Source organism: Cupriavidus sp. UME77 (assembly GCF_014170355.1).
Lineage (GTDB): Bacteria > Pseudomonadota > Gammaproteobacteria > Burkholderiales > Burkholderiaceae > Cupriavidus > Cupriavidus basilensis.
This window is the reverse complement of the sequence record NZ_LZZU01000031.1, coordinates 1-57,671: the sequence shown is the minus strand read 5'-3', so window position 1 is coordinate 57,671 and position 57,671 is coordinate 1. Positions and strand designations below refer to the sequence as shown.

Below are 57,671 nucleotides of genomic sequence, written 5' to 3'. Positions count from 1 at the left end.
CTCCCCTGGACGGCGGGGCCGGCAAAGCCAGCGCCCTGGCCATCGACGTGCACGACATCAACAAGCACTACGGTGACAAGCACGTCGTCAACAACCTGACGATGCAAGTCGCGCGCGGCGAGATCTTCGGCTTCCTCGGCCCCAACGGCAGCGGCAAGACCACGTCCATCCGCATGATGTGCGGGCTGCTGACGCCGGACTCGGGCACCGGCACCTGCCTGGGCTACGACATCCTGCGCGAGACCGCCGAGATCAAGCGGCGCGTGGGGTACATGACGCAGAAATTCTCCTACTGGGACGATCTCTCCATCCGCGAGAACCTGGATTTCGTGGCGCGCGTGTACGGCATGCCGCGCCGGCGCGAGGCGGTGGACCAGGCGCTCGAGCACCTCGGCCTGGCCAGCCGCGCGCAGCAACTGGCCGGCGCACTCTCGGGCGGCTGGAAGCAGCGCCTGGCGCTGGCAGCCTGCCTGCTGCATGAACCGGAACTGTTGCTGCTGGACGAGCCCACCGCCGGGGTCGACCCGAAGGCGCGCCGCGATTTCTGGGAGCAACTGCACCAGCTAGCCGCGCGCGGCATCTCGGTGCTGGTCAGCACGCACTACATGGATGAGGCCGAACGTTGCCACAAGCTCGCCTATATCGCCTACGGCAAGCTGCTGGCGCAGGGCACGGCAAGCGAAGTGGTGGCCAGCCAGAAGCTCGTCACCTGGAGCGTGCAGGGCGAGCAGCTTTCCGCGTTGTCGGATCAGCTCAAGGGAGCGCCGGGCGTGGAGCAGACCGTGGTGTTCGGCAGCGCGCTGCACATCACCGGGCATGATGCGCCCGCGCTGGAGGCCACGCTGCGCCGCATTGCCGGCCCGCAGCACCGGATCGAGCCAATCGAGACCAGCCTGGAAGACGTCTTCATCCACATGATGAGCGGCGCTGAGGACAATATGCGCGCGGGTGAGCAAAAGCAAAAAACCAGGCGGGATAGCAAGGAGGCCCGGGCATGACGCGCGACGCAGGCGAACCGGCCAAGGCCACCAACGGCGCACGCTTGCCGCTCTCCCTGCAGCGCTGGTGGAGCATCGTGCTCAAGGAGTTCCTGCAGCTGCGCCGGGACCGCGTCACCTTCGGCATGATCGTCGGCCTGCCCATCGTGCAGCTGATGCTGTTCGGCTTGGCCATCAACACCGATCCGCGCCACCTCACCACCGCGGTCATCGCCGCGGACCAGAGCGAGTTCACGCGCTCCTTCGTCGCCGGCATGCAGGCAACCACCTACTTCAACGTGGTCGGCACCCTGCCCGACGAAGCCGCCGGGCGCGAGGCGCTGATGAAGGGCGAGGTGCAGTTCGTGCTCAGCATCCCGCCCGACTTCACCAGCCGGCTGCTGCGCGGCGAACGCCCGGCGCTGCTGGTGGAGGCCGATGCCACCGACCCGTCCGCCACCGGCTCGGCCATCGCCGCGCTGTCGCAGCTGCCGTTCTCGGTCGCGGACAAGGACCTGCAGGGCGCGCTGGCGCACCTGGCGGGCGGCAAGCCGCCGTTCGACGTGCAGGTGCAGCGCCTCTATAACCCGGAGGGACTCACGCAGTACAACATCATTCCCGGGCTGATGGGCGTGATCCTGACCATGACCATGGTCATGATGACGGGCCTGGCGATGACGCGCGAACGCGAGCGCGGCACCATGGAAAACCTGCTTGCCACGCCGGTCAGGCCGCTGGAGGTGATCAGCGGCAAGATCGTCCCCTACATCTTCATCGGCCTGATCCAGTCCACCATCATCCTGCTGGCCGCGCGCTGGGTCTTCGGCGTGCCGTTTGTCGGCTCGGTGGTGGCGGTCTACCTGGCGGCGCTGCTGTTTATCGCCGCCAACCTGACCGTGGGCATCACGCTGTCGTCGCTTGCGCAAAACCAGTTGCAGGCGGTGCAGCTGACGTTTTTCTACTTCCTGCCGAACCTGCTGCTATCCGGCTTCATGTTTCCCTTCCAGGGGATGCCGCGCTGGGCGCAGGCCATTGGCAACGTGTTGCCGATGACCTACTTCAACCGCCTGATCCGCGGCATCCTGCTCAAAGGCAACAGCTGGACCGAGCTATGGCCGAACGTGTGGCCGATGGCCTTGTTCACGGTCGTCGTCATGACCATCGCGGTGCGTTTCTATCGCCGCACGCTGGATTGAGGAGCCTGCCATGCAAGCCCTGCCACACGGCAAACCGACATCGCGCACGGCTCTCGCCGTCATGGCGGCGGCCATGCTTTCGGCATGCGCGGTGGGCCCGGACTTCACCGCGCCGGCCGCGCCCGCCGCGCCGTCCTATACCGAGGGCACACAGCCAGCGCGCACCAGCGCCGCCGACACACCGCACGGCCAGGCGCAAACGCTGGAGAGCGGCGCCGACGTGCCGGCGCAATGGTGGACGCTGTTTCGCAGCCCCGCGCTGGACCGCGCCATCCGCGCGGCGCTGGATGCCAGCCCAACGCTGGCGCAAGCACAGGCCCGCATCGAACAGGCGCGCCAGGAACTGGTGGCCACCACCGGCGCGCGCCTGCTGCCGCGCGTGGACGCCAAGCTCAACACCACGCGCCAGCAGGTCGACTTCAACTCGCTTGGCATCACCGCCTTCCCAAGCCCCGGGCCGTTCACGCTGTACGGCGCCAGCGTGGAGATCTCCTACACGCTCGACCTGTTCGGTGGCCAGCGCCGCGAACTGGAAGGCCTGCGCGCGGCGGTGGACTACCAGCGCTTCGAGCTGGAAGCCGCGCGCCTGACGCTGGCCGGCAACGTGGCCACGGCCGCCATCCGCGAGGCTGGCTTGCGCGCGCAGATTGCCGACACCGAGGCCATCGTGGCGGCGCAGCAGCGCCAGCTCGCCATCACCGAGCAACGCTTGCGCGCGGGCGGCGTGGCGCAGGTGGACGCGCAGCGCCAGCGCAATGAACTGGCGCAGAGCCAGGCGTTGCTGCCGGGCCTGGCGCAGCAGCTTGCGGCCACGCGGCACCAGCTTGCCGTGTACCTGGGACAGGCGCCCGCGAGCGCCGAGCTGCCCGAGTTCCGGCTGGAAGATCTCACCTTGCCCGCCACGCTTCCGGTAAGCCTGCCCTCCGCCATGGCAAGGCGGCGCCCGGATATCCGCGCGGCCGAGGCACTGCTGCACCAGGCGTCGGCCAATATTGGCGTGGCTACCGCGCAGCTCTACCCGCAGCTCACGCTGTCCGGCAGCGCCGGCACGCAGGCGCTTTCCGCGCGCGATCTGTTTGGCAGTCTCAACGTGTGGTCGCTGGCCGCGGGGCTGGCGCAGCCGGTGTTCCGCGGCGGCGAACTGGTGGCGCGCAAGCGCGCGGCGCAAGCGGCCTACGCGCAATCGCTCGCGGCCTACCAGCAAACGGTACTGCAAGGCCTGCGTGAAGTCGCGGATTCGCTGCGCGCGCTGGAAGCCGATGCCAACACCTTGCAGGCGCGCGCCGACAGTGCGAAGCAGGCCGCCGATACGCTATCGGTGGTGACCGGCCAGTATCGTCTCGGCGGCGTCAGCCAGCTTGCGGTGCTCGATGCCGAGCGGCAGTACCGGCAGGCCGCGCTCTCGCTGTCGCAGGCCACCGCCAGCCGCTTTACCGATTCCGCGGCGCTGCTGCAGGCGCTGGGAGGCGGCTGGTGGCAGGCAGAGGCGACCGCTGCGCAGTGAAGCGCTCGTGCTAGCGGTGCCGTCTCAACATGAAGCTGGCGCACGCCGGCCCGATCGCGGCGCGAGCGGCGCGGCGCTCAACGCCCCAGAAACCCGCGCAACCGCCGCACACCCTCGTCCAGCCTTGCCGGATCACACGCATAGCACCAACGCACAAAGCCCTCCCCCTCGTCCCCGAACGCGCTTCCCGGCGCCAGCCCGAGCCGTGCCTCGCGCACCAGCTGCTTGCACAACGCCAGGCTGTCGCTGGCGCCGGCCAGCCGGAAGAACACATACATGGCGCCCTCGGGCGCATGCACATCCACGCCCGGCACCACAGCCAACGCACCCACCAGGTGATCGCGCGCCGCGCGCAGCCTGCCGACCAGTTCACGGGTAAAGGCCTCGCCCTCCCGCACCGCCACGATGCCGGCTTCCTGCACGAAGGACGGCGCGCACGATGTGTTGTACTCAACCAGCTTGCCCAGGTCGTCGGTGAGCGCCGCGGGCAGCACCATCCAGCCCAGCCGCCAGCCGGTCATCAACCAGGCCTTGGAGAATGAGTTGACGCAGATCACCCGCTCGTCGCGGCTGGCGATATCCAGGAACGACGGCGCGATGGCGCCATCGCCTTCGCCGTAATACAAGCGCTCGTACACTTCATCGGCAATGATCCAGATGCCATGGCGCCGGCAGTGCGCGAGCACCGCTTGCTGGTCCGCGCGCGACATCACCCAGCCGGTAGGGTTGTTCGGCGAGTTGATCATCAGCAAGCGCGTATCAGGCGTCAGCGCGGCCAGCAGCTTGTCGAGATCCAGGGTCCAGCCGTGCGTGCCGTAATCGAGCGAGACGGTTTCCACCTCGGCGCCAAGGATCTTGGGGATTTCCACCAGGTTGGGCCACAGCGGCGTGACGGCAACCGCGCGGTCACCGGGCCCGGCCACCAGCTGGGCAGCCAGCATCAGCGCGTTGACGCCGGCGCTGGTCACCACCACGTTGTCCAGAGCGGTGGCGCCATGCAGCGCGCTGACGTAGTCGGCCAGCGCGCTGCGCAGCGGGGCAATGCCCAGGTTGTGCGTGTAGAACGTCGCCCCGCCGGCCAGTGCCCGGCTGGCGGCGTCGCGGATAAAGGCGGGCGTGACCTGGTCGGACTCGCCGAACCAGAAGGGCAGCACGTCGGGCAGGCCGATGCCGGCATTGGCCACCTCGCGGATGCGCGAGGCGCGCAGGTGATGGACGGTGGCACGGGCTGCGGCCGGGGCGCACGCAAAGCCGGACGGGCTGATGGACATCTGGGCTCCTTGCGGTGTAAGGGTCGGACTGCGGGTCGGACTGCGGACCCCACAGAGCGTACCGCAAAGGCACTGCCGCCGGTATGCCCGGCAGCGTGCCGAGCGGGCTGGCTAACGCCCGGGCCCGGCGGAATCGTCCTGCTGCGGCCAGCCGGGTTTCATCCGCAGGCCAAAGCTGCTGCGCGGCTGCACGTCGCGCTCGGGGCGCAGTGCATATTGGTCGTGGTTGACCTGCGGCGCGGTGGTGGCTTGCTGAACGGCCCGGGAGGTTGGCGTCGGCGCCGAGGCCACGCGCTTGCCCGCCTTGGCAGGCGCGCGTGCGCCGCTGGCGTCCGATGCGGCAGCGGGTGCCGCCAGCGCGGACGTGCTGGCCAGGGCGAGCCAAACCGCCGTCACGATGGCGGGTAGGCAGAGGAAGGAGAAAAGAGAAAGGGGTTTTGGTATCACGCTGTCATGCGGCGGCTACGCATGGCCCGCCCGGCCGCCACCTCTGCGGCGCACGGCTGGACCGGCGGCGGCCACCAGTTGCTGAATCCGTCATTGTGTCAGCTACCGGGGCCGCCGGGTGAAAACGGCCTGCAGCCTCGCCCTCCGGGTAGGGGCGAGGCCCCCGTGCTGGCTTTACTGCGCCGCCGCAAGGCGGCGCCTGGCATCGTTGCCGCTCTCTGGCGCGGCCTTGCCAGCCACCTTGCCGCGGGCCAGCACCGGCGCCAGCGCCGCGCCGGTGTGGCTGGCCCGCACCCGCACCAGCCCCTCGGGGTCGGTCGCGGCGACAATGCCGCCGCCCGCCACGCCGCCCTCCGGGCCCAGGTCGAGGATCCAGTCCGCCTCGGCGATCACGTCGAGATCATGCTCGATCACCACCACGCTGTGCCCGCCATCCGCCAGGCGGTGCAGCACACGGATCAGCTTGGCCACATCGGCCATGTGCAGGCCCACGGTAGGCTCATCCAGCACGTACAGCGTGTGCGGCGCCTGCTGCCCACGGCGGGTGATGTCGTCCCGCACCTTGGACAGCTCGGTCACCAGCTTGATGCGCTGCGCCTCGCCGCCAGACAGCGTGGGCGACGGCTGGCCCAGCGTCAGGTAGCCCAGGCCCACGTCCTTCATCAGCTGCAGCGGGTGCGCGATATTGGACATGGCGGAGAAGAATTCCACCGCCTCGTCGATCTCCATCGTCAGCACGTCGCCGATATTCTTGCCGCGCCAGGTAACCGCCAGCGTTTCCGGGTTGAAGCGCTGGCCGTGGCAGACATCGCAATGCACCTTCACGTCCGGCAGGAAGCTCATGCCGATGGTGCGCACGCCCTGCCCCTCGCAGGCCGGGCAGCGCCCGTCGCCGGTGTTGAAGGAAAAGCGCGAGGCGGAATAGCCGCGCGCCTTGGCCTCCAGCGTCTGCGCGAACAGCTTGCGGATGGTGTCCCACACGCCGATATACGTGGCCGGGCAGGAGCGCGGCGTCTTGCCGATCGGGGTCTGGTCGACCTCGAGCACGCGATCGATGCTCTCATACCCGGTGATGGACTCGCAGCCCTGCCAGTTGTGCGTGACCTCCAGCTTGCGGCGCGGCTCGGTGCGCGCCGTGGCCTGCGAGCGCGCGGGCGCCTCGCTGCCCGCCGCCTTGCGCGCGCGCCGCGTGGCAGGCGACGACATCACCGAGCGGCCCACCGCATCGAGCAGGTTGGCCATCAGCACATCGCGCGCCAGCGTGGACTTGCCGGAGCCGCTGACGCCCGTGATGGCAACCAGCCGCGCCAGGGGAATGCTGGCGGTAACGTTGCGCAAGTTGTGCTTCGTGGCGTTGTGCACGGTCAGCCAGCGCTCAGGTACGGCCGCGCTGTTCTTGCCTTCCGGCTTGACCTCACGGCGCGGCTGCAACGGATGCAGGATCGGATGGGCGAGGAACTGCCCGGTGAGCGAATCCGCACTGGCCGACAGCGCGGCCACGCCGCCTTGCGCCACCAGCGTGCCGCCGCGCTTGCCGGCACCAGGGCCGATGTCGATGATGTGGTCGGCGCGGCGGATGGTGTCCTCGTCGTGCTCCACCACCACCAGCGTGTTGCCCTTCTCGCCGAGCTTGCGCAGGGCGTCGAGCAGGATCTGGTTGTCGCGCGGATGCAGGCCGATGGTGGGCTCGTCAAGCACGTAGCACACGCCCTGCAGGTTGCTGCCAAGCTGCGCCGCCAGCCGGATGCGCTGCGCCTCGCCGCCGGACAGGCTGGGCGCGGCGCGGTCCAGGCTCAGGTAGCCCAGGCCGACCTCTTCCAGGAACTGCAGGCGGCTGCGGATCTCGCTCACCACGTCGCGCGCGATCTCGCCTTCGCGCCCGGCCAGGTGCAGGCCCTGCACCCAGCGGTGCGTGTCGGACACTGTCCACTGCGCCACTTCCACGATGGGGTGCGCGTCGAAGGTGACCGCGCGCGCCACCGGGTTCAGCCGCGTGCCGCCGCAATCCGCGCACGGGGTATCGGCCACGTCATCCGGCTCTTGCTGTTCCGAGGGCAGCGTCTGCTCGCGCCCGCGGTTGTCGTCGGCCATCACGGTATCGTCGTAGGCCGCACGCTGCTCGCGCGTGAGGGTCAGGCCGGTACCCACGCAGCTGGTGCACCAGCCGTGCTTGCTGTTGTAGGAGAACAGGCGCGGGTCCAGTTCCGGATAGCTGGTGCTGCACACCGGGCAGGCGCGCTTGGTCGAGAACACCGTGGTGCTGCCGACGCGAGCGGTGCCGCCGTTGCCCATGGCATGCTGCAGGCCATCGAGCGGCGCCAGCAGGTGCATCACGCCCTTGCCGGCTTCCAGCGCCTGCCCGAGCAGCGCGCGCAATGCGGCTTCGTTGTCCGCGGACACTACGATGTCACCCACCGGCAGTTCGATGGTGTGCTCGCGGAAACGGTCCAGGCGCGGCCACGGGTCCACTGGCAGGAATTCGCCGTCCACGCGCAGGTGCGTGTTGCCGCGCGCCTTGGCCCATTTGGCCAGGTCGGTATAGACCCCCTTGCGGTTGACCACCAGCGGCGCCAGCAGGCCCACATGCTGGCCCTTGTAGTCGCGCAGCAACTGCGCCGCGATGGACTCGGGGCTTTGCGAGGTGACCGGCGTGCCGTCGTGGATGCAATGCTGGATGCCCAGCTTCACATACATCAGCCGCAGGAAGTGCCAGACCTCGGAGGTGGTCGCTACCGTGCTCTTGCGGCCGCCGCGCGACAGGCGCTGCTCGATGGCCACCGTGGGCGGGATACCGTACACCGCATCCACCTCCGGCCGCCCCGCGGGCTGCACGATGGAGCGCGCGTAGGCATTGAGGGATTCGAGATAGCGACGCTGCCCTTCATGGAACAGGATGTCGAAAGCAAGCGTGGATTTGCCCGATCCCGACACACCGGTGATCACATTGAATTTGCCATGCGGGATATCGACGTTGAGCGCCTTCAGGTTGTGCTCGTGCGCGTTGACGATGCGCACCACGTCCTCGCCCTCGATGGCGCGGCGCGCGCGCGCCGCGCGCAAGGCGGCCTGCAAGGGCACGCCCGCGTCCTCCGCGACAAAGGCATGGCCGACGGCGCGGTCGTATTGCAGCAGCGCCTTGCCGGTATGCGAGTGCGCGCAGCGCTTGACGTCTTCCGGCGTGCCCACGCACAGCACTTCACCGCCGGCGTCGCCGCCCTCGGGGCCGAGGTCGATGATCCAGTCGGCGGCGCGCACCACGTCGAGGTTGTGCTCGATCACGATCAGCGAGTGGCCGCCATCGAGCAGCTTGCCGAAAGCGCGCATCAGCTTGGCGATGTCGTCGAAGTGCAGCCCGGTGGTGGGCTCGTCGAACATGAACAGCTTGCACTCGTACGGCATCGGCTTGACGCGCGTATTGCTCGCCTGCGCGGTCTCGGCCAGGTAGCCGGCCAGCTTCAGCCGCTGGGCCTCGCCCCCGGACAATGTCGGCACCGGCTGGCCCAGCTTCACGTATTCCAGGCCCACGTCGACGATCGGCTGCAGCACGCGCAGCACCGCCGCGTCGCCAGCAAAGTACGCCACGGCCTCGCTCACGGTCAGCTCGAGCACATCGGCCACGCTGAGCGCGCGCGGCGGCTGGCCCGGCAGCGCGCGCTCGATCTTCACTTCGAGGATCTCCGCGCGGTAACGCCGTCCATCGCAATCCGGGCAGCGCAGGTAGACGTCGGAGAGGAACTGCATCTCGACGTGCTCGAAGCCCGAGCCACCGCAGGTGGGGCAGCGCCCGTCGCCGGAGTTGAAGCTGAACATGCCCGCGGTATAGCTGCGCTGCAGCGCCATGGGCGCCTTGGCGAACAGCTTGCGGATCTCGTCGAAGGCCCCCACATAACTGGCCGGATTGGAGCGCGCGGTCTTGCCGATGGGCGACTGGTCGACAAACACCACATCGGCCACCTGTTCCGCGCCGGTGAGGCTGCGAAAGGCGCCGGGCGCATCCGTGGACTTGCCGAACTGGCGCGCCATGGCGGGATACAGCACGTCCTGCAGCAAGGTGGACTTGCCCGAGCCGGAAACGCCGGTCACGCATACCAGGCGCTGTAGCGGGATCTCCACGGTGACGTCACGCAGGTTGTGCTCGGAGGCGCCTTCGAGCACGATGCGCGGCGTCGCGGCATCAACCGCGCGAGGTTGCCAGCGGGAGAGATCGGTCACCTGGCGATGGCCGGCAAGATACTCGCCGGTGAGCGTGCCCGAGCCGCGGATATCGGCAGGCGTGCCGTCAAAGATGATGTTGCCACCGCGCTCGCCCGGGCCGGGACCCATGTCGATGAGCCGGTCAGCCGCGAGCATCACCGAAGGATCGTGCTCCACCACCACCAGCGTATTGCCGGCGTCACGCAGGCGATGCATGGCCTCGACGATGCGGTTCAGGTCACGCGGGTGCAGGCCGATGCTGGGCTCGTCCAGCACGAACAGCGTCTTGACCAGCGAGGTGCCGAGTGCGGTGGTCAGGTTGATCCGTTGCACCTCGCCGCCGGACAGCGTGCGGCTCTGACGGTCCAGCGTGAGGTAGCCCAGGCCCACGTCGCACAGGTATTTCAGGCGCGTGCGCACCTCGGCCAGCAACAGCTTGAGCGCGTCATCGAGCATCAGGCTCGGCAGCGTGAGCTCATCGAAGAACTTGCGGATGCGCTCGATCGGCATCAGCATCAGGTCGTGCACGGTGAGGCCCGGCAGCGCTTCGAGCTGCGTGCGGTCCCAGTCCACGCCGCGCGGCAGGAAGCGCTTGTCCGGCGCGCATACGGCGTCCGCACCCGGCTTGCTGCCCAGGCGCCACAACAGCGCCTCGGTCTTCAGCCGCGCGCCGCCGCAGGTCTCGCACGGCGTATAGCTGCGGTACTTCGATAGCAGCACGCGGATGTGCATCTTGTACGCCTTCGACTCCAGGTAGTCGAAGAAGCGCTTGACGCCATACCAGTGCGTATTCCACTTGCCATTCCAGTCCGGCGAGCCGTCGATGACCCAGGCGCGCTCGGCCGGGGTGAGGCTTGACCACGCCACGTCGCGCGGGATGCCCGCCTTGGCGGCGTAGCGCATCAGGTCGTCCTGGCACTCCTTCCAGGCCGGCGTCTGCATCGGCTTGATGGCACCGCCGCGCAGCGTCTTGCGCTCGTCCGGGATCACCAGGCCGAGGTCGACGCCGATCACGCGGCCGAAGCCGCGGCAGGTCTCGCAGGCGCCGTAGGCGGAGTTGAAGGAGAACAGCGCGGGCTGCGGATCGGCATAGCGGATATCGCTTTCCGGGCTGTGCAGGCCGGTCGAGAACCGCCACACCTGCGCCTGCGCGCCCTCGTCCGCCGCGTCGATCACGTAGACATTGACCCGGCCGCTGCCGCGCTTGAGCGAGGCCTCGATGGCTTCCAGCACCCGCACCTTTTCGGTATTGCCCAGGCGGAAGCGGTCGGCCACCACGTCCAGCACCTTGCGCGGGCCGGTGGGCGAGGCCACCACGCGCTGCGCCTGCACGCGCGTGTAGCCGCTGACGGAGAGCCACTGCTCGATCTCGGCATCGGTGGTGGTTTCCGGCAGTTCCACCGGGAAGGTGACGACCAGGCGCGGATCGCCCTGGGCGGCACGTGCTTGCAGCTCCGCGTAGATGGTCTCCGGCGAGTCATGCCGCACGGGCTGCGCGGTCTGGCGGTCGAACAGCTCCGCGGCGCGCGCGTACAGCAGCTTCAGGTGATCGTTGAGCTCCGTCATCGTGCCGACCGTGGAGCGCGAGCTGCGCACCGGGTTGGTCTGGTCGATGGCGATGGCCGGCGGCACGCCGTCCACCCGGTCAACCTGCGGCCGGTCCATGCGGTCCAGGAACTGGCGCGCATAGGCGCTGAAGGTTTCGACGTAGCGCCGCTGCCCTTCGGCGTAGAGCGTATCGAACACCAGGCTCGATTTGCCCGAACCCGACGGCCCCGTCACCACGGTCATTTCGCCGGTGTGCAGGTCGAGGTCGAGATTCTTGAGATTGTGCTGACGGGCTCCGCGGATACGGATGACACCGGATGACATGGGATGCGTCCTTTAAGGCGTGGCTTGCGAGTGGCTAGCTGGTGGCTTGCGTGCGGCGTGCGATTGGCGAAGACGGGCCTGGCAGGGCACACGGGCCCCGGGAGCGCGGCGAAAGCCATCGCGAATCGCGGTATTGGTACGGTCGGTACGGTCAGGCCGCTATCCTATCCCGAAGGACGGCAGCGTGCCGCGCGCTGAAGTGTGGCGCTGACATCTCCTGACAGCACGGTGTCAGGAGGAAATGGGGACGGATTTGAAAAAGGAAAGGCCTGCGAGGCGCCCCGCCCGTTGCCGGGCGCGTGACGCCTCAACGGGTTGCAGGCAAGCGGTAGCCGTCGTTGAGGGTCTTCAGGAACGCGATGACGTCGCGGATCTCCGCCTCCGACAGGGCGGCCTTGCTGCCAGGCGCGCCGCCGAACGGGGGTTCCATATTGACGTTGTCACGATACCGCGGCGGCAGGTCGTCGAACTTGTCGACGCTGCCATCGGCCTTGCGCGGGTACCACTTGCCGGGATTGCTGTCCCGTTGCACATAGAAACGCAACACCGCTTCCAGCGAATGAAAGGCGCCGTTGTGGAAGAAGGTCTTGCGTTGCGCCACGTTGCGCAAACCAGGCGTGCGGAACAGGCCGCAGTACTCGGCGCGCGCCTTCAGGTCGGTGCGATCCGGCCCGCACAGGCCCATGTCGAAGAAGGCCGGATCGGCATTGACCGCCAGCTTGCGGTTGCGCGGCACGCCCAGCGCAATGAAGCCAAAATCGCTGAAGGCGGGAAAGACGCCATCGGCGCTGATCGCGCTGGGGTGGCAAGCCGCGCAGTTGCCCTTGGCGGGATCGTTGAACAGGCGCAGGCCGCGCGCTTCCTGCTCGCTCAGCTTGACCTGCCGCCGCAGGAACGCATCGTACTTGCTGCTGTAGGGATAGAACTCCGACGGCGTTTCCTGGAACACCTCGAGCGCCATCAGCGCGGCCTGGAAAGCGACCTCGTCGCGCTCCAGGATGTCTGCGCCGAACACCTCGCGCAAGGTCTGCGCATGCTTGCCGGCGCGCAGCCTGGCGGCCACCGCCGCCGCGTCCGCGTTCGCCATCTCGTGCGGGGACAGCAGGGGAATGCCGGCCTGCTCGTGCGTGGAAGACGCCCGCCCGTCCCAGTTGTGGCCGCCGGTGGGGCCCTGGTCTTCGCTGTCGTCGCCGTCGTTCTCATGGAAATGCTCGGAGAACGGCGGCACGTTCTGCACATAGCGCAGCGACGGCGCCGCGCGCGCGCCGGTGCGCAGCATGTCGGGGCCACCCAGTTGCACCGACAGGTCGTTGGCCGGCCCATAGGCGTGTTCCGGGCTGTGGCAGCTTGCGCACGCGAGCCGGCCGGACGCCGACAACGCGGGATCAAAGAACAGCGCCTTGCCAAGCGCGGCCATGGCCGGCACCTGCGGCCGGCGCGTTGCCATCATGGTGTAGAACGCGTCGGCATAGGCTGGCCGCGAAGACGCGGCGACCTGGCTGGCGGCCGGCGCGGATGCCGGGGCCGCAGCCACGCCCTCCTGTCCGGACTTGCCACAGCCCGCCAGGGTCAGGGCGAAAACCAGCAGCACCGCCCCGGTGGCAAGGCGGCGGATCGGGGAAGGAACTGGCGGCAGAACAAAGCGCGGTGGCATCTGTGCGGCGAAGTGGAATGGCCAGGGCGGGATGGATGCGGCAGCCCAGGCACAGGAGATTCAGGAATGGGCAGCCACGCTAGCACGCGTGCATGACAGCGGCGTGTCATGCACGGCCGGAAATCTTTCTCTCGTCCCGGCGCCATCATCAATCTGACATGGTGCGGCGCGAGAATCACGCGGCTGTCCCAAAAAAACCGCCTATACATAACGAAAAAAGGATATTCCATGCGCCGAGCCTTAAGACTTTATCCCCTTGCAGCGGTGGCCGCCGCTGCCATGGCCGCCTGCGGCGGCAGCGACTCCACTGCTGCCCTCACCACCTCGGGCGTGGTGACCGGCAGCTATTTCGAGCACGCCAAGGTCTGCATCGATGCCAACAACAATGGCAAGTGCGAAAGCACGGAAACCAGCACCTACACCGACAAGAACGGCGCCTTTACGCTCACCGGCCAAGGCGCGATCGCCGCCGAGATCGGCAGCGACGCCTTCCGCAACGATGACGCCGGCGGCCACGCAGCCGTGACCCGTCCGCTGGTGTTCCGCGCACCGGCCGGCGCCAACGGCGTGCTCAGCGCGATTACGACCGAACTGGTCGCGCTCACGGAGTCTAACGGCGGCGACCTCACCGCGGCCAAGGCACGTCTGGCCGCCCGCATCGGCGTGACGGCGGACAAGCTGCTGGCCGACCACAACAAGGAAACCGACAAGGCCATCAAGGCAACCCTGCAGGCGGAGATCGATCAGACCATCGACCTGATCGCCGACGCGGTGGCCGGCGGCGGCGACCTCGCCCAGGCGCTGCGCGACGGCGTCGCCAAGCGGGTCGCCCTCGACAACATCAAGACCGTGGTGGTGATCTATGCCGAGAACCGCGGCTTCGACAATCTCTACGGGCTGTTCCCGGGCGCCAACGGCATCCCCGGCGTGAACCCCACCTCGACCGGCACCGCCGAGCCCCAGAAGGACTTCGATGGCTCCGTGCTGCCGGTGCTGCCGCCGACCTGGGGCGGGCTCACCGCGGCAGGGCAAACCACGCAGCTGCCGCAGGCCAGCACCGCCAACTGGGCGAACAAGCCGTTCCAGATCGACACCCCGCTTGTGTCTGGCGGCATCAACGGCACCGGCACATTAGTCTCGCAAGACGTCACCACGCGCGACCTGGTGCACCGCTTCTACAACAACCAGATGCAGATCAACGGCGGCAAGAACGACAAGTACGCCGCGTTCTCGGACGCGGGCGGCCTGTCGATGGGCTATTACGACGGCAGCCAGATGCAGATGTGGCAACTCGCCAAGCAGTACGTGCTGGCCGACAATTTCTACATGGGTGCCTTTGGTGGCTCGTTCCTGAACCACCAGTACCTGATCTGCGCCTGCGCGCCGCAGTACCCGAACGCCGACGCGGCCACCTCGCCGGCCAAGGGCTCGATCTCCGCGATCGACGTCGACGCCAACGGCAACTTCGTGCGCCTGACCCCCGGCACCGGCAACCCCACCTCGGTCCTCTCCGGCAAGGCGGTGTACCAGAACGACAGCACGCTGACACCCAAGGACGCCAGCGGCATGTTCTACGCGGTCAACACCATGCAGCCGGACTACCAGCCTAGCGGCAACAAGCCCGCCACCACCGATGCCACGGGCCTCTACGCCGACTCCACCAAGGCGACCACGCTGCCGCCGCAGACCCAGACCACCATCGGCGACCTGCTGAACGCGCGCGGCGTGAGCTGGGCCTGGTACGCCGGTGCCTGGGCCAAGGCCACGCAGGACCCGACCGCCATCTACAACAACACCGTGCCCAACTTCCAGGCGCACCACCAGCCGTTCAACTACTACGCCAACTTCGACCCGGTCACCCAGGCCGCCAACCGCAGCGCGCACCTGAAGGACTTCGACAGCCAGTTCCTGCAGGACGCCGCCGCCGGCAACCTCCCTGCGGTCACCTTCTACAAGCCGCAGGGCAACCTGAACCAGCACCCCGGCTACGCGAGCGTGGCCGACGGCGACAAGCATATCGCCAGCGTGATCGCGCAGCTCCAGCAGAGCCCGCAGTGGAAGAACATGCTGATCCTCGTCACCTACGACGAAAACGGCGGCTTCTACGACCACGCGCAAGTGCCCACCGGCGACCGCTGGGGCCCGGGCACGCGCATCCCGGCGATCCTGGTGTCGCCGTATGTGAAGAAGGGCTTTGTCGACCACACGCAATACGACACGGCCTCGGCGCTGCGCTTCATCACCCGCCGCTTTGTCCTGCCGACCCTGCCGGGCCTGCAGCAACGCGATACCGCCCTGCTCGCCAACAAGGGCAAGGCCATGGGCGACCTGACCAACGCGCTGGACTTCACCGCCATGCCGCACTGAGCACGCACGGCGCCGTCACCGGCGCTGCGATGGAAAACGGGCGCCTCCTCGCGCCCGGCACACTACCGCAAGGCCTCTCGTTGACGGGAGGCCTTGTTCATCTTGGATTGCGCAGCGCTTGCATGCCGTGCAGTTCGCAATGCGCCTCCCCCTACAATACCGCCAGTCGTTGCGGGCAAGGGAATCGGGGAAGGCATATGGAACTTCGGCAGCTGCGCTATTTCGTGCAGGTAGTGGAACTGGGCAGCATGGGGCAAGCGGCCCAGAAGCTGGGCGTCGTCACTTCCGCGCTAAGCCAGCAGATCAGCCGGCTGGAGAGCGAGTTGTCGACCCGCCTCTTGCAAAGGACATCGAGCGGCGTCGTCCCAACCGACGCGGGCCTGGCCTTCTGGCGGCAGGCGCAGCTGGCGATCCGCCACGCCGACGACGCAGTACGCGCCGCGCAGCTTGCGCGCCTCTCCGGCCACGTCAGCGTAGGCATGGCGCCGAGCACCATCGCCGTGCTCGGCCTGCCCTTCATGCTGGCCATGCGCGAGCGCTATCCCGATATCCGGCTGCACCTGGTCGAGAACCTCTCCGGCAACCTGGCGTCGATGATCGGAGCGCGGCAACTCGACCTCGCCGTGCTGTTCCAGATCGAAGGCACCCAGCGCTGGGACGTGACGCCGCTGCTTGACGAGCGCCTGTTCGTCATCGCCCGGGAGGGACTTGCGGGACTACCGGCGGCCGGGCCCGTGCGGATCGAGCAGCTTGGCGAGCTGCCGCTGATCCTGCCAAGCAGCCCGCATGGCTTGCGTGCCCTGCTCAACACCGCGTTTGCGCGCAGCCAGCACCCGCTCAACGTCATTGCCGAGATCGACGGCCTGGCGATGCTGATGGATGCGGTGCGCGCCGGCCTCGGCGCCACCATCCAGCCCGGCGCGGCGGTGGCCCGGCTGATCGGCGAGCCGCTGCGCATGCTGGAAATCGCCGACAGCAATAGCAACAGCACGGTCCATCGGCCCAACCTGCTGGTCAGCCTCTGCGACGATGAACTGTCTCCGGCTGGCCTGGCGGCCCGCACCGTGCTGGCCAGTGTGACCCGCGCGCTGGTCGAGGACGGACGCTGGCCCGGCGCCACTCTTCACAAAGCCTGAAGACCCCTTGCCGGAACAAGACTGGCGCCGGCCTGAGGCGCTACGTACAGTCTTGCCAGCAAAAAAGCGCACCGCGCCAACTACCAGAACGATCCCTCAGGAGACAAGATGAAGCCCACCGCACGCCGCGCCGTGATCGCCAGCATCCTCGGCACCGCCCTCATGTCGGCGGGTGTCGTCGCGTTCGCGGCGGATAGCTGGCCCGCCAAGCCGATCTCGCTGGTCGTCCCGTTTGCCGCTGGCGGCACTACCGACATCATCGGCCGCACCATCGGCCAGAAGCTCGGCGAAGCGTTGCGCCAGCCGGTGGTGATCGACAACCGGCCCGGCGCGGGCGGCACGCTCGGCGCCGCCAACGTGGCAAGGGCGCAAGCGGATGGCTACACCTTCCTGCTCGCCACCATCGCACACACGATGGCGCCCGGCATCTACAAGACGCTCCCCTACGATTTCGCCAAGGACCTCGACCCGATCGGCATGGTCGCGTTGACGCCCAACGTGCTGCTGGTCAACCAAATGATCCCGGCCAGGTCCGTGCCGGAACTGATTGCCTACATCAAGGCGCATCCAGGCAAGATCAACTATGGCTCCGCCGGCACCGGCAGCACCGAGCACCTATCCGGCGAGCTGTTCCGCTCGATGACGGGCACCGACATCGCCCACGTGCCCTACAAGGGCGGCGCCCCGATGATGACGGACCTGATCGCCGGGCAAATCCAGATGGCCATCGAAACCAGCCCCTCCGCCGCGCCCCACGTACGCAGCGGCAAGGTGAAGGCGCTCGCTGTCACCACGGCGAAACGGTCTTCCGCCTACCCCGGCGTCCCGACACTCGACGAGAGCGGCGTCAAAGGATTCGAGGTGACGACGTGGTACGCACTGATGGCGCCGCGTGGCACGCCGCCTGCGATCGAGCAGCGTATGGGCACCGAGCTGGCAAAAGTCCTGCAACTGCCCGAGGTGCAGAAACGCTTCGAGGAGCAAGGCGTGACGGCAGGCGATATGGCGCCGGCACAGTTGGCCGGGTTCATTCGTTCGGAGACCACCAGGTGGACCAAGGTGGCCAAGGACTCGGGGGCGACCGCGGAGTGAAGTGCGGGGGCCTTCGAAAGGCCAAGAAACAAAAAACCCCGGGAATCAACGATTCCCGGGGTTTTTGTTTGCCGGTGCAGGCCGTACCGACAGTCGCGGCCTGGGATGGCGGGGATGCTCAGAATGGTCAGAACGGAATATCGTCGTCCATGTCTTCAAAGCCATTCGACGGAGCCTGCTGCTGGCGACGCGCGCCACCGGCACCTTGCTGGCCACCGGCAGCCTGGCCGCCACCGCTGCGCGCACCGCCGCCGTAACCACCGCCGCCGCCCGACGATTCGCGGCCACCACCGTAGCCACCGCCGCCACCGCCCATGTCGTCGCCACCGCCGCCGCCACCGCCCATGCCCTGGCGCGAGCCCAGCATCTGCATTTGCTCAGCCACGATTTCGGTGCTGTATTTTTCCGCGCCGGACTGGTCGGTCCACTTGCGGGTGCGGATGCGCCCTTCGATATAGACCTGCGAGCCCTTGCGCAGGTACTGGCCGGCGATCTCGGCCAGCTTGCCGAAGAAGGCGATGCGGTGCCACTCGGTGGCTTCCTTCATCTCGCCGCTGGTCTTGTCCTTGTAACGATCGGTGGTCGCCAGGCGGATGTTGCTCACGGCGTCGCCGCTGGGCAGGTAGCGGGTTTCCGGATCCGCGCCCAGGTTGCCGACGAGGATGACTTTGTTGATCGATGCCATGTGAATGTTCTCCCAGGGCCACGCCCTCTGCTGCAAGCGGCGTGGCGATGCCTTGACTGTTGACTGATGCGTAAACGAATAACGCGCCCCCGGCCAAGAAGTCGGGCGCGCGGTCATGCTAGTGCCTAATTACGGCAAAAAGCTATACGAAGTGATGCGGGCAGCCCTTGCGGACCAGTGACCGCGGACTGCCAACTTCAGGCAGCGACGGCCTGGGCACTGCTTTTCCGGGCCGGCGGCGACTTCATGTTCCAGGCGATTATAAGCCAGAGCAGGAGCACCACGGCGCAGCCGATGAAGACCGCGCTGCGGCCTTCGTGCTTGAGCAGCCAGCCACCCACGGCGCCGCCCAGGAACAGGCCCATCGCCTGCGTGGTGTTGTAGACGCCAAGCGCCGCCCCGCGCGCGGCGGCGGCGTAGCGCGACACCAGCGAGGGCTGCATGGCTTCCAGCACGTTGAAGGCCACGAAGAACAGCAGCAACACGCCAACGATGCCCCACAGGCCGTGCACGGCGGCAAACAGCAGCTGCACAGCGGTCATCAGGCCGACCGCGCCGAGCAGCACGGGGCGTACCTTGCCATAGCGCTCGGCGGCCATCATCGGCGCGAGCATCAGCACGAAGGAAACCAGCACCACCGGCAGGTAGACCTTCCAGTGCTGGTCCAGCGGCATGCCGGCATCGCTGAGCATGGCCGGCACCACCATGAACATGGCCACCTGCGACGCGTGCAGTGCCAGCACGCCCACGTTCAGGCGGATCAGGTCTGGGTTGAGCAGCACGCTGCGAAACGGCAGCCGCACGGGATGCGGCGGCGGCGGCGTGGGCACCAGGAACAGGGTCACCAGGATGGCGACCACGCCCAGCACCGACATCAGCGTGAAGATCCCGGGCATGCCGATGCTGTGCAGCAGCGGCGAGGCAATCACCAGCGACAGCGCGAAGGTCAGGCCGATGCTGCCGCCCACCATGGCCATGGCCTTGGTGCGATGTTGCTCGCGGGTCAGGTCGGCGATGCAGGCGGTGATGGCCGCGGAGATCGCGCCCATGCCTTGCAGCGAGCGGCCGATGATGATGCCGGACAAGGTGTCGGAGTGGGCCGCCACCAGCCCACCGGCGACAAACAGCAGCAGGCCCGCCACCATCACCGGCTTGCGGCCGACGCGGTCGGACAGCCAGCCGAGAGGAATGTGCAGGAAAGCTTGCATCAGGCCGTAGATGCCCATGGCCAGGCCCACGCGCTGGGCGTCGTGCCCGTCGGGCAGGCCATGCGCGTACTCGGCGAACACAGGCAGGATCAGGAACAAGCCCAGCATGCGCAGCGCAAAGATACTGGCGAGCGAAATGCTGGCCCGCACTTCCATGCCGGTCATGCGGTCGCGCCCGGCAGCGGGCTGAACCTTGGAATCGTCGGCCTTGGCCGCATCTTGGGAGGAGCTATGGATCGACGACATTGCGATCGTGGGGAATTTCTATGACGGATTGCCGGGTCGTGCACCGCACACGCACCGCATCACCCCAATGCTGACGGGGCGGCGACAACTTCGATCCATGGCCGGAGCGGAAGTTGCGGCGCTTCTGCCACCGTTGCTGCAGGGCGCAGTCTAATGGCCCAAGCAACCCCCGGAAACCGAAGTTCGGTATATTAACAGGTTTGCTCCGCTGCGCTTTCGGCTCCGAATCGGACACCGCGAGCCCCGGCGCGGGCCAGCTGCGGCCCTGCTGGCATGCTTTTTTCTTGAAATTCCGTGAGACCCGGCCTGTCGACCTGACCGGCGGCCCCGCCTGGCGAAGACAATCGGTATATGGAAGAAATTAGAATCCGTGGTGCCCGTACCCACAACCTGAAGAACATCAATCTCGATCTGCCGCGCAACAAGCTGATCGTGATTACCGGGCTGTCCGGATCGGGCAAGTCCTCGCTCGCCTTCGATACCCTGTACGCGGAGGGCCAGCGCCGCTACGTGGAGTCGCTGTCGGCCTACGCGCGCCAGTTCCTGCAGTTGATGGAAAAGCCGGACGTCGACCTGATCGAGGGGCTATCGCCCGCGATCGCCATCGAACAGAAGGCAACCAGCCACAACCCGCGCTCAACCGTGGGCACGGTCACCGAGATCCACGATTACCTGCGGCTGCTGTTCGCGCGGGCCGGCACGCCTTACTGCCCCGACCACAACCTGGCGCTGCAGGCGCAAAGCGTCTCGCAGATGGTCGACGCCGCGCTGGCGCTGCCGGAAGACACCAAGCTGATGATCCTGGCGCCGGTGGTGGCCAACCGCAAGGGTGAACATTCCGACCTGTTCGACACCATGCAGGCGCAGGGCTTCGTGCGCTTTCGCATCCGCTCCGGCGGCGGCACCACGCATGAGGCGCCGGCGGTGGTCTACGAGGTGGACGCGCTGCCCAAGCTGAAAAAGACCGAGAAGCATTCCATCGACGTGGTGGTGGATCGCGTCAAGGTGCGCCCTGACATCAAGCAACGACTGGCGGAATCGTTCGAGACCGCGCTGCGCCTGGCCGACGGCCGCGCCATCGCGCTGGAAATCGACACCAACCAGGAGCACGGGTTCAGCTCCAAGTTTGCCTGCCCGATCTGCTCGTACTCGCTGCAGGAGCTGGAGCCGCGGCTGTTCTCGTTCAACAACCCGATGGGCGCCTGCCCGAGCTGCGACGGCCTGGGCCAGATCACCTTCTTCGATCCCAAGCGGGTGGTGGCCTTCCCTAACCTGTCGCTGGCCTCGGGCGCCATCAAGGGCTGGGACCGCCGCAACCAGTTTTACTTCCAGATGCTGCAAAGCCTGGCGGCCTACTACGACTTCGAGCTCGATACGGCCTTCGAGGACCTGCCGGCCGAGGTGCAGGAAGTCGTGCTGCACGGCTCGGGCGACGTGGAAATCCCGTTCACCTACATGAACGAACGTGGCCGCACCACGGTGCGCGAGCATGCCTTCGAGGGCATCATTCCCAACCTGGAGCGCCGCTACCGCGAGACCGACTCCATCGCGGTGCGCGAGGAGCTCGCCAAGTACCAGAACAACCAGGCCTGCCCCGCCTGCCACGGTACCCGCCTGCGCACCGAGGCGCGCCATGTCAAGCTGGGCGAGAACGACCAGGCGCGCGCCATCTACGAGATCAACGGCTGGCCGCTGCGCGACGCGCTCACCTATTTCCTCACGCTGGACATGCACGGCGCCAAGCGCGAGATCGCCGACAAGATCGTCAAGGAAATCAGCGCGCGCCTGAACTTCCTCAACAACGTGGGGCTGGACTACCTGTCGCTCGAACGCAGCGCCGACACGCTGTCGGGCGGCGAGGCGCAGCGCATCCGGCTGGCGTCGCAGATCGGCTCCGGCCTGACCGGCGTGATGTACGTGCTGGACGAACCGTCCATCGGCCTGCACCAGCGCGACAACGACCGCCTGATCGGCACGCTCAAGCACCTGCGCGACATCGGCAACTCCGTGCTGGTGGTGGAGCACGACGAAGACATGATCCGCGCCTGCGACTACGTGGTCGACATCGGCCCGGGCGCCGGCGTGCACGGCGGCATGATCGTGGCCGAAGGCACGCCGCAGCAGATCGAGCAGTCGGCCAATTCGCTCACCGGGCAATACATGTCCGGCGCGCGCCGCATCGAGGTGCCGAAAGAGCGTGCCGCGCCCGACGAGGAAAAGCTGCTGCGCATCATCAACGCCACCGGCAACAACCTGCGCAACGTCAGCGCCGAGATCCCGGTGGGCCTGCTCACCTGCGTGACCGGCGTGTCCGGCTCGGGCAAGTCGACGCTGATCAACGACACGCTCTACCACGCGGTGGCGCGCCACCTGTATGGCTCCACGGCGGAGCCGGCCGCGCACGACCGCATCGACGGACTGGAGCATTTCGACAAGGTCATCAACGTCGACCAGAGCCCGATCGGCCGCACCCCGCGCTCCAACCCCGCCACCTACACCGGCCTGTTCACGCCGATCCGCGAGCTGTTCGCGGGCGTGCCCTCCGCCAAGGAGCGTGGCTACGATCCGGGCCGCTTCTCGTTCAACGTCAAGGGTGGGCGCTGCGAGGCCTGCCAGGGCGATGGCGTGATCAAGGTCGAGATGCACTTCCTGCCGGACGTGTACGTGCCTTGCGACGTCTGCCACGGCAAGCGCTACAACCGCGAAACGCTGGAGGTGCTCTACAAGGGCAAGAACATCCACGAAGTGCTCGACATGACGGTGGAGCACGCGCACGAGTTCTTCCTGGCGGTGCCTGTCGTGCGGCGCAAGCTCAAGACGCTGCTGGACGTGGGCCTTGGCTACATCCGGCTGGGCCAGTCCGCCACCACGCTCTCGGGCGGCGAGGCGCAGCGCGTCAAGCTGTCGCTGGAGCTGTCCAAGCGCGACACCGGCCGCACGCTCTACATCCTGGACGAGCCCACCACGGGCCTGCACTTCCACGATATCGAACTGCTGCTCAAGGTCATCCACAAGCTGCGCGACCAGGGCAACACGGTGGTCATCATCGAGCACAACCTGGACGTGATCAAGACCGCGGACTGGCTGCTCGACATGGGCCCGGAGGGTGGTGCGGGCGGTGGCCAGGTAATCGCCAAGGGCACGCCGGAAACAGTGGCGGCTAGCCGCGCGAGCTTCACCGGCAAGTACCTGGCGCCGCTGCTCGAGCGCCGCTGACCACGGTGCGCACGCGGTTCGGCCTCATCCTGTGCGCCTGGCAATGCGCGCTGCTGCTCGGCGGCGCCGCCGTTGCCGGCCCGGCCGTGGCGCAGGCCACCGTCACGCCGATCGACCTGGCCGCGCCGGCGGCGCGAGCGCTGGATGAACCTGCAGCGCCAGCGGCATCCGCCCCGCCCGCGCAAGCCGCCCGGGAGGCCAGCGCCGCCAGCGCTGCCCAGGCACCTGCCAAGGCGAGCGGCGCTGTATCCGGCAATCTGGCGCTGACGCTGGGCGGCGCGGCCGTGCTTGTGGCCATCGCCGCGATGCTGCAGCGCGCGCGCCGCAGACGCCGCCCGCCTTCCTCGAAGTAGGCCAGCGCGGCGCCTTGCATTCGACCTTGCCCGGCCTACCATAGACTGCGGAAGGCCGCGCCTCTTGAAGCCCTTTTTCGGGGGCTGGCACAGGCCAATGCAGGAGCACGGCCATGGAACTCACCGTAGTGCCGATCGCCAAGCCCGAGGCGACCAACTTCATTTTCGGGCAATCGCATTTCATCAAGACCGTGGACGACATCCACGAGGCGCTGGCCGGCGCGGTGCCGGGCATTCGCTTTGGACTAGCGTTCTGCGAGGCCTCGGGCAAGCGCCTGGTGCGCTGGTCCGGCACCGACGAGGCGATGATCGACCTGGCATGCCAGAACGCGCTGGCAATCGGCGCCGGCCACTGCTTCCTGCTGTTCCTTGGCGACGGCTTCTACCCGGTCAATGTGCTCGCGACCGTGCGCGCGGTGCCGGAGGTATGCCGGATCTATTGCGCCACGGCAAACCCGACCGAGGTGGTGGTAGCGCAGACCGCGCAGGGGCGCGCGGTGCTTGGCGTGGTGGATGGCGCTTCGCCGCTCGGGCTGGAAACCGAGGCCGACATTGCCGCGCGGCGCAACCTGCTGCGGGAGATCGGCTACAAGCTGTAGCACTCCCTGGCGGCTCCTTAGTGGCTCCTCAGTGCGCCTGCGCGGACGGCACCGCCCTGGCCGGGGGCTCGCCATCGTCTTCCTTCATGCGGCTGCGGTTAAGTACGCCAGCTTCTTCCAGCACCGGGTAGGCGGTGGCGCAGAACAACGAGTTCAGGCGCTTGAGGTCGCTGATCACGTCGAGGTGCAGCGAGCTGGTCTCGATGCTCTCGGCGGTCTGCACGGCGATGCGTTGCAGGTGGGTGCGCGCGTACTGGCGCTCCATCTCGCGGAAGGTCGCCTTCTCCGCCATCAGCTGCTGCGCGCTTTTCAGGTCGCCGGAGAGGAAAACCGACAGCCCGAGCCGCAGGTTGGCCACCACGCGCGCGTGCATCTGCGAGATCTCGTGCATGCCCGCTTCCGAGAAGGCCAGGTTGTGGGCGATCTTCTTTTCGCGCGCGTCCTGCAGGATGCGCTCGATGATGTCGCCGGCATGCTCGAGGTTGATGGTGAGCGAGATGATCTCCGTCCAGCGCCGGCCGTCGCGCTCGTCCAGCGCCTCCAGGCTGATCCGGGTCAGGTAGAGCTTGATCGCGGTGTAGAGATCGTCCACCTCGTCGTCGATGCGGCAGGTGGCGGTGGCGAGCTTGGCATCGTTGGTGCGCAGCACGCGCAGCATGTTGTCCAGCATCTGCTCGATGCGGTCGCCGATGCGCAGCACCTCGCGCGCGGCATTGGACAGCGCCAGCGCCGGCGTGGGCAGCGCGGCGGGATCGAGGTGGCGCGGGGTGACCTGGCTATCGCCGGTGTTGCGCCCGGGCAGCACCGCCTCGCACAGGCGCGCCAGCGGACCGGTGGCGCCCAGCAGCAGCACCGCCAGCGCCACATTGAAGAGCAGGTGGAAATTCACGACCAGCCGCTGTGGATCGGCATCGACCAGCGCCAGCAGGTGTTCGGCCTGCCCGAGCAAAGGCAGCGCGATCACGCAGCCGAGCAGGCGCGACAGCAGGTTGCCCAGCGTGACGCGCTTGCCGGGCTGGTTGTTGCCCGAGGTGGTCAGCAGCGCGGAAATGCCCGAGCCCAGGTTGGCGCCCAGCACCAGCGCCATCGCCACATGCAGAGACACCACCCCGGCCGAGGCCAGCGCCCCGCAGAACAGCACCACCGCCAGGCTGGAATAGCAAAGGATGGTCAGGAAGGCGCCAATCAGCATGTCCAGCGTGGGGTCTCCGGTGAGCGTGCCGAACAAAACCTTGACGCCGGCCGCTTCCACCACGGGGCGGGTGGCGATGGAGATCAGCTCCAGCGCCAGCGTGATCAGCCCCAGGCCGATCAGTACGCGGCCCACGTGGCCAGGCTTGTTGCCCTTCCAGGACAGATGCAGGATCACGCCAACGAAGATCAGAAGCGGCGACAGCCAGGACAGGTCCAGCGAGAACACCTGCACCATGATGGCGGTGCCGACGTTGGCGCCCAGCATGATGGCCAGCGCCGGGGCCACGGCAATCAGGCCCTGGCCGACGAAGGAGCTGACGATGACGGCGGTCGCGTTGCTGCTCTGGACCAGGCCGGTCACGCCGAGGCCGGCGGCAAAGGCCGTGAACCGGTTGGAAATGCTGGACGAGAGCACGTGGCGCAGGTTGGCGCCATACACGCGCAGGATGCCGACCTTGACGATGTTGGTGCCCCACACCAGCAGCGCCACGCCGGAAAGCAAATGAAGTAGTACGCCCATGCTGCGCCCTTATGCCCTTATGTGACCGGTGCCTCCATTGCGGATCGCAAGATTTCGCCCGGCCATCGTATCGTTGTCAATGGGGCATTATGCGCCTGCAGGCATGTGTGGGCAACGCCATGTCCACGCGGTGGAAATGGCCGCAAGCCCAATGCGCAAGCCGCTCAGAGAGCGGCCGTCAATGCAGGTCAATGCCCATCAAAGCGGCAAACCGTGAACAGCGGCAGGCCGCTATCCAGCAGGTGGCGCGAGCCGCCGAGCTCGGGCAGGTCGACGATGGCGGCGCCTTCCACCACGGTGGCGCCCAGCCGCTCGAGCAGCTTGCGGCCAGCCATCATGGTGCCGCCGGTGGCGATCAGGTCGTCCACCAGCAGCACGCGATCACCCGGCTTGCAGGCATCGGCGTGGATCTCCACCGTGGCGCTGCCGTACTCCAGCTCATATTCCTCGGCCACGGTCTCGAACGGCAGCTTGCCCTTCTTGCGGATCGGCACGAAGCCCAGGTTCAGCTCGTACGCCACGATGGCGCCCAGGATAAAGCCGCGTGCGTCGATGCCGGCCACCACGTCGAGCCTGGCGTCCATGTAGCGGTGCACAAAGACGTCGATCAGCACGCGCAGGGACTTGGGATCCTGCAGCAACGGCGTGATGTCGCGGAACATCACGCCGGGCTGGGGCCAGTCCGGCACGGTACGGATGCGCTCGCGCAGGTAGTGGGTAACGTCGCCAAGGGCGGACGACTGGATCGTGGTGTTGGGCATGGGGACTCGTTCGGGCAGCCCGCCAAATCGGCAGGCTGGATGCGGTAATGGGTTACCACCCGGGTTGCCGCAAACGGCAACACAATGGGCAGCGCCTGGGCGGATGGCACGCTTTGCGTGCGTGGCTCCCCCGGGACAACCGTAACCATACAGGAGACAGCGATGGCGAAAAAGATCTTGATGCTGGTCGGCGACTACGCCGAAGACTATGAAACCATGGTGCCTTTCCAGGCACTCCAGATGGTGGGCCACACGGTCCATGCGGTGTGTCCGGACAAAGCGGCCGGCGCCAGCTGCCCCACCGCAATCCATGATTTCGAGGGCGACCAGACCTATAGCGAAAAACGCGGCCACAACTTTGCGCTGAACGCGAGCTTTGCCGATGTGGATCCGGCGGCCTACGACGGGCTGGTCATTCCGGGCGGGCGCGCCCCGGAATACCTGCGCCTGAACGAGCGGGTGCTGGAGATCGTGCGGCACTTTGCCAGCACCAACAAACCGATTGCCGCGGTGTGCCACGGCGCCCAGTTGCTAGCCGCGGCCGGCGTGCTGGAAGGCCGCACCTGCTCGGCCTATCCGGCCTGCGCGCCCGAAGTGCGCCTGGCGGGCGGAAAATATGCCGACATTCCGGTCGACCAGGCTTACACCGATGGCAACCTGGTAAGCGCACCGGCCTGGCCCGCGCACCCGGCATGGCTGGCGCAGTTCCTTGCCGTCCTGGGCACCAGGATCGTACATTAGAGGCTACCGCACGCGGCCCGCGAGCCTGCCCAGGGCTATCGCGGGCCGTTAAGCACGGGAGTTCTTCTATGTGTGAAATCTTCATCCGGGCCACCCCGCAGTCGTACCAGGGCCAGTCCCGCTCGCTCCGGCTGCATGGCGTGGCCACCAGCATCCGGCTGGAAAGCCTGTTCTGGGAAGTGCTCGAAACCCTGGCGCGCCGCGACGGCATGAGCGTGGGCCAGCTCATCACCCGGCTGCACGACGAACTGGTTGCCTACCGGGGCGAGGCCGCAAACTTCACGTCCTTCCTGCGCGTATGCTGCCTGCGCTACCTGATGCTGCAAGGCGAAGGCCGTATTCCCGCCGACCCGCGCATCCCGATTGGCTCGCTCGATGCGCGCTCCGTGCTGGAGGGCCTGCCGCCATCGTGGGCGGAAGAGGCGCACGCCGGCAGCCGCGTGGCGGCATGAACCCGAACTTGCGCCACTGAGCGCATAGCGCGGGCTCAGCCGGCCAGCATGCGCGCCTCGGCCGCTTCCAGCGCCTCTGGCTGGCCGCGCAAGACCACGATATCGCCCGGCTCCAGTACGGTATCGGGCTCCGGATCGAACGCGCGGATGCCACGCCGGCGCACCGCCGTCACCTCCACCCCGATACGGTCCAGCCCGAGCGCGCCCAGGCGCCGCCCCACCGACGTGGCCTCCGGGCCGAGCGAAATGGAGTGCAGGCGCACGGACTCTCGCTCCACCATGTCTTCCTCGTCGTCGCGGCCGTGGAAGTAGCCGCGCAGCAGGCTGTAGCGCGCATCGCGCGCCTCCTGCACCCCGCGCACCACGCGCCGCATGGGCACCCCCAGCAGCACCAGCGCGTGCGAGGCCAGCATCAGGCTGCCCTCGATGCTTTCGGGCACCACCTCGGTGGCGCCCGCCTTTTGCAGGATGTCGAGCTCCGAGTCATCCATGGTGCGCACGATCACGGGCAGCGCCGGCTCCAGCTCCTGCACATGGTGCAGCACCTTGAGGGCCGAGGGCGTGTTGTTGTAAGTGATGATCAAGGCTGCCGCGCGATGCAGGCCCGCCGCGATCAGCGCCTCGCGCCGGCCGGCATCGCCATACACCACCGTGTCGCCCGCGCCGGCGGCTTCACGCACCCGGTCCGGGTCGAGGTCCAGCGCCACGTAGGTGATGCCCTCGCGCTCCAGCATATGCGCCAGGTTCTGGCCGCTGCGGCCAAACCCGCAGATGATGGCGTGCTTCTCGGTCTGCAGGCTCTGCGCCGCGATGCGCGTCATGTTGAGCGACTGCATCAGCCATTCGTTGGCGGTAAAGCGCAGCACGATGGCGTCGCTGTACTGGATCAGGAACGGCGCCGCCAGCATCGACAACAGCATGGAAGCCAGGATGACCTGGATCAGCACCGGGTCGACCAGGTTCAGGCCGTCGATCTGGTTAAGCAGCACGAAGCCGAACTCGCCGGCCTGCGCCAGGCCCAGGCCGGTACGGATCGCCACCCCCTGGCGCGAACCGAACAAGCGGGCCAGGCCGGAGATCAGCACCAGCTTGAAGACAATGGGCACCACCAGCAGCGCCAGCACCAGCCATAAGTGATCGAGCACCACATGGATATTGAGCAGCATGCCGATGGTGACGAAGAACAGCCCCAGCAGCACGTCGCGGAAGGGCTTGATGTCCTCCTCCACCTGATGGCGATAGGGCGTCTCGGAGATCAGCATGCCGGCCATGAAGGCGCCCAGCGCCATCGACAGGCCGAGCCGCTCGGTCAGCGCGGCCATGCCCAGCGTGACCAGCAGCAGGTTGAGCATGAACAGCTCTTGCGAGCGGCGCGCCGCCACGATGTGGAACCAGCGGCTCATGAGACGCTGGCCGACAAAGAAGATCAGGCTCAGGGCCACCACGATCTTCACCGTGGCCAGGCCCAGCGCCATCATCAGGTCGCCCGGATCGCGCGAGAGCGCCGGGATCACGATCAGCAGCGGCACCACGGCCAGGTCCTGGAACAGCAGGATGCTGATGATGTTGCGCCCGTGCTCGCTCTCCAGCTCCAGCCGCTCCGACAGCATCTTGGACACGATGGCGGTGGATGACATGGCCAGCGCGCCGCCCAGCGCCACCGAGGCCTGCCAGGACAGCGGAAACAGCCAGTTGAACGCCCAGCTGGCCGGAATCACGGCCAGGAGCGACAGCACCACCTGCGAGCCGCCCAGGCCGAACACCTGCCGTTTCATCGCCTTGAGCTTGCCCAGGCTAAACTCCAGGCCGATCGAGAACATCAAGAAGACCACGCCGAACTCGGCCAGGTACTTGGTTTGCGCGGTATCGCTGGCCAGGCCGAGCGCGTGCGGCCCGATCAGGATGCCCACGACCAGGTACCCCAGCATCGGCGGCAACTGCAACATGCGAAACGCGACCACGCCAAACACGGCGGCGGCGAGCAGGACAAGGGTAAGGTCCAGCGGAGAGTGCATCGACAGGGTCAGGTACGCCGCGCCGGGCACCGGGCCGGCCCCGGTGCGGGCGGCCCTGCCGGCGGATTACGGCAAGCGCGATGGCCGCCCCGGCTGCCCGATCCCAGGAACAGCCCAAGCGCCATCGCATTCGTTGGTATACTTCGTCGCCATGATAGCTAATTTCAATGCGGATCGAGCACTTAGGCTCGCTCGCGAAACCCTCCAGATCGAAGCCGACGCCGTTGCCGCCCTTGCGGGCCGCCTGGACGACGGATTTGCGCAGGCCGTGCAACTGACGCTCAATTGCAGCGGGCGCGTCGTCGTGTCCGGCATCGGCAAGTCGGGCCACATCGGCCGCAAGGTCGCGGCCACGCTGGCCTCGACCGGCACGCCCGCGTTTTTCGTGCATCCGGCCGAAGCCAGCCACGGCGACCTGGGCATGGTCACGCGCGACGATGTGCTGATCGCCTTTTCCAATTCCGGAGAGACCGCCGAGTTGCTTTCGATCGTCCCGATCGTCAAGCGCATCGGCGCCAAGCTCATCTCCGTGACCGGCAACCCCGCGTCCACGCTGGCCAAGCTGGCCGACGCGCACCTCAATGCCGGCGTGGAAAAAGAAGCCTGCCCGCTCAACCTGGCCCCGACCGCCAGCACCACCGCCGCACTGGCGATGGGCGACGCGCTCGCGGTGGCGGTGCTGGATGCCCGCGGCTTTGGCGAGGAAGACTTTGCCCGTTCGCATCCGGGCGGCGCGCTCGGGCGCAAGCTGCTGACCCACGTGCGCGACGTCATGCGCAGCGGCAACGCGGTGCCCAAGGTACGCGAGAGCACCCCGCTGGCACAGGCCCTGATGGAAATCACCCGCAAAGGCATGGCAATGACCGCGGTGGTGGACCCGGACGACCGCCTGATCGGCGTCTTCACCGATGGCGACCTGCGCCGCCTGCTCGAAACTCCGCGCGACTGGAAGACCGTACCCATCAGCGAGGTCATGCACCGCACACCGCATACCGTCGGACCGGACCAGCTGGCCGTGGAAGCCGTGCAGGTGATGGAGGCGAACCGCATCAACCAGATGCTGGTGGTCGACGCAGAGCGGCGCCTGGTCGGCGCGCTCCACATCCACGACCTGACCCGCGCCAAGGTCATCTGAGGCCAGCCCATGCCTATGCGGGAAATCCTGTCCTCCCTGAGCCGGCTTGCCATGCGAGCCCTGCCCCTGCTGCTGATGGCGCTGGTGGCGGGCAGCACCTTCTGGCTGGTGCAGGTCAACTCCCCGAAAGAAGCGAACACCGGGCCGGTAGGCAAGAAGCATGAGCCGGATTACTACATGATCCGTTTTTCCGCGACCGAGCTTGCCGAGGACGGCAACACCAAGCTGCGCTTCACCGGCGACAAGATGATCCACTTCGAGGACGACCAGACCTACGATGTGACGCGCCCGGCCATGCGTTCCTACGAAATCGACCGTCCGCCCGTCACCGGCCACTCCGATCGCGGCACGATGAACGCGGAAGGCTCGGTCATCGACCTGTTCGGCAATGCCTTCATCGTGCGTGCCCAGGGCCCCGACCCCGCCAAGGATCCGCAGATGACGGCCGCCTCGGAGTACTTCCAGGTGCTGGTGAACGATGACATCGTCAAGACCGACAAGGCTGTCAAGCTGACCCGCGGCCCGTCGGTGATGACCGCCAACGGCCTGGTCTTCAACAATGTCACTCGCGAAGTACAATTGCTGGGTAACGTACGCGGCACCATCATCACGGGACCGCCACCGGCGAGTCCCGCGAAGTAGCCCAGAAGCCGCCCGCGGGCACCAGCCGCCCGCGTCAACCGCCATCACGCCAACATGAATCCATTCCCGACGACTTCGTCCTGTCTGCGCCGCAGCACGGCCGCTTTGCTGACGCTGGCCGCCGTCCTTGGCCTCACGCTGGCCGCGCCCGCCAACGCCGAAAAGGCCGACCGCGAAAAGCCGCTGGTCCTGGAGGCCGACAATGCCAGCTACGATGACGTCAAGCAGGTCTATGTCCTGACCGGCAACGTGGTGCTGACCAAGGGCACCATGGTGCTCAAATCCGACGCGGCCGAAGTCCGTACCGATCCCGAGGGCTACCAGTACGCGATCGCGACCTCCAAGGGCGCAAAGCAAGCCTATATCCGCCAGAAGCGCGACAACGTCGACGAGTACATCGACGGCTGGGGCGACCGCATCGAGTATGACGGCAAGCAGGAGTTGTCCAAGCTGATCGGGCGCGCCCGCATGGCCCGCCTGGCCGGCGCCAAGCTGGTCGACGAGATCCGCGGCGCGGTGATCACCTATGACAGCCGCAACGAGTTCTACACGGCCAGCGGCGGCGCCGAGAACGCGACCGCGGGCAGCCCGTCGGGCCGCGTGCGCGCCGTGCTGTCGCCGCGCCAGGAGCAGCCCGCCAGCGGTGCCGCAGCCAATCCGCTGCCGCTCAAGCCGGCAACCGCCCCCGTCAACCCCTGACCCACGGATTCTGACTTCACCTTCATGACCGCTACCCAAACCGCACCGTCCCAGCCCGCCACCCTGAAGGACAGCAGCACGCTGGTCGTGCGCCACCTGAAGAAGCGCTACGGCTCACGCACCGTGGTCAAGGACGTGTCGCTCGACGTGAAGAGCGGCGAGGTGGTTGGCTTGCTGGGCCCCAACGGCGCGGGCAAGACCACGTCGTTCTACATGATCGTGGGGCTGGTGGCGCTGGACGAGGGCGATATCGTGCTCGACGACAAGCACATCAGCGGCCTGGCCATCCATGAGCGCGCGCGCATGGGCCTGTCCTACCTGCCGCAGGAAGCCTCCGTGTTCCGCAAGCTCAATGTGCAGGAGAACATCCGCGCAGTGCTGGAGCTGCAGCTCAACGATGGCAAACCCCTGGGCAAGGCCGAGATCGAGCGCCGGCTGGACACCCTGCTGGATGACCTGCAGATTGCCCACCTGCGCGACAACCCGGCGCTGTCGCTGTCCGGCGGCGAGCGCCGCCGCGTGGAAATCGCCCGCGCGCTGGCCTCCGCGCCGCGCTTCATCCTGCTCGACGAGCCCTTCGCCGGCGTCGACCCGATCGCGGTTGGCGAAATCCAGCGCATCGTCAGCTTCCTCAAGGCACGCAATATCGGCGTGCTGATCACCGACCACAACGTGCGCGAAACGCTGGGCATCTGCGACCACGCCTACATCATCAGCGAAGGCGCGGTGCTGGCGTCCGGGCAGCCTGAAGACATCATCGCCAACGAGTCGGTGCGCAAGGTCTACCTGGGCGAGAACTTCCGCATGTAAGGGCGCGCGGCGCCTGCCGCGCATCGCCCCCGGGCGGCTTCAGTGTCGCCTTTTATCCTTCAAACGATCATAGCGACACCAGCGATAGCAATTTCCGTTCCACCAGTACGGAAGTTGGGCATAAAATAGGTCGCATGAAACCGTCGCTACAGCTCCGCCTCTCGCAGCATCTCGCGCTTACGCCGCAACTCCAGCAGTCGATCCGGCTGCTGCAACTGTCCACGCTTGAACTGCAGCAGGAAGTGGAACAGGCGTTGACAGAGAACCCCTTGCTCGAGCGCGAGAACGACTGGCTGGACAGCCCGTTGCGCGTGTCTTCGGACGGCTCGGTGAACCTGCAGAGCGCGCCAGCGCCGGCGCCCGCCGATGGCCAGGGCACCAGCGAGAACCGCCCCGATGGCGCCCCCGAAGCCGACGACAGCTACTCCGACAGCAATGAGGACTACGGCAGCGACTGGAGCCTGGACGACTTCGCCCGCCGCCCGCAAGGCGAAGACGACGAAAAAACCCCGATGCAGCTGCGCGACGCCGAGCCCACGCTGCGTGAACACCTCATGGAGCAGTTGGCGCCGCTCAAGATTTCCCTGCGCGACAAAGGGCTGGCTATCTTCCTGGTCGAATCCCTGGACGATGACGGCTACCTGAGCACCACGCTCGAGGAAATCTGCAGCGAGCTGCCGGAGGAGCTCGAGTTCGAGGTCGACGAGATCCAGGCTGTGCTCACGCTGCTGCAGAGCTTCGATCCGCCGGGCGTCGGGGCGCGCAACGCCGCCGAATGCCTGGCGCTGCAATTGCGCAGGCTCAAGCATCCGCAGCGCGAACTGGCGCTGAGCATCGTCACCAACCACCTCGAGCTGCTGGCGGTACGCGATTACACGCGCCTGAAAAAAGCGCTGCAAGTGGACGAGCCGGAACTCAAGGCGGCACATGAACTGATCCGCTCGCTCGCGCCCTATCCCGGCCATGCCTACAGCCGGCCGGAAGCGGACTTCGTGGTGCCCGATGTTTTTGTTCGAAAGTTGAGCGGCGGATGGATCGCCCACCTCAACCCGGATGTGATGCCGCGGCTACGCATCAACGACATGTACGCGCAGATTTTGCGCGGTGCAAAAGGCGATGCGGGCGCGGCCGGACTGCAGCAAAAGCTGCAGGAAGCACGCTGGTTGATCAAGAATATCCAGCAAAGGTTCGATACGATATTGCGCGTCGCACAAGCCATTGTCGAACGTCAAAAGAACTTCTTCACCCACGGTGAAATTGCGATGCGCCCCTTGGTTTTGCGGGAGATTGCCGATACACTGGGTTTACACGAGTCCACCATCTCTCGGGTGACTACCAATAAATACATGGCAACGCCGATGGGGACTTTCGAGCTGAAGTATTTTTTCGGCTCTCACGTATCCACAGAAACCGGCGGCGCGGCCTCATCAACGGCAATCCGTGCGTTGATCAAGCAATTGATAGGAGCCGAAGACGCTAGGAACCCCTTGTCCGACAGCCGGATTGCCGAATTGCTCGGCGAGCAAGGCTTTGTGGTGGCACGGCGTACCGTTGCCAAATACCGCGAAGCGCTCAAGATTCCAGCAGTCAATCTCCGTAAGACTTTGTAGCCGAGCTGCATCGCCTGCCTGATGCAGCTCTTTCAGAAGGAGAAACGCTATGAACTTCAAGATCAGTGGACACCACTTGGACATCACGCCCCCTCTGCGTGAGTACGTGGAAACGAAACTGGAGCGTATCGTCAGGCATTTCGATCAAGTCATTGGCGTAAGTGTGCTGCTCTCTGTCGACAATACAAAAGAAAAGGACCGGCGGCAGTACGCGGAAATCAATCTACATCTCAAGGGCAAGGACATCTTTGTCGAAGCGCATCATGAAGACCTGTATGCCGCTATCGACGCACTGGTCGACAAGCTCGACCGGCAGGTGATTCGCCACAAGGATCGCGTGCAGAGCCACGACCGTGAAGCGGTCAAGTATCAGATGGCCGCATCGCAGATGCAGCAATGACCGTGCCTGGCGGCCCACATACCGGGCCGTCGGTGTCAGTCCCTTGAAAAACGGAATCAAGCCGCGCCCAGAGCGCGGCTTTTTCGTTGCAGCCCACCCGATCGGGTCACGCAGGGGATTCCGCAACGCATATGTAGCAGTGTATGCTGTGCAATACATGGTTGACTGGCCTGGCCATTCCGGTGCATGCGGCACCGCTTGAGCGCATCGGCTATTGCAATGCACAAAGCGGAAGCGGGCCTGCTCTATAATGGCCAGACGCCCGACACCGGCATGGGGGGACACCCGGTGGACACCTCGGGCCTTGGTTTTTATCCTCTTTCCGCCCGGCGGGACGCCTCCTGGCCCCGGGCCTGCTTACTAGATAGAAAACCCTGCGCATTCCACATGAATCGTTTGGCTAAATTGCTGCCACCCGGCAACATCAACCTCGACGTCAGCGTCACCAGCAAGAAGCGCGTGTTCGAACAGGCCGGGCTCCTCTTCGAGAACAACCATGGCGTAGCGCGCGCGACCGTGACCGACAACCTGTTCGCCCGTGAGTCGCTGGGGTCCACCGGCCTGGGCGCGGGGGTTGCGATCCCTCACGGCCGCATCAAGGGACTGAAGCAGCCACTGGCCGCCTTCATGCGCCTGGCCGAGCCGATCCCCTTCGAGTCGCCCGACGGCAAGCCGGTCGCGCTGCTGATCTTCCTGCTGGTGCCCGAACAGGCCACCCAGCAGCATCTGGAAATCCTCTCCGAGATCGCCCAGCTGCTGTCCGACCGCGAGATGCGCGAAGGACTGGCTACCTTGCCCACCCCCGACGACGTGCACCAGTTGCTGACGCAATGGCACCCTTGATCCGGCACTGAAAGCCCGTCCCTGAAAGCACCCGAATGGAACTCACTGGCGTCACCTCGCAGTCGATCTTCGACGACAACGCAGCCGATATCAAACTCTCCTGGGTAGCAGGACTTGAGGGAGCGGACCGGGCATTCGATGTCGAGTTTGCGCGTGAAGCCACGTCCGCGGCCGATCTCGTCGGCCACTTGAACCTGATCCACCCGAACCGGATCCAGGTGCTGGGCAAGCCCGAAATCACGTATTACCAGCGTCTCGATGACGAGATGCGCAAGCGCCAGATGGGCGAGCTCATCCTGCTAGAGCCGCCGTTCCTGGTGATCGCCGACGGCATGGAACCGCCGCCCGACCTGGAGCTGCGCTGCACACGCTCGTCCACCCCGCTGTTCACCACGCCGGTGTCTTCTGCCGCGGTAATCGATCACCTGCGCCTCTATCTGTCGCGCATTTCCGCGCCGCGCGTGACCATGCACGGCGTGTTCCTCGACATCCTCGGCATGGGCGTGCTGGTGATGGGCGAGTCCGGCCTGGGCAAGAGCGAGCTCGGCCTGGAACTGATCTCGCGCGGACATGGGCTGGTGGCGGACGATGCCGTGGATTTCGTGCGCCTCGGGCCGGACTTCATCGAGGGCCGCTGCCCGCCGCTGCTGCAGAACCTGCTGGAAGTGCGCGGCCTGGGCCTGCTCGACATCAAGACCATCTTTGGCGAGACCGCGGTACGCCGCAAGATGAAGCTCAAGCTGGTGGTGCAGCTGGTACGCCGCAACGATGGCGAATTCGAGCGCCTGCCACTGGACTCCCAGTATCTCGACGTCCTCGGCCTGCCCATCCACATGGTCAAGATCCAGGTGGCGGCCGGCCGAAATCTCGCCGTGCTGGTCGAGGCCGCCGTGCGCAACACCATCCTGCGCCTGCGCGGCATCGACACGCTGCGCGACTTCATGGACCGCCAGCGCGCCGCCATGCAGGCCGATGTCGCATCGCGGGGCCAGGGCCGGCTGCTCTAGGTTTGGCAGGCCCACGCCGTGCGACCACGACGGGGCCGTTTTCAATTGCTTACATCCGGCCGCGCTTCGATGGTCAACGCGATGGGGGTATAGGCCGTTTTGTGCAGTAATGGGCATTGGGCCCAGCCCCGAGTTGCCGAGCCGACAGGCCAGCAGCCATGAAGTTTTCCACAGCCAGGAGAGCAAGCATGAAAAAATTGATCGCGATGTGCGTGCTGGTAGCCCCGCTTTTTGCCACCGGCGCCTTCGCCCAGAATGCACCGGCCGCAGCACCCGCGGCACCGGCGGCAGCTAACACCCAGCAGGACAAGATGAAGGCTTGCAACACGCAGGCCACTGGCAAGAAGGGCGACGAGCGCAAGGCCTTCATGAGCGATTGCCTGTCCAACAAGCCCGCGGCCGCACCCGCCAAGAACAGCCAGCAGGAAAAGATGAAGACCTGCAATGCCCAGGCCACCGGCAAGAAGGGCGATGAGCGCAAGGCCTTCATGAGCGACTGCTTGTCCAAGTAAGCTACCGGCATCATTTGCGGAACGGACGTGTAAAAATGGCGAACCTCTTCGGTTCGCCATTTTTACTGGCACGGCGCCGTCATGACGGCGTCATCACCTGATGTTATGCTTGTCGTGCTATGCGCATCATACTTATCACCGGGATCTCCGGCTCCGGCAAATCCGTTGCCTTGAACGTACTGGAAGACGCGGGCTACTACTGCGTCGACAACCTGCCGGCGCAGTTTATCCCGGAGTTGGCCCAGTACCTGGCGGCGCAGGGCTACACCCATCTGGGCGTCGCCACCGATATCCGTAGCCGCGAGTCGCTGGACGAGCTGCCCGGCACGCTTCGCGACCTCGCCTCCGAACACCAGGTCCGGGTGGTCTTCCTGACCGCCAATACCGATGCGCTGGTGCAGCGCTATTCCGAGACGAGGCGGCGGCATCCGCTGTCGATGCGCGCAGCCATGGCTGGCCTCTCGGACAATCCCAAGAACGAGAATCTCGCCGACAGTACCGCCGAGCCCGCATTCAACGACACCTCGCTGATCGAGGCCATCGAGATGGAGCGCGAACTCCTGAGCCCCCTGGCGGAGGCTGCGCACCGCATCGACACCAGCAATGTGCGCACCAATACATTGCGCGCGTGGATCAAGGAATTCGTGCGCGGCGATGACCTCAAGCTCACGTTGCTGTTCGAGTCGTTCGGCTTCAAGCACGGCGTGCCCAGCGATGCCGACCTGGTGTTCGACGTGCGCTCGCTGCCCAACCCCTACTACGACCTGGCGCTGCGCCCGCTGACCGGCCGCGACGAGCCCGTGATCGATTTCCTGCAAAGCCAGCCGATGGTGCTGGCCATGGCCGAGGACATACGCGCCTACGTGGAAAAGTGGCTGCCAAGTTTCATCGCTGACAATCGCAGTTACCTGACCGTCGCAATCGGTTGCACTGGCGGGCAGCATCGCTCCGTGTACATCGCGGAAAGACTTGCCAACTATTTTCGCGCCCATGGTAATGTGCTGGTGAGACACCGCGAGCTCGCACCGGGCGGCTAAACGCCGCACCGCCAGGTTTCGTGGTCAGGCTCGGCAATCCTCGCCCGAAACCTTTGCTGGCTCAGCATGTCCTCACCCGCCACGCCCGGCTCATCCGCATCGTTCGCCGCCTCGCACAGCACCTCGGCGGGGCCTACGCTGGATAGCCTGCCGCTGTTTCCGCTGCATACCGTACTCTTTCCTGATGGGCTGCTGCCACTGCGCGTGTTCGAAGCGCGCTATGTGGACATGGTGCGCGCCTGCATGCGCGATCGCACGCCCTTCGGTGTCTGCCTGATCGCCAGCGGCAATGAGGTCGCCCGCCCGGACGAGCCCACCATGCCCGAGACGATCGGCTGCCTGGCCGACATCATCGACTGCAATATGGAGCAACTGGGCGTGCTGCTGATCAGCGCGCGCGGCCGCCAGCGCTTCCGGTTGCTGGGCCACAGCGTGAACCCGGACGGCTTGCTGGTCGGCCAGGCGGAGTTGCTGCCGCCCGACATCATCGACTGCAAGCTCGAACTGCTGGGCGAATGCCTGGCCGTGCTACGGCGTATCGTTGCCTCGCTCCATGCCGAGCACCCGGGCGAGCTGCCTTTCTGCGAGCCGTTCCTGTGGGATGACCCCAGCTGGGTGGCCAATCGGCTGTGCGAGTTCCTGCCGGTGCCGCTCAAGGCCAAGCAGATGCTGATGGCGCTGCCGGACGCGGGCATGCGGATCGAGATCGTGCATAGATACATGCGCCAGCACCACATCCTCTAAGCAACGTTAAAACAATCCGCCTTGGGCTTGCGCCTCCAGCAGCTTGCGCACCGGCGCGGGCGTGCCTACCGCATCCAGATCGTCCAGTGACAGCCAGCGTAACGCGGGGCCGTTGGCGGCATCGCGCGCGGTGAGGCCGGTGACGTCGACGCGAATGGCGCGGATCAGCAGGCGGAAGTGCGTGAAGACGTGGGTGAGCTCACCGACCATATTGGCCGTGCTGGGAATGCCGAATTCGCGGGCGCGTTCCAGCGCAGCGTCTTCGGCCAGTTCCGCATCGAAGGGCACGGTGTCGACCGGCATTTCGGGCAGGCTCCACAGCCCGCCCCAGATGCCGCTGTCCGGGCGCAGTGCAAGCAGGACCTCGCGGCCGCGGCGGACCAGCAGCATCACGGTGCTGCGCTCGGGAATGGCGGCACGCGGCTTCGGCGTGGGCAGCACGCCGGTCAGCCCGTCGCGCCGCGCCACGCAGTCGCTGGCCAGCGGGCACGACGCGGCGGCGGCGAGGCAGGCTGGCTTGCCGCGCGAACAGACAGTGGCGCCAAGGTCCATCACGCCCTGGGTGTAGGACACCATGTCCTCGGCTTGCGCCGGCCCCTTGGCGGGCAGGACCGCATCGGCCAGTTGCCACATGCGGTTCTCCACCGCCTTGACACCGGGATGGCCATGGATGCCAAAGAACCTGGCAAAGACGCGCTTGACGTTGCCATCCAGGATCGGCGAGCGCACGCCGGCGCTGAACGCCGCCACGGCTGCCGCGGTGGAGCGGCCGATGCCGGGCAGCGTCGCCAGCACCTCGGGGTTGGTCGGGAACACACCGCCATGCTCGCTCATCACGGCCTTGGCGCAGCGGTGCAGGTTGCGCGCGCGCGAGTAGTAGCCAAGCCCGGCCCACAGCGCCATCACCTCGTCCGCGCTGGCCTCGGCCAATGCGGCCACGGTTGGCAGCCGGCCGACGAAACGCTGGAAATACTCGATCACCGCGCTGACCTGGGTCTGCTGCAGCATGATCTCGGACAGCCAGATGCGGTAAGGGTCGCGGGTGTTCTGCCACGGCAGGTCATGGCGCCCGTGCACACGCTGCCAGCCCACCACGCGCGCGGCGAAATCGGCAGGAACCACGGCGGGGGAAAGGTCGATTGAAACGGCAGGAGAAGCGGCGGGCTTGCGGGGCATCGGGTACGTGACGGGTAAGGCAACAGAGCAATAGCGCCGGAGGCGGCGGCGCGTCATGATACCGCCTCGCCGCCACCAGCCCTCGCCACCTGCACTTGCCGCCGGACTTGCCGCCGGACTTGCGCCGGCCGCGCTTCAGGCCGCGAACGCCCTGAGCTGCCCCTCGTCGGCGTCCGGCTGCAGGATCCGCCTGGAGAACGATTCGATGCGCCCGCTGCGATCGTCCAGGCCGTTTAGCACTTCCTCGAGCTGCGCGATGCGGCTCTCGAGCGTGTCGGTGGCCTCGTGGATGCGCTCGATCGAATCGACCCGGCGGCGCAACTGTTTCTGGTGCTCGCGCACCTGCGCCTCCAGCGGCGTCATCACCGACTTGAGCCAGATCTCGATATCGCGGTTCAGATCCCGGAAGGTTTCCAGCACGCGGGTGGCGATGGTGGAAAACGCGCTCTGCACCAGCTGCGGGCGCGAGCGCGTAAGCATGTTCATGGCGCCGAAGTGCGTGTGGGCCAACCCCAGCGTCTGCTGCAACTCGCTGACGTAGCGCGCGGTGACGAACTGGATCGGCGCGGGCAGCGTAAAGCCATGCTCGGCATTGAATCGGCGGTACATGCTGTCGGTGAGCTGGTGGAGCTGGGCGATCTTCTGGTCGGCCTCGCTGACCAGTTCGCCGAGCCGCACGAACAAGGCGTCCATGTCCTCGCGCATGCCGCGCGAGAAGAAACGCTCCTTCATCTGCTCGCGGCGCTCGCGCATGGTGCGGCGCACGTCGCGCAGCTGCAGGCTCTTGATGATGTCCGCGCTATGGCGCCCGAACACCAGCCGCAGCGCCTGGAACTTGGCGATGCTCTGCTCGAACTCTTCTTTCTCCGACTGCACGCGCATCAGCATATGCTTGACCATCGCGTGGTTCTTGCCGCGCAGCCCGCGCAGCTCGAACAACTGCTCGACGATGCTGCGGCGGCGGCTTTGCAGCAGTTGCTGCGCGCCACGCGCCATCTCCTCGACCGAGCGCTGCACCTGGTCGGCGACGATCTCGCGCCGCTGCGGGATCAACTGGTCAGACAACACGTGCTCGAACTGCGGCAGGCCGCTGCGCGCCAGCAGGTCGTCGTCGTTGGTGACCTTGGCCACCAGGCCCTTCTGCGCCGACACCGGGTAGACGCGCGACTCGTCGATGCCCAGCACATGAGCGCTGGTGGTGACCTGGCGCGTGATCTCGGCCGCGGTCTCGGCCGGCGACTTGAGCGGGTCCCACAGGCCATCGATCTTGTTGAGCACCGCCAGGCACCCCTTGCGGTGGCCTGCGCTCACATGGCTGCGCCAGAGGTCGAGGTCGCTCTTGGTCACGCCGGCGTCGGCCGCCAGCATGAACACCACGACATGCGCGTCCGGGATCAGGCGCAGCGTCAGCTCGGGCTCGGTGCCGATCGCGTTGAGGCCCGGCGTGTCGAGGATGACCAGCCCCTGGCGCAACAGCGGATGCGGGAAGTTGATGACCGCGTGGCGCCAGCGGGAAATCTCGACCATGCCGTCGGCATCGAGCGCGTAGGCGGCGTCGGGATCGTTCTCGTTGTACAGGCCAAGCGACTCGGCCATCTCGCGCGTGACACGGTTGGTTTCGACCACGTGCCGGAACGCATCCAGCATGCCATCGGGTGACGAGGGGTCGAGCGGCACGGTATGCCAGTGCGCATCGACGTCAAGGAAATCGGCCGTGGACGCTTCCTGCAGGCGCGTCTCGATCGGCAGCAGCCGGATGCACGGCGCCTCGGCTTCGTCGTAGCGCAGCTCGGTCGGGCACATCGTGGTGCGCCCCGCGGAAGACGGCAGGATGCGACGGCCGTAGTCGGCAAAGAAAATCGCGTTGATCAGCTCGCTCTTGCCCCGCGAGAACTCCGCGATGAACGCCACCTTGAGCCGGTCGCTCTTGAGCACACCCTGGATGCGCTGGACGCGTTCATCGGCCTGGGCGTCGTAGAGATCGTGCTGCTGCAGCCAGGAGCGGAATTCGGCCAGGGAGTGGAGTACCCCGGTTCTCCAGGCGCCGTATTGTTCGAATTGAAGGGCGAGGGTTGTCATTGGCACTGGGGTCGGCTTGGCGAAAAGCCCCCGCGACGGCGCTGCAGGCCTGACATCTCGATGTCCGATGGCCGGCACCCGGGCGGTGACATGGTGTCTTTGTAACACTTTTTTACGTTCTTCAAGATACAGGTTTACGGCGGATTTTTGTGAAATTCGAGTCGCCCGCCGCCTTGCCTGTTGCGCCGGGCCATCGGGTTGGCGCCACATTCGCAAGAAGATAGGCAATCGTCACTCTCGTACGGCCCGCGCAACGAGAGCCGCAGGCACGGCGGCGCCGCGCTCAACGTTGGCAGCTCGGGCAGTAGAACGTGGAGCGCTGCCCCTGGACGATCTGCCTGATGGTGGTGCCGCAGACCCGGCATGGATGGCCGGCGCGGTCGTACACGGCGCAATCCAGCTGGAAATATCCACTGCTGCCATCGCTGCCGACAAAGTCGCGCAAAGTGCTGCCACCGCGCTCGATCGCGCGGGCCAGCGTGTCGCGCACGGCCTCGGCCAGGCGTTCGCAACGCGCCAGAGACAAGCGCCCGGCCGGCGTGGTGGGGCGGATGCCAGCGGCAAACAGGCTTTCCGATGCATAGATATTGCCCACGCCCACCACAATGTCGCCCGCGAGAAGCACGGTCTTGATGGCCGCGCTGCGCCCGCGTCCCAGGCGATAGAGCCAGGCCCCGTCGAAACGTGGGTCGAACGGCTCGATGCCGAGCTTGCTCAGCAGCGGATGGGTCGGCAATTGCGACTCTTCGAGCAGGCTCCACAGCACCGCGCCAAAGCGCCTCGGATCGCGGAAACGCAGCACCAGGCTGTTGGCGGCTGCGCTGGGCTGCGTATCGGCCACGCCGCCGGGGTCGGCAAGGACCAGGTCAAGGTGATCGTGCGTGCCCGGCGGCGGCGCCTGCGGCAACACCCGCAAAGTGCCGGTCATGCCAAGGTGGATCAGCAGCCATCCCGGAGCCTCGCCGTCCGGGCGCACGCACTCCAGCAGCAGGTATTTGCCGCGCCGCTCGATGCGCGCGATCACCCGCCCGGCCAGCTGCGACTCCAGATCCGGCTCGACCGGCCAGCGCAAGCCGCGATGGCGCACCACCACGTCGGCAATGCGCCGCCCAACCACATGCGGCAGCAAGCCGCGCCGGGTCACTTCGACCTCCGGCAACTCAGGCATCGAACCTCTCCCTTTTGTGCCACTCAAACCGCCAGAGACCCCAGCCGTGCCGGTGCCATGCGGATAAGCAAAGCATTGTAGCGGCAGGCTACAATGCCTTTACCTTCCCCATCGCCTTTGAGTGCTGGAGCACCCACCCACATGTCGGACCGCCTGGACCGTACCCCGATGACCACCGCTCAACTTCTCTTCCCCCGGCGGCCGCTGCGTCACAGGCTCGCGGCCACGGCTGCGGCCGCGGTGGCAGTCTGCGCCCTGGCGCCGCTTGCCAGCCACGCCGCGCCCGCGGACGGCAAGCCCGCGATGAAGGTCGCCGCGGAGGCCACCACGCCAATCCGCTCGAACCCGCTGCCGCCGAAGATGCCGCTGCCGACGGTGCCGCTGACCGCGGACATCCTCTACCGGGTGCTGGCCGCGGAAATCTCCGTCCAGCGCGGCGTGGTCGGCCCCGCTTACCAGACGTACCTGGAACTGGCGCGCAATACGCGCGACCCGCGCTTTGCCCAACGCGCCACCGAGATCGCGTTCAATGCCCGCAGCGCCCAGCAAGCGCTTGACGCCGCGCGGCTGTGGACCGAGCTTGCGCCCACCTCCGCCGGTGCGCGGCAGGTGCTGTCGACCCTGCTGGTCCTTAGCGGCCGATGGGACGAAGCCGAACCCCTGCTGGCTCTGCAGCTCAATGGCGTGCCGCCGAGCCAGCGGCCGGAGGCCATCCTGCAGATGCAGCAGCAGCTTTCGCGCACCAGCGATCCCGCCGGCGCGGCCGCGCTGCTGCAGCGCCTGGTGGCGAACGACCTGAAATCGGCCGAGACTCACCTTGCCCTTGCGCGCGCCAAGGAAGCCGCCAGCGATATTCCCGGCGCGCTGGCGGAGCTCGACGAGGCCCAGAAGATCCGTCCCGACTTCGAAGGTGCCGCGCTGATGGCTGCCGAGCTGCGCGCCGACAGCGCACCGGACCAGGCCATTGCCGGGCTCAAGGCGTTCGTCAACAAGGCCCCAGCCTCGGTCAACGGGCACATCACGCTGGCCCGCCTCTACCTGCAGCAAAACGACCTGCAAGCCGCGCGCGCGGAGTTCGAGACACTGCGCAAGATTGCGCCGAAGGATCCGCGCGTGCCGCTCGCCCTCGGCCTCACCAGCCTGCAGTCCAAGCGCTACGACGAAGCCGAGCTGTACCTGAAGGAATACCTGCAACTCGCCGAGCAAGTACCGGCGGCCAGCCCGGATATCGCCTACCAGTACCTGGCGCAGATCGCTGAGGAAAAGAAGGACTACCCGGCGGCCGTAGCCTGGCTCGACCGCATCGACGACGCCCGCCTCGCGCCGGCTGCAGCCGTCAAGCGCGCGCAGTTGCTGGGCCGCATGGGCAAGCTCGACGACGCCCAGGCGGTATTCAACGACATGCTGGCCGATGCCGAGGATATACCCGAGCCCGACCAGCGCGCGCAGCGCATGACCGCTATCCGCCAGGCAGAAGTTGGCATGCTGATCGACGCCAAGTCCTACGACCGCGCCCGCAAGGTGCTGGATGAACGCGCCGCGGCGGAGCCCGACAACTCGGACTGGGTCTATGAACTCGCCATGCTCGATGAGCGCGAGAAGCGCTACGACAGCATGGAAAAGCTGCTGCGCCGCGTGATCGCCATGCAGCCGGAAGCCAAGCAGGGCTATAACGCCCTGGGCTATTCGCTTGCGGACCGCAACGTGCGCCTGCCCGAAGCCCTCCAGCTGCTGGAAAAAGCCTCGGCGCTGGGCCCGGACGACCCCTACATCATGGATAGCCTGGCCTGGGTCAAGTTCCGCCTGGGCCAGCTGCAACCGGCCGCTGAGCTGCTGCGCAACGCTTACGCCAAGGCGCCCGAGGCCGAAATCGGCGCCCACCTCGGTGAGGTGCTGTGGCAGCTCGGCCAGCAGGACGAGGCCCGCAAGACCTGGACCGAAGCCGCCAAGATCGAGCCGGATAACGTCATCCTGATCGACACCCTGCGCCGCTATAACGTCCCGCTCTCCGCGCTGTCCAAGTAGCATCCTGCCGTCCGCAGCCGTCCGCAGCCATCACGCAGCATTCCGATCACCCGCAATCATCCGCCGCCCGGCCCTCGCGCCGGGCCGGCAGCCCGGCGCCCGGCGGCGCCGGCGCGCACGCCAAACGCCATGCCCACATCCCGACGCCTTGCCCTGCTCTGCCTGAGCGCCCCCTTATGGCTCGCCGCCTGCGCCAGCATCACGCCCACGCGGCAGTTCGACGCCGGCGAGACCGCCCAGGCTCGCGACCTCAGCGGCCGCTTCGCCGCCAACTACGTGCGCTACGGCCGCGATGAAGGCGTGCAGGGCAGCTTCCAATGGCATGAGCAAGGCCGCAATGTGCGCCTGGACCTGATCTCGCCGCTGGGCCAGACCCTGGCGGTGGTCACCTCCACGCCTTCGGGGGCCACGCTCGACCTGCCCAACCAGCCACCGCGCAACGCCCCCGAAGTCGATACCTTGCTGGAAGAAGCGCTTGGATTTTCGCTGCCGGTGGCAGGCCTGCGCGACTGGCTGCACGCCCGCCCCGCGCCCGGCAGCCCGGCGCGCACCACGCGTGACGACAACGGACGGCTGGCTACCCTGGCGCAGAACGGCTGGACCGTGCGCTACGTGGCATGGCAGGAAGCCGCACCCACGACACCATCCACGCCGGCCGCGGCGAGCCCGCGCCGCATCGACCTCGCGCGCGACGGCGCAGCCAACCCGCTCTCGGTACGCCTGGTCATCGATCCGGAGCAAGCACAATGAGCACGGCCCGCACCTTGCCTGCGCCTGCGCTGCGCGACTGCCCGGCGCCCGCCAAGCTGAATCTCTTCCTGCATGTGACCGGACGCCGCGCGGATGGCTACCACACGCTGCAGACGGTTTTCCAACTGGTGGACTGGAGCGATACGCTCGACTTCTTCCGCCGCGATGATGGCCGCATCGAGCGCATCAGCGACGTGCCGGGCGTACCGGCGCAGAGCGACCTGATCGTGCGCGCCGCGCAGGCCTTGCAGCAAGCTGGCGGCACCCGCTTTGGCGCAGACATCGCGATTGCCAAGCGGCTGCCGATGGGCGGCGGCATCGGCGGCGGATCGTCGGACGCGGCGACCACGCTGCTGGCACTGAATCATCTTTGGGGGCTGGGCCTGGGACGCGACGAACTCAAGCGCATCGGCCTTTCGCTAGGTGCCGACGTGCCGTTCTTCGTGCATGGAGAAAACGCGTTCGCGCAGGGGGTTGGCGAGGAACTGACGACGGTCGAATTGCCTGAAAGCTGGTTCGTGATCATCCATCCGCGGCAGCATGTTCCGACCGCTGCAATTTTTTCAGACGAGCGCTTGACAAGGGATACGGCGATCTCCATAATAGCGGACTTCACTGGATGCACAAACAAGTTCGGTTTCGGTCGCAACGACCTGGAAGCGATAGCAACAGTGAAGTTCGGCGAAGTTGCCCGAGCCCTTGAATGGTTGAGACAGTACAGTCCACATGCAAGGATGACCGGTTCCGGAGCCTGCGTGTTTGCACGATTCAACGACGAGCAAACTGCGCAGCAGGTACTAGACCGGTTGCCTCCCGAATGGGATGGCAGGTGTGCGAAGAGTTTATCGCAACACCCACTCGCAACGCTCGCATAAAAGTTTTTCGTTCGGCGTCGCAGTCAGTTGAATGTGACGATGGACGTACCCGGTTGTGTAGGGGAGTCGCCAAGTTGGTCAAGGCACCGGATTTTGATTCCGGCATTCGAAGGTTCGAATCCTTCTTCCCCTGCCATTACATCCTACAGTGTCCTTACGGACCTGCACGAAAAGCTGCCGGCACTAGCCGGCAGCAATCGTTCCCCCCTCCAGTAGCAAGACAGGTGCACCGAATGAGCAGCGAAGGCTTGATGGTTTTTACCGGCAACGCCAACCCCAAACTCGCGGAGGCTGTCGTTCAGCACCTCGGCATCCCGCTCGGGAAGGCCCAGGTCGGTCGGTTCTCCGACGGCGAAGTCCAAGTTGAAATCCAGGAAAATGTTCGCGGCAAGCACGTCATCGTGCTGCAGTCCACCTGCGCGCCGACCAACGACAACCTGATGGAACTGATGGTGATGGTCGATGCGCTCAAGCGCGCTTCGGCACGCAGCATCACTGCCGCCATGCCCTACTTCGGCTATGCCCGCCAGGACCGCCGCCCGCGTTCAGCGCGCGTCGCGATCTCGGCCAAGGTGGTAGCCAACATGCTGGAAGTTGCCGGCGTCGAGCGGGTCCTGACCATGGACCTCCACGCCGACCAGATCCAGGGCTTCTTCGATATCCCGGTTGATAACATCTACGCCTCCCCGGTTCTGCTGGGCGACCTGCGCGAGAAGAACTACGGCAATCTGCTGGTGGTCTCGCCCGACGTCGGCGGCGTGGTGCGCGCCCGTGCGCTGGCCAAGCAGTTGAACTGCGACCTGGCCATCATCGACAAGCGTCGTCCCAAGGCCAACGTGGCCGAAGTGATGAACATCATCGGTGAAGTCGACGGCCGCAACTGCGTGATCATGGATGACATGATCGACACCGGCGGCACCCTGTGCAAGGCGGCCCAGGTGCTCAAGGAACGCGGCGCGCTGAAGGTATTCGCTTACTGTACCCACCCGGTCCTGTCCGGTGGCGCGGCTGCCCGCATCGCCGACTCCGAACTGGATGAAGTGGTGGTGTGCGACACGATTCCGCTGCGCGACGATGCGATCCAGTCCGGCAAGATTCGCCAGCTCTCGACCGCATCGCTGCTGGCAGAGACCTTTACCCGGATCGTCAAGGGCGACTCGATCATGTCGCTGTTTGCCGATTCCTGATAGAATTCAAGGCTTTACCGCGTTTGCGGCTGTTTTTTGGGGAGTAAGACCCCGATTACGGCACGTGACGAGGTTCATCGGGCTGTCTGGTCGCGGACAGCCCTCTTACATTTGGAGTCATCATGAAAGTAGTAGCCTTCGAGCGTAGCGTACAGGGAACGGGTGCGAGCCGCCGCCTGCGCAACGCCGGCAAGACCCCCGGCATCATCTATGGCGGCGCAGCCGAACCCAAGATGATCGAACTCGATCACAACGCACTGTTCCACGCGCTGAAGAAAGAAGCATTCCACTCGTCGATTCTCGACCTCGAAGTGGAAGGCAAGGCTGAAAAGGCCCTGCTGCGCGCTTTCCAGATGCACCCGTTCAAGCCGCTGGTCCTGCACGTTGACTTCCAACGCGTGTCGGCCACCGACAAGATCCACGTCAAGGTGCCGCTGCACTTCATGAACCAGGAAAACGCCCCGGGCGTGAAGCTGGGCCATGGCATCGTCAACCACATCCTGAACGAACTGGAAGTGTCGTGCCTGCCGGCCGACCTGCCTGAGTTCATCGAAGTGGACCTGGGCAATGCAGAACTGGGCCAGACCCTGCACCTGTCCGACGTGAAGCTGCCGAAGGGCGTGAGCGCCATCACCCACGGTGACGAAAACCCCGCCATCGCCAGCATCTCGCTGCCGGCCGGCGGCGTTGCTGCAGCGGAAGAAACGCCTGCTGCCTGAGTACCCTGAACGCGGCCTTTGGGCCGTGTGACAGGACGGCTCTTGCAGCCGCAAGAAAAAACCGCCGGCGCGTCCGGCGGTTTTTTTTCGTCCCGAGGTTCGCGTATGCTTGGCTTCTGGCAGCACACCCATGCGCGATGCGAAGCGAGCCGTCAAGGTGTGCCAAGGCCGTATGGGGCGGCGACCTACTTTTTTGGCAAGACAAAAAAGTAGGTCGCCGCCCCGCAGGAGTGGTGAAACTGCTGTTGATCTTGACTTTGCAGTTGTAGTTGCAGCCAAGCAGTTGCCAGCTGCCCCGCGCCTCGTGCGTCGAGCCCCATCAACCAAGAAGTACAACGCATGATCAAACTCATCGTCGGCCTCGGAAATCCCGGGGCGGAATACGAAGCCACGCGCCACAATGCCGGCTTCTGGCTGGTCGACCAGCTTGCCCGCATGGGCGGCGTCACCCTGCGCGTGGAAGGCCGCTTCCACGGGCTGGCAGCGCGCGCCCGGCTGTGGGACCAGGAAATCTGGCTGCTCAAGCCGTCCACCTTCATGAACCGCTCCGGGCTGTCCGTGGTATCGCTCGCGCGCTTCTACAAGATCCTGCCGGACGAGATCGCGGTGGCGCATGACGAGATGGACCTGCCCTCGGGCACCGTCAAGCTCAAGCGTGGCGGTGGCGCGGGCGGCCACAATGGCCTCAAGGATATTTCCGCACACCTGACCACCCAGGACTACTGGCGCCTGCGCATTGGTGTCGGCCATCCGCGCAATTCGGCCGGTGGCGGTGGCGAGCGCGAAGATGTGATCAATTTTGTGCTGAAGCCGCCGCGCCGCGAGGAGCAGCAGGCCATCGACGAAGCCATCGACCGCAGCATCGCACCGCTTGGGTTGCTGGCCAAAGGCGAGTCCGAGCGCGCCATGCTGGAACTGCATACGAACCGCTGAAACTGCTGAACGCGCGCCCAAACAAAAAGCCCCATCACCGCGAAGGTCATGGGGCTTTTTTTTGCTGCGAGCTTCATGCCGCAAGCCGCAGTGGCAGCTCAGGCTGCCCGTTTGGCCGCCGTAAGGAGACGGTAGCGATCCATCAGGATCTCGCGCGTCTCGATGCGGTTGGGATCGTGCGGGATGCAAGCCACAGGACAAACCTGCTGGCATTGCGGCTCGTCGAAGTGCCCAACGCATTCGGTACATTTGTTGGGGTCGATCTCATAGATCTCGGGCCCCATCGAAATGGCTTCGTTTGGGCACTCCGGCTCACAAACGTCGCAATTGATGCAGTCGTCGGTGATCAATAGTGCCATGGTGTTTCCTTTGAACCCAGCATGCCCCGCGCCCGACTGGCCGCGGCCGACATGTTGCAAGACTCTATTTTATTCCGTTTTGCTGCCGATCTTTTCCGCAAGCCAGCGTTCGACCGAGGGGAACACAAACTTGCTGACATCGCCGCCAAGCACCGCGATCTCGCGCACGAAGGTGCCGGAGATGAACTGGTACTGGTCTGACGGCGTCAGGAACATGGTTTCCACGTCCGGCAGCAGGTAACGGTTCATGCCCGCCATCTGGAACTCGTACTCGAAGTCGGAAACCGCGCGCAAACCCCGCACGATCACGCGCGCATTGTTCTTGCGGACAAAATCCTTGAGCAGGCCGGAGAAACCTTCGACGCGCACATTGGGATAGTGGCCCAGGACTTCACGGGCGATGCCTATGCGCTCTTCCAGCGAAAAGAACGGGCGCTTGTTGGGGCTATGCGCCACGCCGACCACGAGCTCATCGAAGATATTGGATGCTCTGCGCACCAGATCCTCGTGGCCCCGGGTCATTGGGTCGAAAGTGCCGGGATAGACCGCGACGACCATGCTTCCTCCTTGTTCTGCCCGCTGCCGGTCCTGGATGGACCGATCGACCCCGCCCACTATGGTGAAGGCTGGAGCCAAGGCTGCGTGACGAGCGTTGGCGACAGCGGCGTAGTGTAACTCTAAACGCGGCACTTGCAAGCCGCCACATCGCGGTTTTGCCGCGCCGCCGCATCTTGCGTGCCGGTGGCCGGTCACAATGCCCGCGGCCACCGGCCCTTCAAAGGTTCCTGTGCTGCAACAAATGGAAGTGCACCGCGCCAGCCCGTGCATGCCGCACGATCTCCAGCGCCGCCGGCACGGGCGCGTCGGGGCCGATCAGGGCGCGATCCGTTTCGACATACACGGCACCGCCTGGACGTGACAGCCGCGCCGCATGCTCCAGCGCGGGGCCAAGCCAGTCTTCGGCAAAGGGCGGATCGAGGAACACCACGTCGAAGCTGGCCGACGGCATCTGTGCCGCGGTCGCGAACGCATCGCCTTGCACCACCCGGATCTGCTGGGCGTCGAGCCGGTACTGGTTGTCGCGCAGCTGCTTGGCCACGCGCGGATTGGCTTCGACCATGGTGACCTGCTGGGCACCCCGGGAGGCCGCCTCGAAACCCAGTGCGCCGGAGCCGGCAAACAGATCGAGGCAAGCCAGCCCGGACATGTCCTGCCCAAGCCAGTTGAACAGGGTCTCACGCACGCGGTCAGGGGTGGGACGCAGGCCTTCGGCATCGAGCACGGGCAGCGGTGTGCGCTTCCACTTGCCGCCAATGATGCGGACCTGGGCAGGAGACTGCCGCGGCGAGGGGGATGGGGATCGCCCGCTGGCAGCGGGCGAGGGAGATCGGGTACGCGAATTCATGCCGTGATTGTAGAGCCTGCGGCGCGGAAAAGCGCAAGCGCCGGGAACGCCTCCCGGCACCCGCTCCTGTCACTGCGTTATTCCGGTCCACCCACGATGACGGTCGCCATGGCGTCCGGGAACACGTGGCGCTGGAAGGCTTCGCGGACCTGGTTTCGGGTGACCTTGCCGATCTGGGCGGTCCAGGTGTCAAGGTAGTCCAGCGGCAGCCCATACCAGCCGATATTGGCCACATTGGTCAGCAGCTTGCGGTTGCTGTCGATGCGCAGCGGGAAGCCGTTGACCAGATTATCCTTGGCGGCCTTCAGTTCGGTGTCGGTAGGGCCTTGCGCCACGTACTGCGCCAGCACCTTGCGCACCAGCGCCAGCGCTTCGTTGGTCTGTGCCTTCTTGGTCTGCAAGCCGATGCCGAAGGGTCCTGCCTGCTTGGCGGGTGCGAAGTAGCTGTCGACGCCGTAGGTGAGGCCGCGCTTTTCCCGCACCTCATCGGTCAGGCGCGAGCTGAAGCCGCCGCCGCCGAGCACGTAGTTGCCCACCAGCAGGGCAAAGTAGTCTGGATCACCACGCGCGATGGCGGGCTGACTGATGGCGACAGTAGCCTGCTGCGCCGGATGCGGCACGCGCTGCTCGCTAGCCGGGATCTTGAGCTGCACCGGGGGCATCGTGGGCGGCGTGGCGCCAGCCGGCAGGCCGCGCGTCAGCTGCTCGGCAATGGCCTCAGCCTGCTTGCGGTCGATGGCGCCGATCAGCGTCAAGACGGCACGCGACGCCGCGAAATTATCCCGCCAGAAGCGCTCGATATCGGCTCGCGTGATCGATTCGACACTGGCCTCGGTCGGCGACACGCCATACGGGTGCGACGGATAGATCGCCCGCGACACCATCTTGTCGGCGATCACGCCGGGCTTGGTATCGGCCTCGCGGATGGCGGTGATCAGGCGTTGCTTCTCGCGCGCCACCACGGCATCCGGGTAGGCCGGCGCCTTGATCAGCTGCCCGGCCAGCGCGAGCGACTGGCTGAGTTCCGGCTCGGAGGTCAGCGTGCGCAGGCCAATGCCGCCGCGATCGCTACTGGCGGCGCCGCCGAAGTCGGCGCCGGTGTCGGCGAAGGCGTCAGCCACCTGCGCTTCATTGCGGGCCGGCTGGCCATCCTGCGCGGCCGCGCCCTTGTCGAGCAGGGCCGAGGCGAGCGTGGCAAGGCCGGCCTTGCCGGCCGGGTCGTAGCGGCTGCCGGCGTCGAAATCCATATTGACGTCGAGCATGGGAATGGACGGGCTGCGCACGAAATACACGCGGGCGCCGGTGGAGGTGGTCCACTGCTCGATCGGGATCGCAGCCAGCGCGGCCTGCGAGGCGATCAGGGCAAGCGCACCGCAAGCCGCGCCTGCCAGGCGGCGCAACAGGCGTGGCGACGGGATCGTCGGGGCAAAGAGAGGCATCTTGGGTCCTGTCCTCTAGAGCGCTCAGCGGAGCGAGTCGGCGGCGCCGGCCGGAGCCTTCGCCTTGTTCGGGTCGATCGGCTGCGGCAGCAGGGTCGCCACGGTCAGGTTATCGTCGTTGAAGTATTTGCCCGCCACCGCCTGCACCTGTTCCGGCGTGACGGCCTTGATCTTGTCGAGCATGCGGTCGAGCTGGCGCCAGGAAATGCCGGCGATCTCGGCCACGCCGATCTCCATGCCCTGCCCGAACACCGAGTCGCGCTTATAGATCTGCCCCGCCACCACCTGCGCCTTGACCCGCTTGAGCTCTGCGGGCGAGACGCCTTCGCGCGCAATGCGGGCGATCTCGTCGCGCAGCGCGCGCTCGATCTCCTCGGTGCTATGGCCAGTGGCCGGCGTACCGTCGAGCACCATCAGGGACTCGCCGCGGTTGATGCTGTCGTAGCCCACGTTGACGTCGTCGGCGATGCGGCGCTCGCGCACCAGGTCGCGCGTCAGGCGGGCGTTGTCGTAGCCATTGAGCACGGCGGAGAGGACTTCCAGGGCGTAGGGATCGACGTCCTTCTCGACATCGCGCAGGCGCGGCACCTTGTACGCCAGGACCACGTAGGGGTTCTCGGCCGGGGCCTTGACCCAGATCCGCTTGATGCCCTTCTGCGCCGGCTCCTGCTGGTCCTTGCGCAGCGGCAGCGGGCGGGCCTTGAGCTTGCCGTAGGTGCGCTCCGCCAGCGCCTTGACCTCGGCCGCAGTGACGTCGCCCGTTACCACCAGCAGCGCGTTGTCGGGCACGTACCAGTTCTTGTACCAGGCCTGCACGTCTTCCACGCGCATGTTGACCAGGTCGGCCGGCCAGCCGATCACGGGATGCCGGTAGGGCCCGGCGGTGTAGACGGTGGCCAGCAACTGCTCGTAGACGGTGCCGCGCGCGGAGTCGTCCGTGCGCAGGCGCCGCTCTTCCATCACGACCTTCATTTCCCGCTCGAACTCATCCTTCTTGATGATGAGGTTGGCCATGCGGTCGGCTTCCAGCTCCATCATCTTCGGCAGGTACTGCTTGCTGATCTGCTGGTAATAGAGCGTGAAGTCGCGGTTGGTCATGGCGTTCTCGCGCCCGCCCAATGCTGCGATCTGCTTGGAAAACTCGCCCGGCCCGACCTTTGGTGTACCCTTGAACATCATGTGTTCAAGCATGTGCGCCACGCCAGTGGTGCCACTGACCTCGTCCATGCCGCCCACGCGATACCAGATCTGGTGGGCTACGGTGGGCGCGCGATGGTCTTCCTTGACGATGACCCGCATGCCGTTGGACAGCTTGAACTCGGTGGTATCGGCCTGCGCCGCGGCGGTTTGCGCGGCGGGGGCCTGGCCAGCCGGCAACGGCGGCGCCACCACGGCGGTCTGCGCATAGGCAGCGCCGAGCCAGGGCATCGCGATCAACAAAAGGGTGGGAACGAGGCGCCGGGAGAAAGCGGCCGGGCGAACAGCGCCGGCGCCGGCAAGAAGCGAAGCGGTACGGGCGGCGCCCGACCTGGACCTGACAGCACAATGGTTCATGCGACCCCGTCTGCTAGAATTTTGGCGATTGATTCTACCGGGGTATTGACCCCTTTCCCAATGTTTAGTTTCTGGAAGAAGCGCAAGGCCGAACCGGCCAGTGCGCCGCCCGAGGTGCAAAGCCCGGCGCCTGCTGCCACGCCGGCCGCGGTGCCCGCCAGCGCGCCACCCCCAATTCCCGCGGCCGGGCCTGCCCCGGCCGCCGCCGTTCCCGTCCCGCCAACCGCCGTCCAGCCAGTCCGGAGCGCGGCTCCGGCCGCTGCCGAGGAACTGGTCCTGACCCCGCCGCCGGCCGCCTCCGCCGAGGCCAAGCGCGGCTGGATGCAGCGCCTGCGCACCGGGCTGTCCAAGACCAGCCGCAATCTGGGCACGCTGTTTGTTGGCGTCAAGGTCGACGAAGACCTGTTCGAGGACCTGGAAACGGCCCTGATCATGGCCGACGCCGGCGTCGAGGCTACCGAGCACCTGCTGAGCGCGCTGCGCCGCCGCGTCAAGACCGAACGCATCGAAACCGCCGAAGGCGTCAAGGCCGCGCTGCGCGAGCTGCTGACCGACCTGCTGCGCCCGCTCGAGAAGACCATGTCCCTTGGCCGCGAGCAGCCGCTGGTGATGATGATCTCGGGGGTGAACGGCGCCGGCAAGACCACCAGCATCGGCAAGCTGTGCAAGCACTTCCAGAGCTATGACCAGTCCGTGCTGCTGGCCGCGGGCGACACCTTCCGCGCCGCCGCGCGCGAGCAGCTCACCATCTGGGGCGAGCGCAACAATGTCACCGTGGTATCGCAGGAGAGCGGCGACCCGGCGGCGGTGATCTTCGACGCGGTCAACGCGGCACGCGCACGCGGCGTCGATATCGTGATGGCCGATACCGCGGGTCGCCTGCCCACGCAACTGCACCTGATGGAAGAGCTGAAGAAGGTCAAGCGTGTCATCGCCAAGGCGATGCCGAACGCGCCACACGAATCGCTGCTGGTAATCGACGCCAACACCGGCCAGAACGCGCTGTCCCAGGTCAAGGCGTTCGACGACGCGCTGGGCCTGACCGGGCTGATCGTGACCAAGCTCGACGGCACCGCCAAGGGCGGCATCCTGGCCGCGATCGCGCGCCAGCGCCCGGTGCCGGTCTACTTCATCGGCGTGGGCGAGAAGGTCGAGGACCTGCAGCCCTTCAAGGCCGAGGAATTCGCCGACGCACTGCTCGGCTGAGCAGCCCACCCGGCTCGCCAGTAAAAAAGCCCCGCAATCGCTTGCGGGGCTTTTTGCTTATTGCGGCCTGCCGAACCTGGCGTGGCAGCTTATTCGGCGTCCGGCTGCGCCTTGGGCTCGGCCTGCTGGAACGCGGGCAGCGCCATGCAGGAGTCGAACACCTTGGCAATGGCCGGGTAGCGGGCCACGTCGATATTGAAGCGCTGCGCGTTGAACACCTGCGGCACCAGGCAGATGTCCGCCAGCGTCGGCGTATCGCCAAAGCAGAAACGCCCAGCCTTGCCCGAGCGCACGAGGTTGGTATTGACCGACTCGAAACCCAGCTCGACCCAGTGGCGATACCACGCGTCCTTGGCCTCCTCCGCCACGCCCAGCGTGTGCTTGATGTACTTCAGCACGCGCAGGTTATTCAGCGGATGGATCTCGCACGCGACCTCCAGCGCCAGCGCGCGGATGTAGGCGCGGTCGAGCGCGCTGCCCGGCAGCAGGGGCGGCTCGGGATGCGTCTCGTCGAGGTACTCGACCATCGCCACGGACTGGATCAATACGTGATCGTCATCCAGCAGGGTCGGCACCAGCGCATCGGGGTTCAGCGCCCGGTAGGCCGGCTGCAGTTGCTGGCCGCCGTCGCGCAACAGATGCACCGGCAGGTACTCGTAGGGCAAGCCCTTCAATTGCAGGGCAATGCGTACCCGGTACGAGGCGGAGCTGCGAAAGTAGCTGTAAAGCTTGAGCATGGACTCAGACTACCTTGACGGTGAGCTCGCCCACGCCTTCGATCTTGCACCGCATGACATCGCCCTTGACCACCGGGCCCACGCCTTCAGGCGTGCCGCTGTAGATCAGGTCGCCGGGTTGCAGCTCGAACAGCTTGGAGAGATAGGACACCATCTCGGGCACCGACCAGATCAGGTCCGACAGGTCGCCGCGCTGCTTCTCCACGCCGTTGACGGACAGCGTGACCGCGCCCTTCTCCGGATGGCCGATGGCGGACACCGGCACGATCGGGCCGATCGGGGCGGACTTGTCGAAGGCCTTGCCGGTTTCCCAGGGGCGGCCGGTCTTCTTCGATTCGTTCTGCAGGTCGCGGCGCGTCATGTCGAGGCCGAGCGCGTAGCCAAACACGTGGCTCGCGGCATCCGCCTCGGCGATGTCCTTGCCGCCCTTGCCGATGGCAACGACAAGCTCCACTTCATAGTGGCAATTGCTGGTGCCCTGCGGATAGGGGAAGGCGCCTTCGGTGCCGTCGGCCACATAGCTTACGGCGTCGGCGGGCTTGCAGAAGAAGAACGGCGGCTCACGGTCGGGATCCGAACCCATTTCACGGGCATGGGCGGCATAGTTGCGGCCCACGCAGTAGACCCGGCGCACCGGGAACTGAGCGCTGCTGCCGCGCACGGGCACGCCATTGGGCGCCGGCGGGGCAAATACGAATTCGGTCATCCATCTCTCCAGGCATATTCTGTGTTTTAGACTACGCGCCAGCATGCTGGCATCGCCAGTAGACGCCCTGCCGCGCAGCAGGGCAACAGCATACACCGGCGGTTCTGGCCGCGTGCGCCGGCAGCCATTGAATCCGGGAAACCCCGCAATACAATGAAAGGCATCTCGGCGCGAATCTTGCATGGCAAGAGGCATTCCAAGTGACGCCATGAAC

48 protein-coding genes and 1 tRNA gene (1 of these 49 running past the window's edge) are annotated in these 57,671 nt (G+C 66.4%); 30 read left to right on the top strand and 19 right to left on the bottom strand.

Features of this window, described 5'->3' with window-relative positions; genetic code table 11:
- The 3 genes in view from A9975_RS11830 to A9975_RS11820 are tightly spaced (at most 10 nt apart) and all read left to right on the top strand, a layout consistent with a single transcriptional unit that may run on beyond the window.
- A protein-coding gene (locus A9975_RS11830) for an ABC transporter ATP-binding protein (protein WP_183032843.1) crosses the window boundary here: on the top strand, nt 1-998 show its 3' portion. The gene continues 16 nt to the left of window position 1, outside the view; 998 of the gene's 1,014 nt are visible here — the last part of the coding sequence; the start codon falls outside the window, past its left edge; it ends in the stop codon at nt 996-998.
- Nucleotides 995-2,173 (top strand): ABC transporter permease, encoded by a 1,179-nt coding sequence (locus tag A9975_RS11825; protein WP_183032842.1) that lies wholly within the window; start codon nt 995-997, stop codon nt 2,171-2,173. Before A9975_RS11830 ends, A9975_RS11825 begins: the two co-directional genes overlap by 4 nt.
- 10 nt (nt 2,174-2,183) lie before the next feature.
- Nucleotides 2,184-3,677 carry an efflux transporter outer membrane subunit gene (locus A9975_RS11820; protein ID WP_183032841.1) on the top strand — a complete coding sequence of 498 codons (1,494 nt, stop codon included), beginning with the start codon at nt 2,184-2,186 and terminating at the stop codon, nt 3,675-3,677.
- Between the two features lie 77 nt (nt 3,678-3,754).
- On the opposite strand, the gene A9975_RS11815 is transcribed toward A9975_RS11820, so the two are convergent.
- From A9975_RS11815 to A9975_RS11800, 4 genes are all read right to left on the bottom strand, one after another.
- The gene (locus tag A9975_RS11815) at nt 3,755-4,948 is read right to left on the bottom strand and encodes a pyridoxal phosphate-dependent aminotransferase (RefSeq protein ID WP_183032840.1); all 1,194 of its coding nucleotides are present in this window, start codon (nt 4,946-4,948) and stop codon (nt 3,755-3,757) included.
- A 111-nt stretch (nt 4,949-5,059) separates the two neighbouring features.
- Nucleotides 5,060-5,344, bottom strand: a complete 285-nt coding sequence (locus A9975_RS11810; RefSeq protein WP_183032839.1) for a hypothetical protein — start codon at nt 5,342-5,344, stop codon at nt 5,060-5,062.
- Nucleotides 5,345-5,569: 225 nt separating this feature from the next.
- The gene (gene uvrA, locus A9975_RS11805; protein ID WP_183032838.1) at nt 5,570-11,461 is read right to left on the bottom strand and encodes an excinuclease ABC subunit UvrA; all 5,892 of its coding nucleotides are present in this window, start codon (nt 11,459-11,461) and stop codon (nt 5,570-5,572) included.
- Between the two features lie 307 nt (nt 11,462-11,768).
- A complete protein-coding gene (locus A9975_RS11800; RefSeq protein ID WP_183032837.1) occupies nt 11,769-13,115 on the bottom strand; it encodes a cytochrome-c peroxidase in 1,347 nt (448 codons plus the stop codon).
- Between the two features lie 228 nt (nt 13,116-13,343).
- Here A9975_RS11800 and acpA point away from each other — a divergent pair, with 228 nt between their 5' ends.
- From acpA to A9975_RS11785, 3 genes are all read left to right on the top strand, one after another.
- A complete protein-coding gene (acpA, locus tag A9975_RS11795; protein ID WP_183032836.1) occupies nt 13,344-15,482 on the top strand; it encodes an acid phosphatase in 2,139 nt (712 codons plus the stop codon).
- 197 nt (nt 15,483-15,679) lie between these two features.
- Nucleotides 15,680-16,618 carry a LysR substrate-binding domain-containing protein gene (locus A9975_RS11790; RefSeq protein ID WP_183032835.1) on the top strand — a complete coding sequence of 313 codons (939 nt, stop codon included), beginning with the start codon at nt 15,680-15,682 and terminating at the stop codon, nt 16,616-16,618.
- Between the two features lie 108 nt (nt 16,619-16,726).
- Nucleotides 16,727-17,710, top strand: a complete 984-nt coding sequence (locus A9975_RS11785; protein ID WP_183032834.1) for a tripartite tricarboxylate transporter substrate binding protein — start codon at nt 16,727-16,729, stop codon at nt 17,708-17,710.
- Nucleotides 17,711-17,837: 127 nt separating this feature from the next.
- Here the strand turns inward: A9975_RS11785 and A9975_RS11780 are convergent, their stop codons facing one another.
- Together A9975_RS11780 and A9975_RS11775 are read right to left on the bottom strand one after the other, a co-directional pair.
- Complete coding sequence (locus A9975_RS11780) at nt 17,838-18,395, bottom strand: single-stranded DNA-binding protein (protein WP_183032833.1); 558 nt, start codon at nt 18,393-18,395, stop codon at nt 17,838-17,840.
- A gap of 197 nt (nt 18,396-18,592) precedes the next feature.
- Entirely contained in the window at nt 18,593-19,849 is a 1,257-nt protein-coding gene (locus A9975_RS11775; RefSeq protein WP_183032832.1) for an MFS transporter, read from the bottom strand.
- A gap of 351 nt (nt 19,850-20,200) precedes the next feature.
- On the opposite strand from A9975_RS11775, the gene uvrA (A9975_RS11770) reads away from it, so the two are divergent.
- The 3 genes from uvrA (A9975_RS11770) to A9975_RS11760 all read left to right on the top strand — a co-directional run bounded on the left by uvrA (A9975_RS11770) (nt 20,201) and on the right by A9975_RS11760 (nt 24,017).
- A complete protein-coding gene (gene uvrA / locus A9975_RS11770) occupies nt 20,201-23,065 on the top strand; it encodes an excinuclease ABC subunit UvrA (RefSeq protein WP_150991795.1) in 2,865 nt (954 codons plus the stop codon).
- Nucleotides 23,066-23,070: 5 nt separating this feature from the next.
- Complete coding sequence (locus A9975_RS11765) at nt 23,071-23,418, top strand: hypothetical protein (protein ID WP_183032831.1); 348 nt, start codon at nt 23,071-23,073, stop codon at nt 23,416-23,418.
- Nucleotides 23,419-23,531: 113 nt separating this feature from the next.
- The gene (locus tag A9975_RS11760) at nt 23,532-24,017 is read left to right on the top strand and encodes an adenosine-specific kinase (RefSeq protein ID WP_183032830.1); all 486 of its coding nucleotides are present in this window, start codon (nt 23,532-23,534) and stop codon (nt 24,015-24,017) included.
- A 28-nt stretch (nt 24,018-24,045) separates the two neighbouring features.
- Here A9975_RS11760 and A9975_RS11755 read toward each other — a convergent pair whose 3' ends face one another.
- Together A9975_RS11755 and A9975_RS11750 are read right to left on the bottom strand one after the other, a co-directional pair.
- Nucleotides 24,046-25,731: a Na/Pi cotransporter family protein gene (locus tag A9975_RS11755; protein ID WP_183032829.1), complete on the bottom strand. Its 1,686-nt coding sequence runs from the start codon at nt 25,729-25,731 to the stop codon at nt 24,046-24,048.
- 188 nt (nt 25,732-25,919) lie between these two features.
- Entirely contained in the window at nt 25,920-26,492 is a 573-nt protein-coding gene (locus A9975_RS11750) for an adenine phosphoribosyltransferase (RefSeq protein WP_174425619.1), read from the bottom strand.
- A 162-nt stretch (nt 26,493-26,654) separates the two neighbouring features.
- On the opposite strand from A9975_RS11750, the gene A9975_RS11745 reads away from it, so the two are divergent.
- Both A9975_RS11745 and A9975_RS11740 read left to right on the top strand, forming a co-directional pair.
- Nucleotides 26,655-27,233: a DJ-1/PfpI family protein gene (locus A9975_RS11745; protein WP_006159426.1), complete on the top strand. Its 579-nt coding sequence runs from the start codon at nt 26,655-26,657 to the stop codon at nt 27,231-27,233.
- A 68-nt stretch (nt 27,234-27,301) separates the two neighbouring features.
- Complete coding sequence (locus A9975_RS11740) at nt 27,302-27,685, top strand: ribbon-helix-helix domain-containing protein (protein WP_043343452.1); 384 nt, start codon at nt 27,302-27,304, stop codon at nt 27,683-27,685.
- A 35-nt stretch (nt 27,686-27,720) separates the two neighbouring features.
- Here the strand turns inward: A9975_RS11740 and A9975_RS11735 are convergent, their stop codons facing one another.
- A complete protein-coding gene (locus tag A9975_RS11735; protein WP_183032828.1) occupies nt 27,721-29,700 on the bottom strand; it encodes a monovalent cation:proton antiporter family protein in 1,980 nt (659 codons plus the stop codon).
- Between the two features lie 151 nt (nt 29,701-29,851).
- Between A9975_RS11735 and A9975_RS11730 the strand changes: the two genes are divergently transcribed.
- From A9975_RS11730 to A9975_RS11680, 11 genes are all read left to right on the top strand, one after another.
- A complete protein-coding gene (locus A9975_RS11730) occupies nt 29,852-30,835 on the top strand; it encodes an SIS domain-containing protein (RefSeq protein WP_150991810.1) in 984 nt (327 codons plus the stop codon).
- Nucleotides 30,836-30,850: 15 nt separating this feature from the next.
- A complete protein-coding gene (gene lptC / locus A9975_RS11725; protein ID WP_183032850.1) occupies nt 30,851-31,477 on the top strand; it encodes an LPS export ABC transporter periplasmic protein LptC in 627 nt (208 codons plus the stop codon).
- Nucleotides 31,478-31,531: 54 nt separating this feature from the next.
- Entirely contained in the window at nt 31,532-32,176 is a 645-nt protein-coding gene (gene lptA / locus A9975_RS11720) for a lipopolysaccharide transport periplasmic protein LptA (protein WP_183032827.1), read from the top strand.
- Nucleotides 32,177-32,200: 24 nt separating this feature from the next.
- Nucleotides 32,201-32,986 (top strand): LPS export ABC transporter ATP-binding protein, encoded by a 786-nt coding sequence (lptB, locus tag A9975_RS11715; RefSeq protein WP_150991814.1) that lies wholly within the window; start codon nt 32,201-32,203, stop codon nt 32,984-32,986.
- Nucleotides 32,987-33,120: 134 nt separating this feature from the next.
- Nucleotides 33,121-34,596 carry an RNA polymerase factor sigma-54 gene (locus A9975_RS11710; RefSeq protein WP_043343436.1) on the top strand — a complete coding sequence of 492 codons (1,476 nt, stop codon included), beginning with the start codon at nt 33,121-33,123 and terminating at the stop codon, nt 34,594-34,596.
- Between the two features lie 49 nt (nt 34,597-34,645).
- Nucleotides 34,646-34,996 carry a ribosome hibernation-promoting factor, HPF/YfiA family gene (gene hpf / locus A9975_RS11705; protein ID WP_006159435.1) on the top strand — a complete coding sequence of 117 codons (351 nt, stop codon included), beginning with the start codon at nt 34,646-34,648 and terminating at the stop codon, nt 34,994-34,996.
- A gap of 387 nt (nt 34,997-35,383) precedes the next feature.
- The gene (gene ptsN / locus A9975_RS11700; protein WP_006159436.1) at nt 35,384-35,839 is read left to right on the top strand and encodes a PTS IIA-like nitrogen regulatory protein PtsN; all 456 of its coding nucleotides are present in this window, start codon (nt 35,384-35,386) and stop codon (nt 35,837-35,839) included.
- Nucleotides 35,840-35,874: 35 nt separating this feature from the next.
- Complete coding sequence (gene hprK, locus A9975_RS11695) at nt 35,875-36,846, top strand: HPr(Ser) kinase/phosphatase (RefSeq protein WP_006159437.1); 972 nt, start codon at nt 35,875-35,877, stop codon at nt 36,844-36,846.
- 188 nt (nt 36,847-37,034) lie between these two features.
- Complete coding sequence (locus A9975_RS11690; RefSeq protein ID WP_150991818.1) at nt 37,035-37,358, top strand: PsiF family protein; 324 nt, start codon at nt 37,035-37,037, stop codon at nt 37,356-37,358.
- Between the two features lie 119 nt (nt 37,359-37,477).
- Nucleotides 37,478-38,395 (top strand): RNase adapter RapZ, encoded by a 918-nt coding sequence (rapZ, locus tag A9975_RS11685; RefSeq protein WP_183032826.1) that lies wholly within the window; start codon nt 37,478-37,480, stop codon nt 38,393-38,395.
- 66 nt (nt 38,396-38,461) lie between these two features.
- Complete coding sequence (locus A9975_RS11680; RefSeq protein ID WP_255503170.1) at nt 38,462-39,139, top strand: LON peptidase substrate-binding domain-containing protein; 678 nt, start codon at nt 38,462-38,464, stop codon at nt 39,137-39,139.
- A gap of 6 nt (nt 39,140-39,145) precedes the next feature.
- Here the strand turns inward: A9975_RS11680 and mutY are convergent, their stop codons facing one another.
- From mutY to mutM, 3 genes are all read right to left on the bottom strand, one after another.
- Complete coding sequence (gene mutY / locus A9975_RS11675; protein ID WP_183032848.1) at nt 39,146-40,315, bottom strand: A/G-specific adenine glycosylase; 1,170 nt, start codon at nt 40,313-40,315, stop codon at nt 39,146-39,148.
- A 135-nt stretch (nt 40,316-40,450) separates the two neighbouring features.
- A complete protein-coding gene (locus tag A9975_RS11670; RefSeq protein WP_183032825.1) occupies nt 40,451-42,394 on the bottom strand; it encodes a dynamin family protein in 1,944 nt (647 codons plus the stop codon).
- 283 nt (nt 42,395-42,677) lie between these two features.
- Entirely contained in the window at nt 42,678-43,562 is an 885-nt protein-coding gene (gene mutM, locus A9975_RS11665; protein ID WP_183032824.1) for a bifunctional DNA-formamidopyrimidine glycosylase/DNA-(apurinic or apyrimidinic site) lyase, read from the bottom strand.
- Nucleotides 43,563-43,703: 141 nt separating this feature from the next.
- Between mutM and A9975_RS11660 the strand changes: the two genes are divergently transcribed.
- The 7 genes from A9975_RS11660 to pth all read left to right on the top strand — a co-directional run bounded on the left by A9975_RS11660 (nt 43,704) and on the right by pth (nt 50,051).
- Nucleotides 43,704-45,587, top strand: coding sequence for a tetratricopeptide repeat protein (locus A9975_RS11660; protein ID WP_183032823.1), 1,884 nt, complete (start codon nt 43,704-43,706; stop codon nt 45,585-45,587).
- A gap of 129 nt (nt 45,588-45,716) precedes the next feature.
- On the top strand, nt 45,717-46,337 hold the full coding sequence (lolB, locus tag A9975_RS11655; protein ID WP_150991837.1) for a lipoprotein insertase outer membrane protein LolB: 621 nt from the start codon (nt 45,717-45,719) through the stop codon (nt 46,335-46,337).
- Complete coding sequence (gene ispE, locus A9975_RS11650) at nt 46,334-47,212, top strand: 4-(cytidine 5'-diphospho)-2-C-methyl-D-erythritol kinase (protein ID WP_183032822.1); 879 nt, start codon at nt 46,334-46,336, stop codon at nt 47,210-47,212. The genes lolB and ispE overlap by 4 nt, the downstream gene beginning before the upstream one ends.
- A gap of 59 nt (nt 47,213-47,271) precedes the next feature.
- A tRNA-Gln gene (locus A9975_RS11645) sits at nt 47,272-47,348 on the top strand.
- Between the two features lie 97 nt (nt 47,349-47,445).
- Nucleotides 47,446-48,399, top strand: a complete 954-nt coding sequence (locus A9975_RS11640; protein ID WP_017229695.1) for a ribose-phosphate pyrophosphokinase — start codon at nt 47,446-47,448, stop codon at nt 48,397-48,399.
- A 122-nt stretch (nt 48,400-48,521) separates the two neighbouring features.
- Nucleotides 48,522-49,118 carry a 50S ribosomal protein L25/general stress protein Ctc gene (locus A9975_RS11635; RefSeq protein WP_183032821.1) on the top strand — a complete coding sequence of 199 codons (597 nt, stop codon included), beginning with the start codon at nt 48,522-48,524 and terminating at the stop codon, nt 49,116-49,118.
- A 339-nt stretch (nt 49,119-49,457) separates the two neighbouring features.
- Entirely contained in the window at nt 49,458-50,051 is a 594-nt protein-coding gene (gene pth, locus A9975_RS11630) for an aminoacyl-tRNA hydrolase (protein WP_043343405.1), read from the top strand.
- 98 nt (nt 50,052-50,149) lie between these two features.
- Here the strand turns inward: pth and A9975_RS11625 are convergent, their stop codons facing one another.
- The 5 genes from A9975_RS11625 to A9975_RS11605 all read right to left on the bottom strand — a co-directional run bounded on the left by A9975_RS11625 (nt 50,150) and on the right by A9975_RS11605 (nt 54,808).
- A complete protein-coding gene (locus tag A9975_RS11625) occupies nt 50,150-50,410 on the bottom strand; it encodes a YfhL family 4Fe-4S dicluster ferredoxin (protein WP_150991846.1) in 261 nt (86 codons plus the stop codon).
- 69 nt (nt 50,411-50,479) lie between these two features.
- Nucleotides 50,480-50,968, bottom strand: coding sequence for a pantetheine-phosphate adenylyltransferase (coaD, locus tag A9975_RS11620; protein WP_174426608.1), 489 nt, complete (start codon nt 50,966-50,968; stop codon nt 50,480-50,482).
- 217 nt (nt 50,969-51,185) lie between these two features.
- The gene (gene rsmD / locus A9975_RS11615) at nt 51,186-51,815 is read right to left on the bottom strand and encodes a 16S rRNA (guanine(966)-N(2))-methyltransferase RsmD (RefSeq protein ID WP_183032820.1); all 630 of its coding nucleotides are present in this window, start codon (nt 51,813-51,815) and stop codon (nt 51,186-51,188) included.
- Between the two features lie 77 nt (nt 51,816-51,892).
- A complete protein-coding gene (locus A9975_RS11610; protein WP_183032819.1) occupies nt 51,893-53,254 on the bottom strand; it encodes a pitrilysin family protein in 1,362 nt (453 codons plus the stop codon).
- A 24-nt stretch (nt 53,255-53,278) separates the two neighbouring features.
- Nucleotides 53,279-54,808, bottom strand: a complete 1,530-nt coding sequence (locus A9975_RS11605) for a pitrilysin family protein (protein ID WP_183032818.1) — start codon at nt 54,806-54,808, stop codon at nt 53,279-53,281.
- A gap of 60 nt (nt 54,809-54,868) precedes the next feature.
- On the opposite strand from A9975_RS11605, the gene ftsY reads away from it, so the two are divergent.
- Complete coding sequence (gene ftsY / locus A9975_RS11600; RefSeq protein ID WP_183032817.1) at nt 54,869-56,014, top strand: signal recognition particle-docking protein FtsY; 1,146 nt, start codon at nt 54,869-54,871, stop codon at nt 56,012-56,014.
- Between the two features lie 89 nt (nt 56,015-56,103).
- Here ftsY and maiA read toward each other — a convergent pair whose 3' ends face one another.
- Entirely contained in the window at nt 56,104-56,751 is a 648-nt protein-coding gene (gene maiA / locus A9975_RS11595; RefSeq protein WP_183032816.1) for a maleylacetoacetate isomerase, read from the bottom strand.
- 4 nt (nt 56,752-56,755) lie between these two features.
- On the bottom strand, nt 56,756-57,457 hold the full coding sequence (locus A9975_RS11590) for a fumarylacetoacetate hydrolase family protein (protein WP_183032815.1): 702 nt from the start codon (nt 57,455-57,457) through the stop codon (nt 56,756-56,758).
- Nucleotides 57,458-57,671: the final 214 nt, after the last annotated feature.

Bases quoted from the DNA above. Each gene is read 5' to 3' on its own strand.
- A9975_RS11825 (WP_183032842.1), top strand. From the start codon at position 995: ATGACGCGCGACGCAGGCGAACCGGCCAAGGCCACCAACGGCGCACGC.
- A9975_RS11820 (WP_183032841.1), top strand. From the start codon at position 2,184: ATGCAAGCCCTGCCACACGGCAAACCGACATCGCGCACGGCTCTCGCC.
- A9975_RS11815 (WP_183032840.1), bottom strand. From the start codon at position 4,948: ATGTCCATCAGCCCGTCCGGCTTTGCGTGCGCCCCGGCCGCAGCCCGT.
- uvrA (WP_183032838.1), bottom strand. From the start codon at position 11,461: ATGTCATCCGGTGTCATCCGTATCCGCGGAGCCCGTCAGCACAATCTC.
- A9975_RS11800 (WP_183032837.1), bottom strand. From the start codon at position 13,115: ATGCCACCGCGCTTTGTTCTGCCGCCAGTTCCTTCCCCGATCCGCCGC.
- acpA (WP_183032836.1), top strand. From the start codon at position 13,344: ATGCGCCGAGCCTTAAGACTTTATCCCCTTGCAGCGGTGGCCGCCGCT.
- A9975_RS11790 (WP_183032835.1), top strand. From the start codon at position 15,680: ATGGAACTTCGGCAGCTGCGCTATTTCGTGCAGGTAGTGGAACTGGGC.
- A9975_RS11785 (WP_183032834.1), top strand. From the start codon at position 16,727: ATGAAGCCCACCGCACGCCGCGCCGTGATCGCCAGCATCCTCGGCACC.
- A9975_RS11780 (WP_183032833.1), bottom strand. From the start codon at position 18,395: ATGGCATCGATCAACAAAGTCATCCTCGTCGGCAACCTGGGCGCGGAT.
- A9975_RS11775 (WP_183032832.1), bottom strand. From the start codon at position 19,849: ATGTCGTCGATCCATAGCTCCTCCCAAGATGCGGCCAAGGCCGACGAT.
- uvrA (WP_150991795.1), top strand. From the start codon at position 20,201: ATGGAAGAAATTAGAATCCGTGGTGCCCGTACCCACAACCTGAAGAAC.
- A9975_RS11760 (WP_183032830.1), top strand. From the start codon at position 23,532: ATGGAACTCACCGTAGTGCCGATCGCCAAGCCCGAGGCGACCAACTTC.
- A9975_RS11755 (WP_183032829.1), bottom strand. From the start codon at position 25,731: ATGGGCGTACTACTTCATTTGCTTTCCGGCGTGGCGCTGCTGGTGTGG.
- A9975_RS11750 (WP_174425619.1), bottom strand. From the start codon at position 26,492: ATGCCCAACACCACGATCCAGTCGTCCGCCCTTGGCGACGTTACCCAC.
- A9975_RS11745 (WP_006159426.1), top strand. From the start codon at position 26,655: ATGGCGAAAAAGATCTTGATGCTGGTCGGCGACTACGCCGAAGACTAT.
- A9975_RS11740 (WP_043343452.1), top strand. From the start codon at position 27,302: ATGTGTGAAATCTTCATCCGGGCCACCCCGCAGTCGTACCAGGGCCAG.
- A9975_RS11735 (WP_183032828.1), bottom strand. From the start codon at position 29,700: ATGCACTCTCCGCTGGACCTTACCCTTGTCCTGCTCGCCGCCGCCGTG.
- A9975_RS11730 (WP_150991810.1), top strand. From the start codon at position 29,852: ATGATAGCTAATTTCAATGCGGATCGAGCACTTAGGCTCGCTCGCGAA.
- lptC (WP_183032850.1), top strand. From the start codon at position 30,851: ATGCGGGAAATCCTGTCCTCCCTGAGCCGGCTTGCCATGCGAGCCCTG.
- lptA (WP_183032827.1), top strand. From the start codon at position 31,532: ATGAATCCATTCCCGACGACTTCGTCCTGTCTGCGCCGCAGCACGGCC.
- lptB (WP_150991814.1), top strand. From the start codon at position 32,201: ATGACCGCTACCCAAACCGCACCGTCCCAGCCCGCCACCCTGAAGGAC.
- A9975_RS11710 (WP_043343436.1), top strand. From the start codon at position 33,121: ATGAAACCGTCGCTACAGCTCCGCCTCTCGCAGCATCTCGCGCTTACG.
- hpf (WP_006159435.1), top strand. From the start codon at position 34,646: ATGAACTTCAAGATCAGTGGACACCACTTGGACATCACGCCCCCTCTG.
- ptsN (WP_006159436.1), top strand. From the start codon at position 35,384: ATGAATCGTTTGGCTAAATTGCTGCCACCCGGCAACATCAACCTCGAC.
- hprK (WP_006159437.1), top strand. From the start codon at position 35,875: ATGGAACTCACTGGCGTCACCTCGCAGTCGATCTTCGACGACAACGCA.
- A9975_RS11690 (WP_150991818.1), top strand. From the start codon at position 37,035: ATGAAAAAATTGATCGCGATGTGCGTGCTGGTAGCCCCGCTTTTTGCC.
- rapZ (WP_183032826.1), top strand. From the start codon at position 37,478: ATGCGCATCATACTTATCACCGGGATCTCCGGCTCCGGCAAATCCGTT.
- A9975_RS11680 (WP_255503170.1), top strand. From the start codon at position 38,462: ATGTCCTCACCCGCCACGCCCGGCTCATCCGCATCGTTCGCCGCCTCG.
- mutY (WP_183032848.1), bottom strand. From the start codon at position 40,315: ATGCCCCGCAAGCCCGCCGCTTCTCCTGCCGTTTCAATCGACCTTTCC.
- A9975_RS11670 (WP_183032825.1), bottom strand. From the start codon at position 42,394: ATGACAACCCTCGCCCTTCAATTCGAACAATACGGCGCCTGGAGAACC.
- mutM (WP_183032824.1), bottom strand. From the start codon at position 43,562: ATGCCTGAGTTGCCGGAGGTCGAAGTGACCCGGCGCGGCTTGCTGCCG.
- A9975_RS11660 (WP_183032823.1), top strand. From the start codon at position 43,704: ATGTCGGACCGCCTGGACCGTACCCCGATGACCACCGCTCAACTTCTC.
- lolB (WP_150991837.1), top strand. From the start codon at position 45,717: ATGCCCACATCCCGACGCCTTGCCCTGCTCTGCCTGAGCGCCCCCTTA.
- ispE (WP_183032822.1), top strand. From the start codon at position 46,334: ATGAGCACGGCCCGCACCTTGCCTGCGCCTGCGCTGCGCGACTGCCCG.
- A9975_RS11640 (WP_017229695.1), top strand. From the start codon at position 47,446: ATGAGCAGCGAAGGCTTGATGGTTTTTACCGGCAACGCCAACCCCAAA.
- A9975_RS11635 (WP_183032821.1), top strand. From the start codon at position 48,522: ATGAAAGTAGTAGCCTTCGAGCGTAGCGTACAGGGAACGGGTGCGAGC.
- pth (WP_043343405.1), top strand. From the start codon at position 49,458: ATGATCAAACTCATCGTCGGCCTCGGAAATCCCGGGGCGGAATACGAA.
- A9975_RS11625 (WP_150991846.1), bottom strand. From the start codon at position 50,410: ATGGCACTATTGATCACCGACGACTGCATCAATTGCGACGTTTGTGAG.
- coaD (WP_174426608.1), bottom strand. From the start codon at position 50,968: ATGGTCGTCGCGGTCTATCCCGGCACTTTCGACCCAATGACCCGGGGC.
- rsmD (WP_183032820.1), bottom strand. From the start codon at position 51,815: ATGAATTCGCGTACCCGATCTCCCTCGCCCGCTGCCAGCGGGCGATCC.
- A9975_RS11610 (WP_183032819.1), bottom strand. From the start codon at position 53,254: ATGCCTCTCTTTGCCCCGACGATCCCGTCGCCACGCCTGTTGCGCCGC.
- A9975_RS11605 (WP_183032818.1), bottom strand. From the start codon at position 54,808: ATGAACCATTGTGCTGTCAGGTCCAGGTCGGGCGCCGCCCGTACCGCT.
- ftsY (WP_183032817.1), top strand. From the start codon at position 54,869: ATGTTTAGTTTCTGGAAGAAGCGCAAGGCCGAACCGGCCAGTGCGCCG.
- maiA (WP_183032816.1), bottom strand. From the start codon at position 56,751: ATGCTCAAGCTTTACAGCTACTTTCGCAGCTCCGCCTCGTACCGGGTA.
- A9975_RS11590 (WP_183032815.1), bottom strand. From the start codon at position 57,457: ATGACCGAATTCGTATTTGCCCCGCCGGCGCCCAATGGCGTGCCCGTG.